Origin of the sequence: Phyllobacterium sp. TAF24, assembly GCF_052113785.1 — a bacterium.
Lineage (GTDB): Bacteria > Pseudomonadota > Alphaproteobacteria > Rhizobiales > Rhizobiaceae > Phyllobacterium.
In genome coordinates this window covers 115,343-156,883 of sequence record NZ_JBFRDN010000009.1, presented here as the reverse complement: position 1 = coordinate 156,883, position 41,541 = coordinate 115,343, and the positions used below count along the sequence as shown (strand labels likewise).

44 protein-coding genes, 1 tRNA gene and 1 riboswitch (1 of these 46 running past the window's edge) are annotated in these 41,541 nt (G+C 56.0%); of the genes, 12 read left to right on the top strand and 33 right to left on the bottom strand.

The window, feature by feature from the left end; all coding sequences use genetic code 11:
* Nucleotides 1-79: 79 nt before the first annotated feature.
* Entirely contained in the window at nt 80-796 is a 717-nt protein-coding gene (locus AB4Y96_RS10570) for a 2OG-Fe(II) oxygenase (RefSeq protein ID WP_441917206.1), read from the bottom strand.
* A 197-nt stretch (nt 797-993) separates the two neighbouring features.
* Between AB4Y96_RS10570 and AB4Y96_RS10565 the strand changes: the two genes are divergently transcribed.
* From AB4Y96_RS10565 to AB4Y96_RS10545, 5 genes are all read left to right on the top strand, one after another.
* Nucleotides 994-1,410, top strand: a complete 417-nt coding sequence (locus AB4Y96_RS10565; RefSeq protein WP_091877759.1) for a hypothetical protein — start codon at nt 994-996, stop codon at nt 1,408-1,410.
* Nucleotides 1,411-1,520: 110 nt separating this feature from the next.
* Complete coding sequence (secD, locus tag AB4Y96_RS10560) at nt 1,521-4,055, top strand: protein translocase subunit SecD (RefSeq protein WP_091877760.1); 2,535 nt, start codon at nt 1,521-1,523, stop codon at nt 4,053-4,055.
* A gap of 282 nt (nt 4,056-4,337) precedes the next feature.
* Nucleotides 4,338-6,092 carry a YbaL family putative K(+) efflux transporter gene (ybaL, locus tag AB4Y96_RS10555; RefSeq protein ID WP_091877761.1) on the top strand — a complete coding sequence of 585 codons (1,755 nt, stop codon included), beginning with the start codon at nt 4,338-4,340 and terminating at the stop codon, nt 6,090-6,092.
* A 96-nt stretch (nt 6,093-6,188) separates the two neighbouring features.
* The gene (locus tag AB4Y96_RS10550; RefSeq protein ID WP_091877762.1) at nt 6,189-7,139 is read left to right on the top strand and encodes a lysylphosphatidylglycerol synthase domain-containing protein; all 951 of its coding nucleotides are present in this window, start codon (nt 6,189-6,191) and stop codon (nt 7,137-7,139) included.
* Nucleotides 7,140-7,300: 161 nt separating this feature from the next.
* A complete protein-coding gene (locus AB4Y96_RS10545; RefSeq protein WP_091878466.1) occupies nt 7,301-7,864 on the top strand; it encodes an alpha/beta fold hydrolase in 564 nt (187 codons plus the stop codon).
* Here AB4Y96_RS10545 and cysW read toward each other — a convergent pair.
* The 4 genes from cysW to AB4Y96_RS10525 all read right to left on the bottom strand — a co-directional run bounded on the left by cysW (nt 7,861) and on the right by AB4Y96_RS10525 (nt 11,122).
* On the bottom strand, nt 7,861-8,724 hold the full coding sequence (gene cysW / locus AB4Y96_RS10540; protein WP_091877764.1) for a sulfate ABC transporter permease subunit CysW: 864 nt from the start codon (nt 8,722-8,724) through the stop codon (nt 7,861-7,863). The genes AB4Y96_RS10545 and cysW overlap by 4 nt on opposite strands.
* On the bottom strand, nt 8,708-9,550 hold the full coding sequence (gene cysT / locus AB4Y96_RS10535; RefSeq protein ID WP_441917189.1) for a sulfate ABC transporter permease subunit CysT: 843 nt from the start codon (nt 9,548-9,550) through the stop codon (nt 8,708-8,710). Before cysT ends, cysW begins: the two co-directional genes overlap by 17 nt.
* 100 nt (nt 9,551-9,650) lie before the next feature.
* A complete protein-coding gene (locus AB4Y96_RS10530) occupies nt 9,651-10,655 on the bottom strand; it encodes a sulfate ABC transporter substrate-binding protein (protein ID WP_091878468.1) in 1,005 nt (334 codons plus the stop codon).
* 275 nt (nt 10,656-10,930) lie between these two features.
* Nucleotides 10,931-11,122, bottom strand: a complete 192-nt coding sequence (locus tag AB4Y96_RS10525; protein WP_091877766.1) for a hypothetical protein — start codon at nt 11,120-11,122, stop codon at nt 10,931-10,933.
* 304 nt (nt 11,123-11,426) lie between these two features.
* Here AB4Y96_RS10525 and AB4Y96_RS10520 point away from each other — a divergent pair, with 304 nt between their 5' ends.
* Nucleotides 11,427-11,873, top strand: coding sequence for an RrF2 family transcriptional regulator (locus AB4Y96_RS10520; protein ID WP_441917186.1), 447 nt, complete (start codon nt 11,427-11,429; stop codon nt 11,871-11,873).
* A gap of 274 nt (nt 11,874-12,147) precedes the next feature.
* On the top strand, nt 12,148-12,747 hold the full coding sequence (locus tag AB4Y96_RS10515; RefSeq protein WP_441917185.1) for a class I SAM-dependent methyltransferase: 600 nt from the start codon (nt 12,148-12,150) through the stop codon (nt 12,745-12,747).
* Here the strand turns inward: AB4Y96_RS10515 and AB4Y96_RS10510 are convergent, their stop codons facing one another.
* From AB4Y96_RS10510 to AB4Y96_RS10455, 12 genes are all read right to left on the bottom strand, one after another.
* Nucleotides 12,748-13,521 carry a thiazole synthase gene (locus tag AB4Y96_RS10510; RefSeq protein WP_441917183.1) on the bottom strand — a complete coding sequence of 258 codons (774 nt, stop codon included), beginning with the start codon at nt 13,519-13,521 and terminating at the stop codon, nt 12,748-12,750.
* Nucleotides 13,522-13,524: 3 nt separating this feature from the next.
* Nucleotides 13,525-13,722 carry a sulfur carrier protein ThiS gene (gene thiS / locus AB4Y96_RS10505; RefSeq protein ID WP_441917182.1) on the bottom strand — a complete coding sequence of 66 codons (198 nt, stop codon included), beginning with the start codon at nt 13,720-13,722 and terminating at the stop codon, nt 13,525-13,527.
* A gap of 2 nt (nt 13,723-13,724) precedes the next feature.
* Complete coding sequence (thiO, locus tag AB4Y96_RS10500; protein WP_441917180.1) at nt 13,725-14,678, bottom strand: glycine oxidase ThiO; 954 nt, start codon at nt 14,676-14,678, stop codon at nt 13,725-13,727.
* Complete coding sequence (gene thiC / locus AB4Y96_RS10495; protein ID WP_441917178.1) at nt 14,678-16,510, bottom strand: phosphomethylpyrimidine synthase ThiC; 1,833 nt, start codon at nt 16,508-16,510, stop codon at nt 14,678-14,680. The genes thiO and thiC overlap by 1 nt, the downstream gene beginning before the upstream one ends.
* A gap of 100 nt (nt 16,511-16,610) precedes the next feature.
* Nucleotides 16,611-16,727: riboswitch (TPP riboswitch) on the bottom strand.
* A gap of 90 nt (nt 16,728-16,817) precedes the next feature.
* On the bottom strand, nt 16,818-17,387 hold the full coding sequence (locus tag AB4Y96_RS10490) for an NADPH-dependent FMN reductase (RefSeq protein WP_441917176.1): 570 nt from the start codon (nt 17,385-17,387) through the stop codon (nt 16,818-16,820).
* A gap of 227 nt (nt 17,388-17,614) precedes the next feature.
* Nucleotides 17,615-17,890 carry a 30S ribosomal protein S21 gene (gene rpsU, locus AB4Y96_RS10485; RefSeq protein ID WP_091877773.1) on the bottom strand — a complete coding sequence of 92 codons (276 nt, stop codon included), beginning with the start codon at nt 17,888-17,890 and terminating at the stop codon, nt 17,615-17,617.
* A gap of 250 nt (nt 17,891-18,140) precedes the next feature.
* Nucleotides 18,141-18,485 carry a RidA family protein gene (locus AB4Y96_RS10480; RefSeq protein ID WP_441917174.1) on the bottom strand — a complete coding sequence of 115 codons (345 nt, stop codon included), beginning with the start codon at nt 18,483-18,485 and terminating at the stop codon, nt 18,141-18,143.
* Between the two features lie 79 nt (nt 18,486-18,564).
* Nucleotides 18,565-18,640 (bottom strand) — tRNA-Lys (locus AB4Y96_RS10475).
* 103 nt (nt 18,641-18,743) lie between these two features.
* Nucleotides 18,744-19,661 (bottom strand): PhzF family phenazine biosynthesis protein, encoded by a 918-nt coding sequence (locus tag AB4Y96_RS10470; protein WP_441917172.1) that lies wholly within the window; start codon nt 19,659-19,661, stop codon nt 18,744-18,746.
* A gap of 268 nt (nt 19,662-19,929) precedes the next feature.
* Entirely contained in the window at nt 19,930-20,319 is a 390-nt protein-coding gene (locus AB4Y96_RS10465) for a hypothetical protein (protein ID WP_441917204.1), read from the bottom strand.
* A gap of 173 nt (nt 20,320-20,492) precedes the next feature.
* On the bottom strand, nt 20,493-21,203 hold the full coding sequence (locus AB4Y96_RS10460) for an NUDIX hydrolase (protein WP_091877777.1): 711 nt from the start codon (nt 21,201-21,203) through the stop codon (nt 20,493-20,495).
* Between the two features lie 3 nt (nt 21,204-21,206).
* Nucleotides 21,207-22,322 (bottom strand): endonuclease/exonuclease/phosphatase family protein, encoded by a 1,116-nt coding sequence (locus AB4Y96_RS10455; protein WP_441917170.1) that lies wholly within the window; start codon nt 22,320-22,322, stop codon nt 21,207-21,209.
* A gap of 175 nt (nt 22,323-22,497) precedes the next feature.
* Between AB4Y96_RS10455 and AB4Y96_RS10450 the strand changes: the two genes are divergently transcribed.
* Nucleotides 22,498-22,839, top strand: coding sequence for a BA14K family protein (locus AB4Y96_RS10450; RefSeq protein WP_244518134.1), 342 nt, complete (start codon nt 22,498-22,500; stop codon nt 22,837-22,839).
* 50 nt (nt 22,840-22,889) lie between these two features.
* On the opposite strand, the gene ilvC is transcribed toward AB4Y96_RS10450, so the two are convergent.
* The 5 genes from ilvC to AB4Y96_RS10425 all read right to left on the bottom strand — a co-directional run bounded on the left by ilvC (nt 22,890) and on the right by AB4Y96_RS10425 (nt 28,806).
* Entirely contained in the window at nt 22,890-23,909 is a 1,020-nt protein-coding gene (gene ilvC / locus AB4Y96_RS10445; RefSeq protein WP_113097408.1) for a ketol-acid reductoisomerase, read from the bottom strand.
* Between the two features lie 34 nt (nt 23,910-23,943).
* Nucleotides 23,944-24,588 (bottom strand): TetR/AcrR family transcriptional regulator, encoded by a 645-nt coding sequence (locus AB4Y96_RS10440; RefSeq protein ID WP_441917168.1) that lies wholly within the window; start codon nt 24,586-24,588, stop codon nt 23,944-23,946.
* 107 nt (nt 24,589-24,695) lie between these two features.
* Complete coding sequence (locus AB4Y96_RS10435) at nt 24,696-25,919, bottom strand: FAD-dependent oxidoreductase (protein WP_441917166.1); 1,224 nt, start codon at nt 25,917-25,919, stop codon at nt 24,696-24,698.
* A gap of 78 nt (nt 25,920-25,997) precedes the next feature.
* Nucleotides 25,998-27,923 carry a potassium transporter Kup gene (locus AB4Y96_RS10430; protein WP_091877781.1) on the bottom strand — a complete coding sequence of 642 codons (1,926 nt, stop codon included), beginning with the start codon at nt 27,921-27,923 and terminating at the stop codon, nt 25,998-26,000.
* A 142-nt stretch (nt 27,924-28,065) separates the two neighbouring features.
* Nucleotides 28,066-28,806 (bottom strand): pyridoxine 5'-phosphate synthase, encoded by a 741-nt coding sequence (locus tag AB4Y96_RS10425; RefSeq protein ID WP_091878472.1) that lies wholly within the window; start codon nt 28,804-28,806, stop codon nt 28,066-28,068.
* A 131-nt stretch (nt 28,807-28,937) separates the two neighbouring features.
* Here AB4Y96_RS10425 and tenA point away from each other — a divergent pair, with 131 nt between their 5' ends.
* On the top strand, nt 28,938-29,639 hold the full coding sequence (gene tenA, locus AB4Y96_RS10420; RefSeq protein ID WP_441917163.1) for a thiaminase II: 702 nt from the start codon (nt 28,938-28,940) through the stop codon (nt 29,637-29,639).
* Here tenA and AB4Y96_RS10415 read toward each other — a convergent pair.
* From AB4Y96_RS10415 to nthA, 7 genes are all read right to left on the bottom strand, one after another.
* On the bottom strand, nt 29,633-30,301 hold the full coding sequence (locus AB4Y96_RS10415) for a DUF930 domain-containing protein (protein ID WP_441917202.1): 669 nt from the start codon (nt 30,299-30,301) through the stop codon (nt 29,633-29,635). The two genes, tenA and AB4Y96_RS10415, sit on opposite strands and share 7 nt — an antisense overlap.
* A 79-nt stretch (nt 30,302-30,380) precedes the next feature.
* Nucleotides 30,381-30,776 carry a GNAT family N-acetyltransferase gene (locus AB4Y96_RS10410; RefSeq protein WP_441917161.1) on the bottom strand — a complete coding sequence of 132 codons (396 nt, stop codon included), beginning with the start codon at nt 30,774-30,776 and terminating at the stop codon, nt 30,381-30,383.
* 26 nt (nt 30,777-30,802) lie between these two features.
* Nucleotides 30,803-31,930 carry an ATP-dependent DNA helicase gene (locus AB4Y96_RS10405; protein WP_441917159.1) on the bottom strand — a complete coding sequence of 376 codons (1,128 nt, stop codon included), beginning with the start codon at nt 31,928-31,930 and terminating at the stop codon, nt 30,803-30,805.
* A gap of 61 nt (nt 31,931-31,991) precedes the next feature.
* A complete protein-coding gene (locus AB4Y96_RS10400; RefSeq protein WP_441917157.1) occupies nt 31,992-32,483 on the bottom strand; it encodes a hypothetical protein in 492 nt (163 codons plus the stop codon).
* A complete protein-coding gene (locus AB4Y96_RS10395) occupies nt 32,440-32,802 on the bottom strand; it encodes a nitrile hydratase accessory protein (protein ID WP_441917155.1) in 363 nt (120 codons plus the stop codon). The genes AB4Y96_RS10400 and AB4Y96_RS10395 overlap by 44 nt, the downstream gene beginning before the upstream one ends.
* Nucleotides 32,789-33,448 (bottom strand): nitrile hydratase subunit beta, encoded by a 660-nt coding sequence (gene nthB / locus AB4Y96_RS10390; protein WP_441917153.1) that lies wholly within the window; start codon nt 33,446-33,448, stop codon nt 32,789-32,791. The genes AB4Y96_RS10395 and nthB overlap by 14 nt, the downstream gene beginning before the upstream one ends.
* Nucleotides 33,445-34,065 (bottom strand): nitrile hydratase subunit alpha, encoded by a 621-nt coding sequence (gene nthA, locus AB4Y96_RS10385; protein WP_441917152.1) that lies wholly within the window; start codon nt 34,063-34,065, stop codon nt 33,445-33,447. The genes nthB and nthA overlap by 4 nt, the downstream gene beginning before the upstream one ends.
* A 79-nt stretch (nt 34,066-34,144) precedes the next feature.
* Between nthA and AB4Y96_RS10380 the strand changes: the two genes are divergently transcribed.
* Both AB4Y96_RS10380 and AB4Y96_RS10375 read left to right on the top strand, forming a co-directional pair.
* Nucleotides 34,145-35,443: an SDR family oxidoreductase gene (locus tag AB4Y96_RS10380; RefSeq protein WP_441917151.1), complete on the top strand. Its 1,299-nt coding sequence runs from the start codon at nt 34,145-34,147 to the stop codon at nt 35,441-35,443.
* A 3-nt stretch (nt 35,444-35,446) separates the two neighbouring features.
* Entirely contained in the window at nt 35,447-35,923 is a 477-nt protein-coding gene (locus AB4Y96_RS10375) for a DUF2269 family protein (protein WP_441917150.1), read from the top strand.
* A gap of 4 nt (nt 35,924-35,927) precedes the next feature.
* Here the strand turns inward: AB4Y96_RS10375 and AB4Y96_RS10370 are convergent, their stop codons facing one another.
* From AB4Y96_RS10370 to AB4Y96_RS10360, 3 genes are all read right to left on the bottom strand, one after another.
* Complete coding sequence (locus AB4Y96_RS10370) at nt 35,928-36,521, bottom strand: LysE family translocator (RefSeq protein ID WP_091877789.1); 594 nt, start codon at nt 36,519-36,521, stop codon at nt 35,928-35,930.
* A 109-nt stretch (nt 36,522-36,630) separates the two neighbouring features.
* Entirely contained in the window at nt 36,631-37,203 is a 573-nt protein-coding gene (ilvN, locus tag AB4Y96_RS10365; RefSeq protein WP_091877790.1) for an acetolactate synthase small subunit, read from the bottom strand.
* Nucleotides 37,204-37,224: 21 nt separating this feature from the next.
* Nucleotides 37,225-39,030 (bottom strand): acetolactate synthase 3 large subunit, encoded by a 1,806-nt coding sequence (locus AB4Y96_RS10360; RefSeq protein WP_441917148.1) that lies wholly within the window; start codon nt 39,028-39,030, stop codon nt 37,225-37,227.
* 403 nt (nt 39,031-39,433) lie between these two features.
* Between AB4Y96_RS10360 and AB4Y96_RS10355 the strand changes: the two genes are divergently transcribed.
* Nucleotides 39,434-41,281: an ATP-binding protein gene (locus AB4Y96_RS10355; RefSeq protein ID WP_441917146.1), complete on the top strand. Its 1,848-nt coding sequence runs from the start codon at nt 39,434-39,436 to the stop codon at nt 41,279-41,281.
* Here the strand turns inward: AB4Y96_RS10355 and miaA are convergent.
* Nucleotides 41,278-41,541, bottom strand: the 3' portion of a protein-coding gene (gene miaA, locus AB4Y96_RS10350; protein WP_441917200.1) for a tRNA (adenosine(37)-N6)-dimethylallyltransferase MiaA. It continues 633 nt past the right edge of the window; 264 of the gene's 897 nt are visible here — the last part of the coding sequence; the start codon falls outside the window, past its right edge — the gene reads right to left on this strand; it ends in the stop codon at nt 41,278-41,280. The genes AB4Y96_RS10355 and miaA overlap by 4 nt on opposite strands.

Below are 41,541 nucleotides of genomic sequence, written 5' to 3'. Positions count from 1 at the left end.
GGGTACGTGGACCTCTTCACATTATACCATCTCTAACAGACAAGCTTGTCGAACCACGAACCACGGACTACTCACCTACCTACTTGGAATCATGAAAAATAATCCCCAGCGTATTGCGTTTGCCGCTGCGGACCCGGCTGACCCCATGGCGCATGTTTACGCGGTAATAGCCGCGCGAGCCTTTGACCGGTCGCTGGCTGACGGGAAAGACCACACCATCGCCCTGTTTCAGCGGCACCACTTCCGCGCGCGATTGCATACGCGGTCGCTGCTCGGTCAGCACAAACTCGCCGCCGGTAAAATCCCTGCCGGGTTCTTTGAGCAAAAATGCCACCTGCAGGGGAAACACATGCACCCCGTAAATATCCTGATGCAGGCAATTGTAATCTCCCGCACCATATTCAAGCAGCAGAGGTGTTGGCCTGTCCTGCCCCGCCGCATGACAACGCTCGATGAATGCCTGATGCTCATCAGGATAGCGGATATCGATGCCCATATGCTCGTTCCAGCGATTGGCGATGCCAGCCAGCGGCGGATAGAGCGCTTCACGCAAGCCATGCACAATCTCAGGCAGCGGATAGGAGAAATACTTGTATTCGCCCTGCCCGAAACCATGCCGGGCCATAATGATGCGCTTGCGGAAAATCGTATCATCAGGATAGCTGTCTGCCAGCGTCTCGCATTCCTCCTGCGTCAACACACTCCGAAGGATCGTGCAGCCGGAGGCATCCATTTCCGCTTCTGCTGCATTCCAGTCGACATCGCGCAGTCCAGCCATCGCCGTTTCCTCGATCATTTTACGTTGCATCAACAGGAAAACCTGATCGAGCCAGAACAACCACCCGATTCCTGCGCCCAAACCATGAAAAGGCCGGGTTTTTCATCCAATTGGCCACACACACGACGATTTTAAGTGACTCAGCTTGCCGGACTTCATAAATAGAGTCGCAACGAGGCCGGTTCGGCCGCGACAATGAGCTATTGGAAACGCATATGGGCTTTAGCAGAAATGGCAAATCAGGAAGGCGTGGGTCCGCTCCGCTGCTGATTTCTATTTTCTGGCTGATTGCGACGCTTGGCGCGGTCTATATCGCTGCTCCCGAAACGGATTTGCGCAACAACCGTGCCAGTACGCCGGTTCGCGATGATGCACGTCTGGCCCATGAGAGTGATAACCGGTCAGGGCCCGTGCAAAATTCCATGCGCATTGCCGCACTGGAAGCTCTGCACCTGAAAATCAAAAGCGGTATGCGGGCAGGCACGGATTCCCACGATGGCCTATTGCCTGGCGGGAACGAACTCGTCCTGATCAGCAGACAGTCCGCTTCTCCATTGGAAACAGGTTCGGGCCTTGTGCTTGAACAAATAAGCGTTTTCAGCGCGCGGGCACCTCCTCTCGCCCTTGCTTGAGACCATTCGTTGCTCAGCAACGGTCCCAACACAACACCATCGGCAAGCCGCCCGGAACAGATGTGATCATCTCTCGGCAGCAGGGCCGCAATTCATAACGGAACACTGACATGCGCACTTCGAAATGGGTTCTGGGAACCTATATTTTCATCATTATTGCGGGCATCATCCTCGCGTTGCCCAATATTTTCACCAAGGCACAGCTTGATGTCCTGCCGAATTGGCTGCCCAAGAAGCAGATTTCGCTTGGTCTCGATCTTCGCGGCGGCTCCTACCTCGTTCTCGAAGTTGACGCCGCAGCGCTGAAAAAAGACCGCATCCGCGCCATGCTGGATGATGCGCGCAACAAGCTGCGCACGGAGCGCATTCAGGCACAGTCAATCCGTATTGCCGGTGATTCCGTCATCGTCACCATTGCTGATCAGGCACAGCGCGACCGCGCCGTGACTGTTCTGAAAGAACTGACCGCGCAGGTTACACAGATTGGCTTCGCCGCTCCGGTCAGCGACATCGACATTACAACTGCCGACAATACAATCCGCCTGACACTGACGGAAGCCGGCATGAAGGACAGGCTCGATAACGCCCTGACCCAGAGCCTTGAAATCGTTCGCCGCCGCGTCGATCAGGTCGGCGTTGCCGAACCATCCATCCAGCGCGTCGGTTCAGACCGTATTGTCGTCCAGCTTCCGGGCCTTCAGGACCCGTCACAGCTGCGCGCTCTGCTCGGCAGTACGGCCAAGATGACATTCCACATGGTTGCTAATGGCAATTACGGCGATACACCGCCCCCCGGCATTTCCATCCTGCCCGATGCAAAGAACCCGGGACAGACCTATCCTGTTGAAGATCGCGTTGCGCTGAGTGGTGAACGTCTGACCGACGCCCGCGCTGCCTTCGATACGCAGACCAACCAGCCGATCATTTCGTTCCGCTTTGACAATGTCGGCGCCCGTCAGTTTGCCGATATCACCAGCCAGAACGTCGGACGCCCCTTCGCCATCGTTCTCGACGGCAAGGTGCTGACCGCTCCGGTCATTCAGGTTCCAATCACCGGCGGCTCCGGTCAGATCACCGGTAACTTCACTGTTCAGGACACTGTTACCACTGCGGCCCTGTTGCGTGCCGGTGCCCTGCCCGCACCATTGACGGTGATCGAAGAGCGTACTGTTGGCCCTGATCTTGGCGGCGACGTCATCAAGATGGGTATTTTGACGGGTCTTATCGGTTTTGCCCTCGTCGTTGGCTTTATCTTCGTTCTTTACGGAACATGGGGCTTCATCGCCAATCTGGCTCTGGCGCTTAACGTCATCCTGACATTCGGTGTTCTTACCCTTATCGGCGCGACGCTCACCCTGCCCGGCATCGCCGCTATCATTCTCGGTATCGGTTTTGCCGTTGATGCGAACATTCTGATCAATGAGCGTATCCGGGAAGAAGCCCGCAAAGGCATCGGTGCCATGGCTGCCGTGGATCGTGGTTTCAAACACGCCTACGCAACCATCGTTGATGCGAACGTTACCCACATGATTTCCACCCTGCTGCTGTTCCTGTTCGGCTCAGGCCCGATCCGTGGTTTTGCCGTGACCATGCTTATCGGCACGCTCATTTCAATGTTCACTGCCGTTACGGTCGTGCGTATCGTCATGACGGCCATCGTCCGCCGCCGCAAGATGAAGACGATCAGCATCGAACATGTGATCAAGCTCGTTCCGGAGACCACGAATATCTCCTTCATGAATGCGCGTTTCTTTGGTATCGGCGTTTCGATCTTCCTGTCGATTGCCTCTATTATCCTGTTTATTCATCCGGGTCTCAATTACGGCATCGACTTCAAGGGCGGCATTCAGGTAGCGATCGCAACCTCGAAGCCAACAGATCTGGCTACCATGCGCAGTTCGCTTGAAGAGCTGGGCCTCGGTGAGGTCGTGCTTCAGCAGGCTGGCAGCGACAGTCAGGTGCTGATTCGCGTTCAGCGTCAGGATGGCGGCGAGGAAGCCCAGACAATTGCTGTGACCAAGGTCAAGGCAGCGGTCGAAAAGCTCGATCCGGGTGTGAAGATCGAAAGCTCGGAGGTCGTTGGACCAAAAGTCAGTCAGGAACTGGCACGGTCAGGCGTTCTGGCTGTTATTCTCGCCAGTATCGCCATGCTGCTCTACATCTGGTGGCGGTTTGAGTGGCACTTTGCCCTTGGTGCGATTGCCACGCTGATCCTCGATACGACGAAGACAGTAGGCTTCTTCGCGCTGATGGGACTGGACTTCAACCTCACCGCCATTGCCGCGCTTTTGACGATGATCGGTTACTCCGTGAACGATAAGGTCGTGGTTTATGACCGTATGCGTGAGAATTTGCGCATCCACAAGAAGATGCCACTGCGCCAGATCATCGACATGAGTATCAACCAGACGCTGGCGCGCTGTATCTACACCTCCGCCACCATCTTCCTTGCCATGCTCCCCATGGCAATCTGGGGTGGCAAGGCAGTGGAAAACTTCGCATTGCCGATGCTGTTCGGTGTGATCATTGCCACCAGTTCCTCGATCTTCATTGCAGCACCTATCCTGCTGCTGCTGGGAACCTGGTGGGAAAAGAACCACACACATCGCATTGGTTCCAGCGAAACACCTGCTGTTAAGAGCTGACCAGACATTCGTCTAAGCTCTCCAAGCTAAATATCTGCGGCGTATGGAAAAAATTGCATTTCCTGCGCCGCAGAATGACAAAAGTTGTTTGCAAGACATCATGTGTACGCAATAGTGAGGCAGTCATAGAGCAATTATTGTTTTTGCGTAGCCGTTCTGCCGAATCCGGGGGATTTGACCCGAATGTACAGGCGGAACGCCTGAGTAAAAATAAAACCTGCTCTGGCTGTTCACAGTTTGATTTGATTATTTTCAACATATCCAAGGGGGAGACACCGACATATGCCTCATGAAACGCCGCTGATTGCGACAATCGTAGTGGGCCTTGTTCTGGCCTTCATATTCGGTGCGATTGCCAACCGTCTGCGCGTTCCTCCCCTTGTCGGTTATCTGCTTGCCGGTGTGCTTGCCGGCGCTCACACGCCCGGTTTTGTTGCCGATCAGGAACTGGCCGCAGAACTTGCCGAAATCGGCGTCATTCTGCTGATGTTCGGTGTCGGGCTGCATTTCTCTCTGAAGGATTTGCTGTCCGTCCGCGCCATCGCCATTCCTGGCGCCATCGTCCAGATCATCGTCGCCACATTGCTGGGTGCAGGTCTCGCCTGGATACTTGGCTGGAGCATGCAGGCTGGTTTCGTCTTTGGCCTCGCCCTCTCCGTTGCCAGTACCGTTGTGCTGCTTCGCGCCATGCAGGAACGCCGCCTGATCGAGACGGAGCGCGGCCGCATCGCTGTTGGCTGGTTGATCGTTGAAGACCTTGCCATGGTTCTGGCACTGGTGTTGCTCCCGGCCATTGCCGGTGTCGTCAATGGCAAAAACCCTTCGGCTGAAATTGTCCACGCAGCCAGCGATCCGATCGCCAATTATTTCAACCTTGGCATTGGCGGCATCATTGCCCTGACCCTCGGCAAGGTCGCCGCCTTCGTGGCCCTCATGCTTATCGTTGGCCGCCGCGTCATTCCGTGGACGCTCCACGCCATTGCACACACCGGATCGCGCGAGTTGTTCAGGCTCGCGGTGCTGGCCATTGCGCTCGGCGTGGCCTTCGGTGCCTCAAAGCTCTTCGGCGTATCGCTGGCACTTGGCGCCTTCTTCGCCGGTATGATCATGAGTGAATCCGAGCTGAGCCACCGTGCAGCGGAAGAATCCCTGCCACTGCGTGACGCTTTCGCTGTTCTGTTCTTCGTTTCCGTCGGCATGCTGTTCGACCCGATGACGATCATCAACGATCCCCTGCCCCTTCTGGCCACGCTCGCGATCATCGTCGTCGGCAAATCATTGGCGGCGTTCTTCATTGTTCTGGCGTTTGGCTATCCAACCGGAACGGCCCTGATCATTTCAGCAAGCCTCGCGCAGATCGGCGAATTCTCGTTCATTCTGGCGGAGCTGGGGGTCGGCCTTGGCATGTTGCCCGAGGAAGGACGCGATCTCATTCTTGGCGGCGCAATCTTGTCGATCCTGCTCAATCCCCTCGTCTTTGCCGGGGTGGGTTATCTCAAACCATGGCTGGAAAAACGCTATGCACCGGCGCAGGAGGCCGATCCGGAAGTCACTGTGATCGAAGAGCCTGATGTCGAGGAACTGCACCAGACAACCCTGACAGACCACGCCGTTCTGATCGGTTATGGCCGTGTCGGCAGCCTCGTGGGCGATGCGCTCAAAGAAGCAGGCAAGTCGTTTCTCGTGATCGAAGACGCAGACAAGACGGTCGCGAAACTACGCGATGATGAGGTGGAAACCATCGTTGGCAATGCTGCCAATGGCGATGTTCTGGCCGCTGCCAATCTGGCACAGGCCCGGCAACTCATCATTGCCATTCCCAATGCGTTTGAAGCGGGACAGATCGTCGTCAAGGCGCGCGCTGCCAATCCATCAATCAGCATTCTGGCGCGGGCGCATTCCGATGCGGAGGTGCAACATTTGCAGGATCTCGGTGCTGATGCAGTGATCATGGGTGAACGCGAGATCGCCCGTGGTATAGTCGCGCATATTCTCGATCTGGACAAACCTGTGCCGGAGGAACCGTTACCGGCATAACGATAGGAAAATGGGGGTAGCGGCGTAAAGATATGCGCCAGTGGGTCAATAAGCTCGAAAAGAGCGCTCAGTGAGAATGGCAAGGCAGGAATAAGCATGAAGTTGAAGGATTATGTATGGCCGGTAATCGGACTGGCCGCAGTCGGTGTTTCCGCATGGCTCCTTTACCGGGAGTTGCGCAGCATATCGCTGGATGACGTAATCCACAGCCTCTATGCCATTCCAGCCCATCGCTGGATTCTGGCCGCGCTCAGTTCGCTCGTCGCCTATGCCGCACTCGCAGGTTATGATCGCATCGCCCTTCTGCATCTGCGCCGCAAGATTTCGTGGCTTTTCATCACGCTTTGCTCGTTTACCACCTACGCCCTCTCGCACAATATCGGCGCATCGATGATATCGGGCGCTGTGGTGCGCTATCGTGCCTATTCCTCGCAAGGCATGAGCACAGCGGAAATCGCGCTGCTCATCGCCTTCTGTTCGTTCACTTTCATGCTCGGCACAATAACGCTGAGTGCAGTCGTGCTTCTGATCGAGCCGGAGATTCTGCAACGTTTCAACGATGAAACGCCGCTTTACGTCAGTTACCTTCTGGGGTTTGGTGCCCTGGCGTTTGTGTTGCTTTATGTCTTCGGCAGCTGGTTGCAATTGCGCCCCTTGCGCATCCGCAAATTCACTCTGGAATATCCAAGGCTGACCGTCGTCGCCCAGCAGTTGATCGTCGGGCCGGTGGAACTGCTCGGTGCCGCCGCCATCATTTATTTCACCCTGCCGGAGGCAGGTAATCCCGGCTTCCTGATCATTCTGGGCATTTTCCTCATCTCATTCTCTGCGGCGCTGATTTCCCATGCACCGGGTGGACTTGGTGTGCTGGAACTTGTGTTTTTGACTGGTCTACCCGATATGAATCAGGCCGATGTACTGGCTGCACTCATCATCTTCCGCCTGTTCTATCTGCTTATTCCCTTTGCCCTGTCACTGCTTGTGGTCCTCTTCTTCGAACGTTCGCAATTGCTGTTGCGCTGGTACAAGAAAGACACCGAAAGCTGAAGCAAATATCCGGCGCGATTTCACGGTTTCGGATTTTTGCATTGGATTTATTTTCCATTCCTCGCACTCTTTAGTGCCCTATTCCTTCAATGAATGGGGTTCGGCACCTATTTTCAGGCGATGACTTCAACATTTCCTCCCGAAACTGGAAGGATGAGCGCCTGATGACAACATTGATCATTCCGGGATATCTCGGTTCCGAAAAAGGCCATTGGCAGCGCGAATGGCTGGCCGATGACGACACTGCCCGTCTTGTTGAGCAGGACGACTGGGAGAACCCGGTCCTGTCGCAATGGCTGCATGTGCTTGAAGCCCGAATTTCCGAAACGCCGGGCGCCATCCTCGTTGCGCATAGTCTTGGCTGCGTTCTTGTTGCGCATCTGGCCAGCCGTCCCTCCGCCGCCCATGTGGCTGGCGCCGTGCTGGTAGCGCCTGCGGATGCGGAGCGCATGGCCGTGCAGGACGAAAAATTCCGCAGCTTTGCGCCACTGCCGCGTCATGCTTTCAGTTTTCCATCGATTGTCGCCGCCAGCCGTGACGATCCCTATATGTCGTTCAACAAGGCACAGGCACTGGCGGAAATCTGGGGCTCCGGCTTTGTCGACATGCGCAATGCCGGGCATATCAATGTGGCCAGCGGTTTTGGTGCTTGGCCGGAAGGTTATATTCTGGCGGATTCCATGCGGCGGCAGAATGAAACTTTTCGCACCAAACGCGCCGCTTAACCCGCCTGTTTGCGTTCCAGAAAATATTTCAGGATCAGCGTGACCACAGCAATCAATGCCAGGGTCGATGCGGCAGCAAAGGCCCCGGTGACATTGTAATCATTGAACAGCAGTTCGATTTGCAATGGCAGCGTGTTGGTCTGGCCGCGAATGGCACCCGATACGACTGACACAGCGCCAAATTCGCCCATGACGCGCGCATTACACAAAACTGCGCCGTAAAGCAGCGCCCAGCGAATATTTGGCAGTGTCACGTAGAAGAAGGTCTGCAATCCGGTTGCGCCAAGGGTAATCGCCGCTTCCTCGTCTTCGCTGCCCTGCGCCTGCATCAACGGAATGAGTTCGCGCGCCACAAACGGGCTGGTGACGAACAGGCTGACAAGGAAGATCGCGGGGACCGTAAACATGATCTTGATGTCATAACTCTCAAGCAGTGGCCCAAGCAGGCCCTGACTGCCATAGAGAAAGAGATAGGTCACACCGGCAACAATCGGCGAGACCGAGAACGGTATCTCGATAAAGGTGATCAACAGCCCGCGACCCGGAAAGCGGAAGCGCGTGACGAGCCATGCCACGCAGATACCGAAAATCATGTTGATGGGCACAACCACAATGGCTGTCAGCACCGTAAGCCAGATGGCGTGCAGTGTGGCAGGCTGGGTAATCTGCGAGAAATATACCGCCACGCCTTCGCGGAACGCATAGGAGAAGATCACCGCAATCGGCACGCCAATGAACAGCGCCGACAGCGCCATGGCAGACAGGATCAGCACCCAATGCGATGCCCGCGCCGGGGGCTGGCCATGCCGCCGGGACGACTGCCGCTTCGCAGTGGTGGCGAGATCAGCTGCGGTCTGCATAGCGAAGCTGCCGGGCTTGAATGGAATTGGTGACAAAGAGCATAAGGAACGCCATGACAAGCATGACCGTGGCGATTGCCGCTGCCGCCGGATAGTCATATTCATCAAGCCGGATGAACACGAGCAAGGACATGACCTCGGTTTCAAAAGGCAGATTGCCTGAAATAAACACGATGGCGCCGAATTCGCCAAGGCTGCGGGCAAAGGACAGGCTGCATCCGGCGATAAAGGCCGGGAATATCGCAGGCCAGATAACCCGGCTGAATATCTGCCAGTTCGTCGCCCCCAGTGAGCGCGCCGCTTCCTCCACATCCACAGCCACATCTTCCAGCACCGGTTGTACCGTGCGGATGACAAAGGGAATGCTGGTAAACATCATCGCAATGGCGATGCCAAACGGCGCATAGGCAACCTTGATGCCCATAGGCTCCAGAAACCGGCCAAACCAGCCATTGGCAGAAAATACGGTGACAAGGGCGAGACCAGCAACAGCCGTCGGCAAGGCAAAGGGTAGATCAACCACCGCGTCGAGCAACCTGCGGCCGGGAAATTCGTAGCGCACCAGCACCCATGCGAGCAGCATGCCAAACAATGCGTTGAACAGCGTCGCAAGCGCCGCCGCTCCGACAGTGATCCGGTAAGTTGCCACCGCCCGTTCAGACGAAATGATTGTCCAGAAATCCGACCAGCCGAGATTGACCGATTTGTACAGCATCGCCAGCAAGGGCAAAGCCACAATGATGGTGAAATACAAAAGGGTGACGCCGAGGGTCAGGCTGAACCCCGGCAATATTCCGCGCTGACTGGATTTCGAAAACAACGACATAGCAGGGTTCTAGAGCCTGTTCCCGTGAAAGCAAGCAAGGGTTGAAAAGAATGCGGCGCAGCTTTGAAGCCACGCCGCCTACTGATCCATCAGTCGCGGATCAACGCTTGGTGAAAACCTTGTCCAGAATCCCGCCTTCGGCAAAATGCTCCTTGGACAGTTTGTCCCAACCGCCGAATACATCTTCCACTTTAAGCAACCGTGTTTCAGGGAACTGCGCGGCATATTTCGCTTTAACCGTTGCATCATTCACGCGGTTATAATTCTGGGCAAGAATGTCCTGCCCTTCAGGCGTGTACAGGAATTTCAGATAGCTTTCGGCAATCGCCCGCGATCCACGCTTGTCGACCACCTTGTCAACAACGGTAACGGGAAATTCGGCGAGAAGGCTGACCGGCGGTACAACCGCCTCATACTTGTCTTCGCCCAATTGCTTGCGTGTGCCCAGCACCTCAGCTTCAAAGGTGATCAGCACGTCGCCGATGCCACGCTCAGCAAAGGTGGTTGTCGCGGCACGCCCGCCCGTGTCAAACACCGGCACATTGGCGAAGAGCTTTTTGACAAACTCCTGCGCCTTGGCCTGATCCTTGTTGTTGACTTCAAGCGCATAGGCATAGGCGGCCAGATAGGTATAGCGCGCATTGCCTGACGTTTTCGGATTGGGGAAAATCACCTTCACATCGTCGCGAGTGAGATCGTCCCAGTTCTTGATGTGTTTTGGATTTCCGGCGCGCACCAGAAAAGCCGGCAGGGAATAATAAGGCGAGGAATTGTTGGGCAAACGTGACTGCCAGTCGGCGGGAATGAAATTGCCCTTGTCGTGCAGAACCTGAACGTCGGTGACCTGATTGAAGGTCACAACGTCGGCTTCCAGCCCTTCAAGAATGGACCGCGCCTGCTTTGACGAGCCTGCATGCGACTGGTTGACGGTGATGTCCTTGCCCGCCTCCTTCTTGTAGGCGGCGGTGAATGCCTTGTTGACCTGCTCGTAAAGCTCGCGCGAAATATCGTAGGAAACATTGAGAATTTCCGTTGGCTCCGCAGCTTTCACGGGCCCAAGACCCAGTGCCAAAGCAACTGTGGCATAGACGAACAGTCTTTTCATTGCATTCTCCCAAGCAAACGGCACGGAACGCGCCATCATTATTGACCCAGCCCAATCCGACCCGACGATTTCATAGGAGAACGGATATTTTTTCTTAGGATGCCGTCAAATTTCCGGGAGAGGAAGAATTGAAGTTCCAACAATGATGAGCTTGTTAAAATGTTATTCCAAGAAATACGTAAATTGAAATATTCACCCTGAGTATCAGGGCTGCTTGCGCAATTGATTTCTACCCCCGCTGCTGTGCGAGGGCGCGTCCCAGTGGAAAAAGCGGCTTACCAGAAGCCGCGATGCTGCCAGCACCAGAGGAAATCTTCTTCGGTCCAATTGCGATGACGCTTGGCCGAAGCCTCCTGGCTGTCCCGCTTCTTTGGATCACTTGCATCGGAATCGAGTGTTTCGGCGACAAATACCTCGCGCCATAGACGCTCGGCCCGATTAAAAATGCCGGATACTTCACTGTACATTGCGACCTCCTGAAACAATTTGGTTGCAGAGTGCAGCTGCCCTCAAGGGTCAACCGATACTCAATGATGACCGGTTGAAAAAATTTGTCAACAATCACTACCTGTTTAATCGTGTATTGATTTTAACGCTTTCGAAACTTCTTGAGCGCTGAATTCTTAATGAAGTATTATTTTTCAGAGCCTTACCGGCCACTTTTAAGACATTTGGCTGCCATGAAAAAACTCCAATTTTTAACATTTTTACACTAGAAAATGTCACGCGAGGGACTATGACTGCGTCTTATAAGATGATCAGGCAACAATAATGATTTCGCAGAAAGCCAAATATGCGCTCAGGGCGCTTGTCGTTCTCGCGAGAGCTGACGCCGAAAAGGCTCTGTTCATTTCCGATATTGCGGAAGAACAGAACATTCCGAAAAAATTCCTCGAACAAATCCTGCTCGACCTGAAGCATCAGGGCATTGTCATGAGCCGCCGCGGCAAGATGGGCGGCTATCTGCTGCTCAAGCAAGCGGAGGATATCACCTTTGGCGAAGTGCTGCGCCTGATCGATGGCCCGATTGCTCCCCTGCCGTGCCTCAGCAAGATTGCCTATCGCCGCTGTGAAGACTGCGAGAGCGAAGACAATTGCGAAATCCGCCATGTTTTCAGTGAAGTTGCCAATGTCACCCGCGGTGTGCTCGATAAAACAACCATTGCCGATTGCCTCGCCTATGGCGGTAATCGCGGTCTGGCAATGCTCGATAGCTAGGTTTCTCTTTGGTGAGCTATCGTTTGGTTTGTGGTTCGTGTCCCCATCCCCGTCATCCTCGGGCTTGACCCGAGGACCCAGGTTTGCTTGATCTTTTTAGCCATGGGTCCTCGGGTCGAGCCCGAGGATGACGGAGATGGGTGATGAAAGAGAGTTAAGTTCTGCAACCTTTGTGATCTGCAATCTTTGTGATTAGCGTTACATCACCCCTCTCCCTCATGGTGAGCTTGTCGAACCACGAACCACACACCAACCACCACATCAAAGGACAGCTATGACCGCCAATGATCCGGATACTCTGGCATTTTACGCTGATGAAGCGGTGCGTTATGCCAATCAGATACAGGCGCGGTCATTTGAACATCTGGATACATATCTTGCGCTGCTCTCGCCCGGCGCCACCATTCTGGAACTTGGCTGTGGCGGCGGCGATGATACCGCCCATATGCTGGAGCGCGGATTTAACGTTGCCCCAACAGACGGCTCACCTGAAATCGCTGCCGAAGCACAGAAGCGGCTGGGTATTCCGGTCAGCGTTTTGCAATTTCAGGATATCACTGCCGAAAATGCCTATGATGGCGTCTGGGCCAGCGCCTGCCTGCTCCATGTACCGCGCACGGCTTTGCCTGATATTATCAGCCATATTCACCGGGCGCTAAGACCCGATGGCCAGTTCTTTGCAAGCTTCAAGTCAGGCACAGCGGAAGGGCGCGACAGGTTCGGTCGCTATTTCAACTATCCCTCACCCGACTGGTTGCGAGATGCCTATCAGGCGGATCGCTGGCAGACCATCGACATTCAAACAGTGATGGGCAGCGGCTATGACAAGGAGCCGACCGAATGGCTTCACGTCAGCGCCACCAAGCGCGGCTGATCAAGTAAACACCGCCCTGCCGATCACAGGGGTTGACGGCACTGCCACATCGCGCGGCTCCAGCATGCCCGCATGAAATGCCATGTGGCCAGCGTCCACAGCCTTGGCAAAGGCGGCGGCCATCGCGACGGGGTCTCCAGCCTTCGCGACCGCCGTGTTGAGCAAAATCGCATCAAAGCCAAGCTCCATCACGGTTGCCGCATGGGAGGGCCTGCCGAGCCCCGCATCCACAATCATCGGAACCTCAGGAAAATGCCCGCGCAAGGCCCGCAAAGCGTGGAGATTGAGTGGTCCCAGCGCCGATCCAATAGGCGCGCACCACGGCATCAGCACTTCGCATCCGGCTTCGAGCAGACGCTCGGCCACAACGAGATCATCGGTTGTATAAGGAAAGACCTTGAAGCCGTCGGCGGTGAGGATGCGCGCTGCGTCCACCAGCGCGAATACATCAGGCTGCAGCGTATCGTGATTGCCGATCACCTCCAGCTTGATCCAGTTGGTGGCAAAAATATCCCGGGCCATCTGCGCCGTCAGCACAGCTTCCTTGACCGTGTGACACCCCGCCGTATTGGGCAGAACATGCACGCCGAGCGACTGGATCAGCGACCAGAACTTGTCCCCGGATTTGCCGCCTGCCATTTCGCGCCGCAGGGAAACCGTGACAATCGCGATTTCCGACGCTTTCACCGCATCCATCAATATGGCAGGCGAAGGGTACTGTGCAGTGCCGAGCAGCAGCCGGGAGGAAAGCTCGGTGCCATAAAGTGTCAGCATGCTTCAGCCTCCCTGCCGGGGCGTCAGGATTTCCACCTTGTCGCCTTCATTCAAGGTGAAGGTCGAACGCGCCGCCGCCCGCACCAACTCGCCATTGAGCGCGGTTGCCAGCCATTCGCCCTCATAGTCGAGTTCGCCCAGCAGATCGCCAAGCGTTCGGGAGGTAACCTCCAGCGGTTCTCCATTGATGATAAGTCTCATGATCAAGCTGCCTTCTCATACTTAAAAACCATCGCCGCCGCCTGTATTGCCATGGTAGGCGCGAGCAGAAATCCGTGCCGATAGAGCCCGTTAATGCTGATCACTTTGCCCTCACGCTGCACGCGCGGAAAATTATCCGCATAGGCGGGCCTGACCCCAACACCGGTCTCAAGGATTGCCGCCTCGCCAAACGCCGGGTGCAGGCTATAGGCGGCATTGAGCAGTTCCATCATCGAGCGGGCGGTGATGGGGCCTGTGGCGTCGCTTTCGATCATCGTCGCCCCGACCATGAAGATATGGTGCGCACGCGGCACGATATAAACGGGGAAACGCGGGTGGATTAGTCTCACAGGCCGAGCCAGCGAGACATCACGCGTTTGCAGCACAAGCATTTCACCGCGCACCCCGCGCAAATCGGGATTGGCTGCGCCATAACCGGTGCAATCAACGATGACATCAAAGGTGCCATCCCCTTCGCCGCTCACGAACCGGACGCCGGAGGCGGCCAGCTTTTCCGCCAGCATGGTCAAGGCACGGCGTGGATCAAGATGCGCCTCTTCCTTGAAAAACAACCCCCGGCGAAATCGCCCTTCAAGATCAGGCTCCAGATTGGCCAGTTCCTGCGCATCCACATGGGAAAACCCGGATGTGCGCGAACCGAACCGGTCGAGTTCCCGGATATCCCGTGCGGGTGCTAAAACCAATGTGCCGTTGCGCACAACACTTCCGGGCAAAGCTGCCTCCCACCAGCAAGCAGCCTTCAATCCAAGTTCAAGCACCTGTTCATCGGCACTTTCCCGCTCGCAATAGGGTGCAAGCATGCCGCCCGCATACCACGATGCGGTGGCGGATGTGTCGCTGCGCGGGTCGAGGACTGTTATGTCCCCGCCCCGCGCCAACAGTTCATGGGCAGCGGTGAGCCCGGCGACCCCCGCCCCTTTGATGAGAATACGCATCAGAACTCGTCACCTGACACCGGTAAAGGAACGGCCACGGATTTCAGCGGCATATAGAGATCGCCGCCCTGCTTGAATTTCTCGGCCATGGCAGACATGCCCTCCTTCTGCGCCTCGGCCCGGATATCATGGGAAATCCGCATCGAGCAGAATTTCGGCCCGCACATGGAACAGAAATGCGCGACCTTATGCGCCTCCTTCGGCAGGGTCTCATCGTGGAAGAGCCGCGCCGTTTCCGGGTCGAGCGACAGGTTGAACTGATCCTCCCAGCGGAATTCGAAGCGTGCGCGCGACAGTGCATCATCACGCACCTGCGCCGCCGGATGCCCCTTGGCGAGATCCGCCGCATGGGCCGCGATCTTGTAGGTGATCACTCCAATTTTTACATCATCGCGGTTCGGCAGGCCAAGATGCTCCTTCGGCGTCACATAGCAAAGCATGGCCGTGCCAAACCAGCCGATCATCGCCGCGCCTATGCCCGATGTGATGTGGTCATAGCCCGGCGCAATATCAGTGGTGAGCGGTCCGAGCGTATAGAACGGCGCTTCCCCGCAGACCGCCAACTGCTTGTCCATATTGGCCTTGATCTTGTGCATCGGCACATGGCCGGGGCCTTCAATCATCACCTGACAACCCTTGGCCCAGGCAATCTGCGTCAGTTCACCCAGCGTTTCCAGTTCGGCAAACTGTGCCGCATCATTGGCATCGGCAATCGAGCCCGGACGCAGGCCATCACCCAGCGAAAAGCTGACATCATAAGCGCGGCAGATATCGCAAATCTCGGCAAAATGCTCGTAGAGAAAACTCTCGCGATGATGGTGCAGACACCACTTAGCCATGATCGAACCACCACGCGAAACAATGCCGGTCACACGGTCGATAGTCAGCGGGATATAATGCAACCTAACACCCGCATGGATGGTAAAATAGTCGACACCCTGCTCTGCCTGCTCAATCAGAGTGTCACGATAGACTTCCCATGTCAGGTCTTCGGCAATGCCGCCGACCTTTTCCAGCGCCTGATAGAGCGGCACAGTGCCAATCGGCACCGGCGCGTTGCGGATGATCCATTCGCGAATATTGTGAATGTTGCGCCCCGTGGAGAGGTCCATCACCGTATCGGCGCCCCAGCGGATCGCCCACACCATCTTTTCCACCTCCTCCGCCATGGAGGATGTCACCGCCGAATTGCCGATATTGGCATTGATCTTGACCAGAAAATTACGGCCGATGATCATCGGTTCAAGCTCGGGATGATTGATATTGGCCGGGATGATCGCCCTGCCCCGGGCGATCTCCTCGCGGACAAATTCCGGCGTCACATGATCAGGCACCGAAGCCCCGAAGGAATTGCCATCCCGTTCCAGCTTGGCGCGCGCAGCATCGCGGCCGAGATTTTCGCGGATAGCCACATATTCCATCTCGGGTGTGATGATACCGGCGCGGGCATAGGCAAGCTGGGTAACGGCCTTATCGCCCTTCGCCCGTAACGGTTGGTTGCGAACCGGAAATTCCGGCGTCAGCCGTTCGCCAGTGACAAAACCATTGTCCTCAAGCTTGATGTGGCGGCCCTCATAGGCAAATAAGTCTTCATGCCCGGCAAGCCAGCGTTCACGAATGCGCGGCAGGCCCTTGGCAATATCGATGGTTGCATTGGCATCCGTATAGGGCCCGGATGAATCGTAAACCGTCACCGGCGGTTCGCCCGCCGTCGGGTGTACGGAAATCTGGCGCAAAGGAACGCGCAGATCGGGATAAGTCTGGCCCGGTTTGTATATTTTGATCGATGCCGGCAGCGGTCCTGCCGAAACGGTGGGGGTAATTGCGGTCATCATCAGGCTCCTAAGCGGTTAAGCGTAAAAACCCAGTTCTGTGCCGGAAGGATGAAAAGAGATTGCGAATCCGAATACGGATTATGTGCCGAGGCTGACTCGCATGACTTTCGCACCGTCCCTACGCCAGTATGAACTGGATCAGGTTCAACGGGTCACTGCGCTGCAAAAGCCAGCAGAATCTCAGCCCCTTGTCGGGACCCCCCTGGTGAATGTCTTGAATTGAAACCCCGATCCGCCATTTGTCAAGCGAATCAGGAAAACTTGAAGGTGTGGCGCCCTGGCAGAGCCAGGGCGCCAGAAGATATCAGGAAGCGCGCAGAGGCTTCAAAGCGTTGCTCCACTTGAGCAATTCGCCGATCATCGTATTGGCGCTTGTGACAACCAGTTCGTTGGCCTGAAATTCGCCTTCGTCGTTGATGAACTGCTGAAATGCGGGAATGGCAACACCCTCTGGGATCGGAACCGTGCGCAAACCGGCAAGCAGCCCCTTGACCGATTCGACCGAGCGCAACCCGCCCGACATGCCGCCATAGCTGACGAAACCAACCGGCTTGTAGTTCCACTCCTGCCAGAGATAGATGATTGCATTGGTCAGGGATGGCGGGGCAAAAAAGTCATATTCAGGCGTGACGAACACAACCGCTTCACCCGCGTCGATCAGCGTGCTCCACTTTTTCGTGTGGGCGTGTTCGTATTTTTTGGCGCGCGGATGGTTCGGTTCATCGAAGATTGGCAGGTTCAGATCAGCCAGATCAATCAGCACTGGCTCAAACTGACCATCCTGCTTGACGAAATCATGGAACCATTTTGCAACCGGTGAACCGGCGCGGCCCGGACGGGTACTGACTTGGACGATATTGAGCTTGGGTGCCATTGAGACGTCTCCATAGGGCTTGAACGATAGGCCCCATGAATAGGCGCGCCATGCGGGAGCGCACAAGAAGGCACTTTTTCGAAACCGGGTCATATCGCTGTGAACGAACGACTTGGAGCGTCGTGCCGCAAAGTGGGCAGAACGCACACAAAACGAAACCCGCTACGGCGTGACCGTGCGGGTTCTGTCGCGTTTTACAAGGACCGAAAAGCTCCGGTCATTGATGATTATCGGTTATTGCTGAAATCGTTTGAAGCGGCGCCGGGACGGGCAACCCGTTCCTTCTTCTTCGGACCAGGAAGCAGACCTTCACGCTGTGCCTGCTTGCGCGCTGCCTTACGGGCGCGGCTGACGGCTTCAGCTTTTTCACGGACACGGCGCTCGGACGGCTTTTCAAAAGCCTGGCGCGCCTTCATTTCGCGAAAGAGACCTTCGCGCTGCATCTTCTTCTTCAGAACCCGAAGGGCCTGTTCAACATTGTTATCACGGACGAGAACTTGCAATCGTTTTCCTTACCCATGCTTGTCTCGTCTTGCGAACCTATAAGCCACAATCAGACAAGCGTTTGATGAATTACCACAGTGGCAATCACGAGAAGCGCGGACTTTATTCATTCCCGCGCCAAAAATCCAGTGCATCGGAGCAGATTTACTGGCGTGCACTTCATTTCATCCCAGCAAAATACAATATTTCCGCCGGGATGAACTTATTATTCTGCGTCACCCACCCTATCGGGCAGATTTCTGTAAAGAATCAGATCGCAGCAGTGATGATGATTTCGACCTTGTAGTCGGGTGTCGCCAGCTTGGCTTCGCCGGTGGCGCGTGCAGGTGTGTTGGCCGGATCGACCCATGCATCCCAAACCGCATTCATCTCGGCAAAGTCCTTCATGTCAGCCATCCAGATGATAGCCTGCAGGAGCTTGGACTTGTCGGAACCGGCTTCCTTCAGCAAACGGTCAACCGAAGCCAGAACATCCTTGGTCTGCTCGGTGACGCTCTTGCCGGGTGTGCCTACCTGACCTGCGAGATAAACCGTGTTGCCATGGATAACGGCCTGGCTCATGCGTGGACCGGCTTCAATACGACGAATGCTCATGGAGAGTCTCCTCTAGCAGTTTGGGGATAGACGGACGTGTATAAGAAAAAAGGGCCATACGGCCCTTTTTTCAAAGAATTGGTGGGCACAGTAGGGATCGAACCTACGACCCGCTGATTAAGAGTCAGCTGCTCTACCAACTGAGCTATGTGCCCGTCAGCCGTTGTGACGACCGAAGGTGGGGGCTCTATAACGGGCCAAAACCGGACTGTCCAGCCCTTCATGAAAACTTTATGTCAGCTTTGAACAATAAGTCGCTTAAACGAAAAGCTGCCCTTCTGCTGTCTTGACCGCAGAACCGCCGATACGCCCGCCAACAAGCCTCTGGTCGGCAATATCCAGTTCCAGACGCAACCGCGACGGACGGCCCATTTCCTGCCCCTGTTCCAGCCACAGACGCAGTAAACCATCAAGCGGTTCGTCAAAGTAATGGATGGCACCGGCGAAAGCAGCAGTAGCAGACCCGGTCGCCGGGTCCTCATAGGTACCATCGCCGCTCACGAACATCCGCGCGTGAAAATGACTGTCATGCAGCGTGGTCTCGCGGCAATAGACATAGGCTGGAAGCTGGCGCTGGCCGATTGTGGGAGCCGCCTTCGTCATGGCTGCCTGATCGATTCGAATGCGGCCCGCCGCGGCCAGCCCATGCACCGGCACGAGAAGATAGGGCACGCCCGCATCCCAGATGGTTGGAACGTGATTCTCGAAACCGATTTCCTTTGGTTCGAGGCCCAAGGCCCTCGCAAGGGCTATCTTGTCATACTCATAGGGCAGCGGTTCCGGCAATTTGGGAAGATCAAATTCAGCAAAGGCACCATGGCTGGTCAGTTTGACACCGCAGCGAACCGGACCCACCTGCTCTTCCAGAATGATCAGCGCTTCCTGATCATCCGAGACATCGGGGAAACGAACCTGTGCCAGGGCAATGGCGGAGCCCACAGTCGGATGACCGGCAAAAGGCATTTCATATTCAGGCGTGAAAATCCGGATTCGTGCCGTATGGGCAGGGTTCTGGGCGGGCAGAACAAAAACCGTCTCGGAGAAATTGAACTCCTGGGCAATCTTCTGCATGGCCACATCATCAAGGCCAGCGGAATCGTGGACGACAGCCAGCGGATTACCCGTCAGAACCTTGTCGGTGAAAACATCATAAACCTGATAACGCCTGCCGCTCATTTGGTGCTCCTCGTCGAACCTCTGGCAAAAGTAGAGACTGGAGGGAGCGGATCAAGTTAAACCTTGTGACGGTGACATTCCAGTGAGGCCAGAGCATATACTCATAAGCGCGTGGCCAAATCGGAATAGCTGAGAGGTCGAGCGATGCCACTGCCCCCCAAAGCGCGCATGTCCGTCGTCCTAAGCTGACGGGGCGCGCTACGCTGAGTTTTAAAGACGCCGGTGCAGAACAGTCTCGGCAGCGGCGACTACCACATAGCCTGACGGACTATGCCGAGGGCAAATCGAAGCCGCTTGGTAGTGATATCCAGATAACAGTTTGCGCCTCTGGGGAATGACGAGAAAGATGGCCCTTGCCATGCGTGTCCTCTACTAACACGAAGCTACCCGCCTGAACGTGGCGCACCTCTCCGTCGCTCGTCTCGTATTCAACCGAACCATCCAGCCTGACCGTAAGCACCGGTTCTGGGACGCTATGCCAAGCAACCTCGCGCATGCCTGCCGGAATGTGCGTGAGGCGGACGCGGGACGCCTGATAACTGGCAGTAACATCGAACGGCACGGCATCGGGGTGCACCGACCTCTTGGTCGTTGGCAACTCGACTTCGTCGAAATGCGACTCGCCATCCGGGGTGGCATAGATGCGCAGACACTTCATCACAGCTGACTCCTTGTAATTCCCAATGCTCAAACGAAGCACGCGTGCCAAGACGGAAGCGGATGACGCGACGGTCTGGGCGAATGCACGGCATATTTAGCAACTTTTCAACGATATTGGCACCATCCGAACTTGGCGATGTCCGGTTGGAGTCTGCAATTCACCGGATAGCCCTAATCCCCAAAGTGCCAATCGGCAAAAGTGCTGAACGTGCGCGGCGTTGCCTCGCCCATCTCTCCCGCTGCGGAGATGGCACAGATATCATCAAGCTCAGGCTCGGCCTGCGAGGCGATGGTTTTGCGGATGGAGGCAAGCAGTTCATCCGCCGTTTGGGTAAAATAATAGCGCCGGAACACTGCGATACTGCGATCAACCCTTACCAGATAGGCCATATCATCACGCCGCGCCGCTTCGGCAAGATTGAGCCCGGTTTCCTCGGCGACTTCACGCTGGGCATTGCCATCGAAATCCACCCGGTCATCAACCAGATCATCGGCATCAAACGACCCGGCAGGAAAGTACACCCGGCCCGCAACCGATGTTGTCGGCGCCATCCGTCCGGCGATCAGCCTGTTGTCGCTCGATACGATCACGCCGACGCCAAAAATGTGCCAGGGTTTTTCACCCGTCACATTGCGCTTCCAGTGCATCATCGTGGCGAATGTCGTGCGTTTGTAGAGGGCGTGGAAAACACTGCCCTCGATTTCGGCATGTTCTCCCATGAAGAATGACCCGTCGAACAGCGTCGGCTTGCCAGCGATTTCTTGAGCCCAGTTTGCCGTTATCGCATCGCGATGCTGCACGGCATAGGCGAGAGGCCCTTCCTCCACACGCACAATAGCTTGGCTGATCGGGATGACGGTTTCTTCTGGTATATTGAGCATCAGTCAGACAACATTAAACGTTACGGCAACAGGGCAATGGTCACTCGCCTTGGGGCGATCCCAGCCAATACGCGGGAACATCTCGACCTTCTGGTCGGGCGGGAAAATCGTGCGGTACGGCTGGCCGCGCCTGATTATATCGGGAACCGCATCGCTGTTGGTTCGCGCGAGCGCCGGAGAGGCCAGTATGTAATCCAATTGGCACAGATGACGCTCCTCTGGCCCGCGCGTGTGGTACAGCGTCCAGCGGTCCATGACCGGACGGCGCTCCACCAGATTTTCGCAGAATCCGCCTTCCAGCAACACGTCAACACTGCTTACCGCCTCGCGCACCGGATCGAATGTATATCCGGCCATGGAATCGCCGCCGATAATCACCCGCTCGTGGTAGTCATTGAAATCACCGCAGATGACCCAATGCTTGTCCGCCGAGCCGCCGCTATCCGCAAACCGGTCCTCGATGATGCGCCGCACCGCCTTTGCCTCAGCCATTCGCACGGGCATGGAGGCTGTACGTCCGTCAAGCCCATTGCGCGGCGGTCCCATGGATTTGAAATGGCTGACGAATAGTGTTAGCGGCCGCCCGCCAATGCGCACATCGATCTCCAGACAGTCCCGCTTGAAAATACGGTCATGCGGCTCAAGCCCAAGCGCCGCGATCTCCGCGTTGTAGAGACCAAAATCATTATAGGTCATATGGGCGTGGCTGGTCATTTCGATGAATTCGATAGGCTCGCCATGCCGGGTCTGGTCGCGCATGAGTACCGCAACATCGATGCCGCGACTGTCATTGCCTTCAAGCATATATTTGTGCCGGTAGCCCTCGCCCACCATCTTGAACAGATAACCGAACTCAAAAGCGTTCAGTGCGCCGATATTGTCGACTTCCTGCAGGCACAGAATATCCGCATGGGTTTCGGCGATGGCCAGTGCCGTCAGCTGCCGCGTATCATCCGCATGGGCAATGGCCCGCCCCTGCTCCAGTTGCCGGTATTGTTCCTCATTATTGATCTGGAAGAGCTGAAGCGTCCGGTCCTTGTTCAGATTGTTCTTGAAGCCTGAGAAATCGAACCTGTTCATCAGATTTTCGACATTGAACGTGGCGATGCGTACAGACATTCAAATACCCTGAATTATGAAACCAATGGGAGAAGCAGGACGTTACGCCAAGCCTAGCCTGATTGGTGCATCACAACCAGTGCCGAAACCGTTACCTGAACGTTTTCCGCTTGGGCAGGTAGCGATGAGCCGCATGAAGGCCTATATAAAAAGGCGAAACAATACGGATATGATAATGATGAAAAGCCTGCTCTCCGCCCTCGCTGCCCTTGGTCTTGTCCTGACGGTTGGTATCGGTGTTGCGTCGGCACAGGTGCAGCCATATCGCCCGGCGCCGCGCGGCAATGATGTCGTTCCAAGAACGCCGCTGGTGCTTGGCAATGACAACTCGGCCCTTGCCAGTCCCGGTTGCACAGGAACGGCACGCTGCAATGATTTCCGCAGGAGCCGGCCGATTATCTCGCCGCCCACGCGCACACAGGCCCAGAATTGTCAGGACCGCTATCAATCCTACCGCGCCTTTGACAATACCTATCAGCCGCGCAGCGGCCCACGCCGCACCTGTACGCTGCAATGAAAAAGGCCGGTAGATCGCTCTACCGGCCATTTTATGCAGCTTCGAAAAGCTTAGTTCTTGGCTTTATCAACCAGCTTGTTGCTGCCGATCCAAGGCATCATGCCACGCAGCTTTTCACCGACTTCTTCAATCTGGTGCTTGTCATTGTTGCGGCGGATAGCCTTGAAGCGCGATGCGCCAGCCTTGTATTCCTGCATCCAGTCGGATGTGAACTTACCGGTCTGGATGTCGGTCAATACGCGCTTCATCTCTGCCTTTGTCTCGGCAGTGATGATGCGTGGACCGGAAACGTATTCGCCCCATTCGGCAGTATTGGAGATCGAGTAGTTCATGTTGGCGATGCCGCCTTCATAGATCAGGTCGACGATGAGCTTTACTTCGTGCAGGCACTCGAAATAGGCCATTTCAGGCGCATAGCCGCCTTCAACCAGCGTTTCGAAACCGGCGCGGATCAGTTCAACCAGACCGCCGCACAGAACAACCTGCTCGCCGAACAGATCGGTTTCGCACTCTTCACGGAAATTGGTTTCGATAACACCCGAACGGCCGCCGCCAACGCCGCAAGCGTAGGAGAGAGCGAGATCATGGGCATTGCCCGATGCATCCTGATGGATGGCGATGAGGCAGGGAACGCCGCCGCCCTTCTGGTATTCGCCGCGAACCGTATGGCCGGGGCCCTTTGGCGCGATCATGACAACGTCAACGGTCTTCTTTGGCTCGATCAGGCCGAAATGCACATTAAGGCCATGGGCGAAAGCAATCGCAGCGCCGTCGCGGATATTGTCGGCAATGTGATCCTTGTAGATGTCGGCCTGCAATTCGTCAGGGGTCGCCATCATCATCAGGTCGGCCCATTTTGCAGCCTCAGCAACACTGACGACCTGGAAGCCATCGGCTTCGGCCTTCTTGGCGGTTGCTGAACCTGGACGCAGGGCAATGCGCACGTCCTTGGCACCGGAGTCCTTCAGGTTCAGCGCATGGGCGCGGCCCTGCGAACCGTATCCGATAATGGCAACCTTCTTTGATTTGATCAGGTTGATGTCTGCATCGCGGTCATAATATACGCGCATTGATTTCTTCCCTTCAGCGTTGCGTACAGCGGCCTTAACCGGCCCCGTTGGTATGAGCTCCATAAAGAGCAAAAAACTGCTGTGTCGCGCGCCGGGCCTCGCCGTCGATTGCCACATCAGTCAACTCGAACCGGTCACCAAGCAGCAACCGGATTTGCACATCCCGGACAACCAGTCCGAAAAAAGTGCGAAATGCTTCTTCCGTATCCTCGAAGGCCAGCAGGCCAGCCTCACGCCCGACTTCGAGCAGTGGCATCAGACGACGCGCCATGGCAAACGGACCATTTTCCAGAACGATCGCGCCAAGATCGCGCTTGTCGCTGCCCGCATGGCTGACGGCTATGCGGTTGAGCGCCACGGAAATCTTGCCCGAAAGCACCCGCAACCAGTCCGAAGCAAAGCGTTCAAGCCCACTCGTCAGCGATATCAGATCAAGCCCGTCGCGTTTGGCGGGAATACCACGCACCTTCGACGCCTGCCACTGGACAGTCGCCGTCAAGAGCCCGTCCCTGTCGCCAAACCATTTGTAGAGCGTTTCCTTGGAACAACTGGCACGGCGCGCCACGCTCGTCATCGTCAGCGTGTCACCCGCTTCCACCAGCAAGCCAAGCGCCGCATCAAGAACGTCGCGCTGACGTTCTGTCAAAGGGCTGTCACTGGCTTCTGTTACGGATTGCACGAGGCGTCTTTCCAATCAATTTTCACGGCTTCTTTTGCCGTACCGTACGTTACGGTTCGGTTCTAGTTCGATGAAAATCATTTGGCAAGTGGTGATGAAAAAGAATTCTAGTTCCAGATCTTTTCGCGCAAGCCGATTGGCCTGAAGGGGTCGATAAGAGTACCCGATACCATCGATGCCAGAAGTTGTGGCGCTGGCGGAATACGCGCCACGGTTGGCACAACCCAATCGCGCGCGAAAGGCAGCGCGGTTGAATCCGATTGGTAAAACGGCGTGAAAGCCCGCGACAAAGCTTGAAAACCACGCACATGCATCCGGCGGGACGCCGCATAGGCAGACAGAGCCGCATCAAGCTCGGTGGACGTCATCAGGGCATGGGCGAGCGCCCGTGCATCCAATAGCGCCATATTGGCACCCTGCCCCAACTGCGGGCTGGTGGAATGGGCGGCATCGCCGATAACAGCCAGATGACGGCCAACCGGCATAGACAATGTATGGTGGCCATAGCGCGCCAGCGTCATATCGTCGAAACCATTGATCTGATCGAGATAGACAGAACATTCGGGCCAGAGTGACAGAACCCGGTCTTTCCAGCTTTCAATTCCGGCAGCACGCAGACTGTCCGCTTCATCGGGTTTTGTACTCCAGAAGAAGGCGGCCATATCGTCACCAGCCGCATCTGTCCTGCCGATTGGCAGAATGCCGATCATGACACCTGCCTTCCGGTAACGCTGCAACAGCGAGCGCGCATCAAAGCCTTCGCCGTGCCATTTGAGCGATACCCAATAGGCGCCATAGGTCAGAGGTTTTGGCTCCGACGGATTGAAGGCATATTGCTTGAGTTTCGAGCGCGACCCGCTGGCATCAACAACAAGATCGAACGTGCCAATACTGCGGCCGGTATTGGTCATCAGCCACGCACGGCCATGGCCGGTGTGCATCGTTAGCGCATCCACATTGGTCTGGATATCAATCCCTTCCCGCAAGACGGCCTGATAGAGCACATCGAACAGCGCAGCGCGGTGTACGGCAATGCCGTAGCGCCCGCCTTTCAGGGCGGAGTAGCGGACGTCAAGCACCGGACGTCCCGACAGGGCATCAGCGCCATAGAGCCGGTCAATCCGGTTGCCCAGCAATGAAATACGGTCAAAAAGCCCAAGATCATCCAGCACGGTCAGGCCGGTCGGCTGCAGAATGAGACCAGACCCCAAGGGCGACGGTGTCGAAAAGCGTTCGAGAAGTTTTACATCATGCCCGGCACGATGAAGATAAAGCGCTGCGGCAAGTCCTGCGGGGCCTGCACCGACAATGGCAATCTGCTGCTTTTTCAATCTGACCCGCCCCTTTGCTGGTACGGGCATACAGACGCGATGCGGGTCTTTCAACCCGGCATCGCGTCTCACATCGTTCTAAATATTGACCTGCGTTCCGATTTCGACAACGCGGCCGGTCGGGATCTGGAAATACTCGGTGGCGTCGCTGGCGGTACGCGCCAGCGCAATGAACAGCCGATCCTGCCAATGCGGCATTTCCGAGCGCGCCGATGCCTTGAGCGAGCGGCGTGACAGGAAGAACGACGTTGTCATGATATCGAACTTCCAGCCCTGCTTGCGGCAGATCGCCAGTGTACGAGGGATATTCGGGCGCTCCATGTAGCCGAAGGTCAGCGTGACGCGCATGAAAAGATCGTTGATGGGTTCGATCTTGACCCGCTCGCTCTTCTTCACCAGCGGCGATGGCGCGGTGATGACGGTCAGGATCACATTGTTCTGGTGCAGCACCTTATAGTGTTTCAGGCTGTGCATCAGGGCAGTCGGCGTGCTCTTCGGATCGCCGGTCAGGAAAACAGCGGTTCCCGGCACCAGCGGCGGCGGGTTTTGCGCCATTTTCTTCGAGATGAGATCAAGCGGCACTTCGCCCTTGCGTGTTTTCTCAAACAGCTGACGGCTGCCGCGCACCCATGTGAACATCACCAGAATGATCAGGAATGCCACGACGAGAGATGCCCAGCCGCCATCGACAACCTTGATCAGGTTGGCGCTGACAAATGTCAGGTCAATAATCATGAAGCAGACAGTCAGGCTGACCGCCACCCAAAGGCGCCACTTCCAGATGCGCGTCATGACGATGAAAAGCAGGATGGTGGTGACCAGCATATTGCCCGTCACAGCAATGCCGTATGCGGAAGCAAGATTGGTTGAACGCTCAAAGCCGAGAACAAGCAGGATAACCACAAGGCCAAGCAGCATGTTGACGCGTGGCAGATAGACCTGACCCGATTGCTTCTCCGACGTGTGCTCAATATTCAGACGTGGCAGAAGATTAAGCTGCACGGCCTGACGCGACAGGGAATAAGCGCCCGAGATAACCGCCTGACTGGCGATAACGGTCGCTGCGGTGGCCAGAAGCACCATTGGCAGCAGTGCCCAATGGGGGAACATTTCAAAGAACGGGTTCTTGGCAGAATCAGCATGAGCCAGAATGAAGGCGCCCTGCCCGAAATAGTTCAGGAGAAGACAGGGAAACACGATCCAAACCCATGCGGTCGCGATTGGCTTGCGGCCAAAATGGCCGAGATCCGCGTAGAGGGCTTCTGCACCCGTCACCGCCAAAAACACTGTACCGATAGTCGGAAATGCCGTTCCCGGATTATCGATAATATACTCGACCGCATAATAGGGATTTACAGCAGCAAATACGCTCAGATCATCGGTCAGATGCCAGAGGCCAAAAAAACCGATGGCAAGGAACCAAAGAAGGGTGATCGGCCCGAAGATGGTGGCAACGCGCGCAGTGCCGAATCGCTGGACGGAAAACAGCGTGAGCAGAATCACAATGGTAATCGGGACGATGAACGGCGTCAGCGCAGGCGTAACGATCTCAAGACCTTCGACCGCCGAGAGCACCGAAATGGCCGGCGTAATCACGGCGTCACCATAAAACAGCGATGCACCGACGATGCCGAGACCCAAAATAAGCTGTGGCCGGGATTTGAAACTGGACCGCGCCAGCGCCATCAAAGAAAGAATACCGCCCTCGCCGTCATTGTCGGCGCGTAGCACGAAAAAAACATATTTGATGGTGACGATCAGGGTCAGCGCCCAGAAGATCATGGAGACAACACCGAGAATATCGGTCCTGCTCAGAAATCCATCCATTGACGCTGCGTGCAAAGCTTCGCGAAAGGCATAGATCGGGCTCGTCCCGATGTCGCCATAGACAACGCCGAGGGCACCAAGCACAAGGACCGGAAATGCTTCTTTGTGATGCGGTTCCGGTTCATAGGCGACGGTGCCGTTCGAATCGTTCTCGTCGCCAATTTGCTGGTCACTCATACAGGTTTTCCCTCGCTCTGACAGCGTGGGCGGACGAGTTAGTCGTGTTGCACCGCAATATCAATCGCCATTTTAACATAGCTGTCATCCCACGTTATGCAAAAACGCATGGCAACGCAAATCTCGCACGCGAATCAAGGCTCTACGCCTGAAGCGCATTCATGAATCTTTCCACGGCACGCGACATGCCGTGCGTCAAAGCCTCGGCTGTCAGGCCATGACCGATCGAAACTTCCACCAGATTCGGCACTTTTTTAACAAGCGCAGGCAAATTGGCGACCGTCAGATCATGCCCGGCATTAACAGCAATGCCCACCTTGCCAGCCGCTTCTGCAACTCTTGCAAGCCTGTCCAGTTCCAATGCTTCGCGGCGCGGATCGTCATGCGCACCGCCATAGGGGCCCGTATAGAGTTCAACACGATCCGCACCGAGAGCCTTGGCCAGCGCTGGCGCTTCCACATCAGGATCAATGAACAGCGATACGCGGCTCGACTGGTGCTTTAGTTTCTGAATGATGGGGCGCAGGAAGTCGCCGTGTTTCTTCAGGTCCCAGCCATGATCAGAGGTCGACTGATCAGGATCATCAGGAACCAGCGTGACCTGTTCAGGCTCGTTCCTGGCAATGAGATCAAGGAATTCCGCCGTCGGATAGCCCTCGATGTTGAATTCGGCTTGCGGGAACTCGTCATCGATAAGCGCCCGAATCTCCGGCAGGTCAGAGAAGCGGATATGCCGTTCATCCGGACGCGGATGCACGGTCAGCCCGCCCGCTCCACCCGCCAGCGCCACACGTCCAAGCCCGATAACACTGGGCCAAGGCAGGTCGCGCCGATTGCGCAACATGGCAATTGCATTGAGGTTCACGGAAAGGGAAGCTGTCATGCCGGATTCCATTGCAGAAGGTGTTGCCTTGATCTTTAGCGCAGAAAGAGAACATAAAACATTGGAATCTGAACCATAGCCCAAGATGGTCGTCGCCCCGCAATTTCTTGCCCGTAAAGAGTATCAGTTTTATGAGCCCATCTGACTTTTCTTCGCCGATTTTTGCGCGGTGGCGCGAAAACGCAGCCACTGACTGGTCCGCCTATGTCGACCACGCTTTCGTACGCGGCCTTGGCGATGGTTCGCTGCCTGAGCAGGCATTTCTGCATTATCTGGTTCAGGATTACATTTTCCTGTTCCACTTCTCGCGGGCTTGGGGAATGGCGGTGCTGAAGGCGGAAAGCCATGAGGAGCTGGAACTGGCATCGGCAACCGTCAATGCATTGGTCAATCATGAAATGCCTGTGCATATCGAGATATGCGCAAAGGCGGGAATTTCCCGCGCGGCCCTGCTTGAGACCGAAGAAGAGGCCGAAAATCTCTCTTATACCCGCTATGTTATCGATGCCGGGCTATCCGGTGATTTCCTTGATCTGATAGCGGCTCTCGCGCCTTGTGTGATGGGTTATGGCGAAATCGGTACACGCCTCGCCGCCACCTCACCGAAAGGCAACCCCTACCAGCAATGGATAGATACCTATGCGGGCAAGGACTATCAGGATGTCTGCCATGCGGTCGGGCAACTGATCGAAAGCAGCGTTCGCACCCGGCTTGGCCTGTCGCCTGATAATTCAGGGCGATGGAAGTCACTCAACCAGCGTTTCCGCACGGCAACCCGGCTGGAAGCAGGGTTCTGGTCCATGGGAATGCGCGGTAGATTGATCGCTCAATGAACCGGTGAAAGACCATGTTCGGCCCATTCCTCACGCGGGATTGGCTTTCCCAGAGCAAATTCAAAAGATTGGACTTGCTGCGTTTCCGGCGAAATCCCGCAATTGAATGTGAGATTGTACCAATTTCCTTCGCTGCGCAGGGCTGCACCTGTCGCAGTGATGACGCCTGATTTCATCTTCGTATTGGCAAGGGCATATGCGACAACCCGGTCCGGTCGATAAGTCTTGTCCCACTTTGCCACCTGCGCCATGGCTTCAAGGTTACAAATCTGTTCAAGCCGCGTGCCAAGTTCCAGTGTAGGAAGCGCCTCACGTGTCTGCCTGCTGCGTGGATCGGCCAAAACGCCCGCTGACAACATCGTCGTGGCCTTCTGCATGACGGGCTGCAGTGCCGCTGCAGGGGCGGGAGCGGTTTCCTGCCGGGGCTCACTCCGTGGTGCTGATGGCTGGAGCGGCGTTTCAGCAATGGCGGGTTTTGGTTCAGCAGGCGGAGCCGGTACGAGCTGAAGATCAACAACCTCTTCCACCGGCGCATCGAAACGGAACGGTCTGGCCAGAGCAATCAGCGCGAGCACCAGCAGAAGATGCAACAACACGGAGACAATGACGCCGCCGGTGCTTGCCTCCCGCAAAGGCGCATGTGCAAAATTCTCTCCCGCCACAAAGCTCAATGACGTCTGTCTCCCGGCCATTCACCCGGAAACAAAGACACGCTCTTTCGGCGAACGCAACTCCGGCCAGCTATGGCTGATGGCGCAACAGAGAGGACGTACCTGTTGCAAAACCCATTTTCTCATAAAACGGGATAAGGCGATCCGGGCAATAAAGCTCAAAGCTTGCCATGGATTTCAGTTTTTCATGGCCTTTGATGCGATCCATGATCGTTTGGCCCAACCCCGTCCCACGGAATTTTTCATCAACAATCACGTCGAAGATCATCGCCTTGTAAACATAATCAGTCAGAACACGGGCAAAGCCGATCAGCTTGCCCTCGACACAGCAGCCAATGATGATGTCGCAATGCTCAAGCATCCGCACGACGTCATCATATTGCCTGTTCTTGGTCCACCACTCATTCTGGTAAAGGGCAAAAAGCTCCTGCCGGTGGCTGCCTTCGATCCGATCGATCCACTGCATATACTTTTCGCCTCCGGACAAACTCTCTATCTCACTATGGTCAGCCGTTCCGCCGCGCGGGTAATAGCCGTGTAAAGCCAGCGATCACGCGTATCCCGGAAGGCAAAACTTTCATCGAACAGAACCACGTCGTTCCATTGCGAGCCCTGCGCCTTGTGGGTCGTCAGCGCGTAGCCATAGTCGAAATCGTCATAGCGCTTCTTGGTTTGCCACGGAATATCGCTGTCAGGGTCTTCAAACTGTGCTTTCAACAGTTTGATCTTGGCAACGCCCCGGCCCGGCTCTTCATCCTCAGGCGCAACCAGCAGATTGATGCCGGGCTTCACCGTTTCGCGTGATGAGGTCATCACCTTCCACAATGAACCGTTGAGCAGACCCTTGGCCGGATCGTTGCGCAGGCACACCAGCTTGTCACCCGCCTGCGGGAACGATGCGGAAAAGCCTTTGAGTTCGCGCAAACGCTGATTATAGCGGCGACGCGTGCGGTTCGTGCCCACCAGAACCTGATCGGCGCCGAGTACCAGATCCTGCGTCACATCATTCTTGGAAATGACCTTGGCCGCACCGAAATCCCCATAGCCGAATTCGCGCCCCTCGCGCACATCAAGCGCAAGGCGCAGGATCGGGTTGTCGCGCGCCTGCCGATGAATTTGGCTGAGCAGAAAATCCGGCTCATGTTCGGTAAAGAAACCGCCACCTGATATTGGCGGCAACTGGCCGGGATCACCCAGCACCAGTATCGGCGTGCCGAAACTCATCAGGTCACGGCCAAGCTGTTCATCGACCATGGAGCATTCGTCGACAACAATAAGCTTTGCCTTGGAGACAGGACTTTGCCGGTTGAGCGAGAAGGTTGGCGCAATGCTGGTCTTACCCGTCGTTTCATCCTCAACTGCCTCTTCGCCGCGCGGGCGATAGATCAGCGAATGCAGCGTCCGTGCATTGGATGCGCCTTTCGAACGCAGAACCTGCGCCGCCTTGCCCGTGAAGGCAGCAAACTGGACGTCGCCATCAATGTGCTCGGCGAAATAGCGGGCAAGCGTCGTCTTGCCGGTACCGGCATAGCCGAAAAGCCGGAAAATCGGGCTGCGCCCGTCTTTCAGCCATTTGGAAACAGCGCCAAGCGCCTCATCCTGTTGTGGTGATAATTGCATCGCCCTGACTGACAGGATTCGCCCTCAAAGGGCAAGGAAAATGGGACAAACGCGTCTTATACTATAGATTATCCGGGTTTCCGGCCCGGATTTTTCCCTCACCGGAAGCTCCCGTTTTCGTGTCCCGCATACGGAACTCTTTGCCCTTCACTTGCAGGTACCAGCAAACTTTCTGCTCCTCGCCTTCATAAAGCAGGCAGAGCGTGTCTTTCTCCAGCGTCCATTCACCGGCATAGGACATGCCATTGGTCAAAACCTTGTCCGGCTTGCAGCATTCGATCAACTTGCCGCGCGATTTGCCGTCTGGTCCCAGAAACTCGGTAAAATTGAACGGCGGCTGCGCTTTGACTTCACCAGTAATGGTTGCTCCTGTGATGACCTTGCGCAGGTCCTCTTCCGAGGCAACCGGCCAGGAAGCATCCTGCGCACGCACCGGCGCGGCATAACTGCCAACCGCAAATAGCATCAACACAATCGCTGCACGGCGAACTGTCGAAGTTCCATGCATCTCAAGACCTTTCCGGATCGTTTTCCAGCCGGATCGGCTGGCCATGCGGGGTAGCATGAGCAGCACGCTGCCATGCAGCAGCCAAATGATCAATATCAGTGGAATTTGTCACGTTTTTTGCAGCGATCAGCGATTCCAGCGCAGCAACCCAGCATTGATAATAATCACTGCCATCATCGAGCGCCCCCGGACGCTTCAATTCTGCCGATAGCGCCTGCGCCCATTCATCCCAGCCGAACAAGCCTTGTTTATGCAATGCAAGCACCATGGCAAAGGCTTCTGCCTGCCACGGTTCGGCAAAAACAGGCGCATCGATCCCGTCGCCCAACCCTTGCGAATACGCAATCAGATCACGCAAGCTCAAGATAGCTCTCCCAGGCGTCAATGCTGACAGTCAACGTCGGATCGGCACCCTCACCCCAGATCTCGTCCGCCTTGAACACGACCGTATAGACATATTGCGGGTTCTCGCCCTCGCCATGGGCATTGCTGTCAGGCAAAACAAAACCACCCCGCATTGCCTCCACAATGCCCATTTTCCCGCGGGCATAGCGCGGCAGCCGGGTATGTGTTTCTGGATTGAAATTGCGCGTCTTCACATGGTCCCCCACCTGAAAGCGGGGTGCCACCTCAACCGGTCGGTCACACGGACCACCTTTTGCCAGAACAGACGCTACATTTTCAGCTTTCAGCGTGCGCTTGGGCTCAGTGCCCTTGCCGAGCGAATGCCCGTCCTTCAATTCAGCATCGCTCACAAATCCGTGGCGCTTGAGCAATATTTCCAGCGCTTTTGTCCAGATTTCATAATAGCTGGATGAGTAGTAATCAGCCGGATGCAGGCTTTCCCGCGCGTGACGGCTTTCATCGATATTCCAATGGCCCATCGCTCCGGCGGCCAGTGTCAGACCAAGAGCCCGCTTTTCCCATGCGGCATGAAAATACGGCTCATCCTTTTCCGGATTGACCGGACCAAAGCCCATCTGCCCGCCAAGATCCTGCGGTCCGTTCATGCGACCTCCGGAACGCGCGCCAAACCGGTGCCAATCATCGAATCGCGCGTCACCAGTTCGGCCAGTTGTTCTTCGTTCCAGCCATCCGTGCCTTCGGGGCGGCGGGGTATCACCAGATAACGCAGTTCGGCAGTCGAATCCCACACACGGATATTCGTCGTTGCGGGCAGAACCAGATCAAACTCCGCCAGCACACCGCGCGGATCGATAACCGCGCGTGACCGGTAAGGCGGCGATTTATACCAGACAGGCGGCAGGCCCAGCAACGACCACGGATAGCAGGAGCAAAGAGTACACACGACGAGGTTGTGCGTTTCGTCGGTGTTGAACACTGCCTGCATGTGCTCGCCCTGACGCCCCGTATAACTAAGCGACCCAATAGCTGCAGTTGCATCGCGCTTCAACCAGGCATTGAACTCAGGATCAACCCACGCCTTGGCCACGACTTTCGCACCATTACGCGGCCCGACCTTGGTCTCGTAGGTCTCGACAATGGCATCGATAGCTTTGGGATCAACGAGCCCTTTTTCGGTGAGGATCGTCTCCAATGCCCGCACCCGCGCGGCCATAGGATCAAGTTCATTATCGTGGTGGTGATCATCGTGATGGTGTGGCATGAGTTAACTCTAATGCCGCCACGCTCACTCATCAAGCAGATCGGCAGGCTTAATTTGCGCCGGTATCCGGGATAGCTTCATGAAAATACTTGTACTTGGCGGCAATGGTTTCATCGGACAGGCTGTGTGCCACAAACTGGCAATGAACGGCCATTCTGTTACCGGCATCGGGCGAAGCATCGAGGAGGCGCGCCAACGCCTGCCGGAAATCGAATGGCAATCTGTCGATATCGGAAAACTGCTGCAATTGGATGCTTGGCTTGCCCTGATCAGCGGGATGGATGTTATCGTCAATTGTGCGGGCGCCCTGCAAGACGGTGCCCGGGACGATGTGACAGCCGTCCAGCAAAGTGCCATGCTCGCGCTCTATCAGGCGGCTCAGCGGGTTTCCATCAAACTCATCGTGCAGATTTCCGCAGAAACCGAAAAAAGTGGCGCAGACCTGCCATTCATTGCCACCAAGCGTTTTGCCGACACCGCTCTCAAACAATCAACTCTGCCATATGTGATCCTGCGGCCTGCTCTCGTCATTGGCCGTAATGCAAATGGCGGTTCAGCCCTTATCCGGGCTTTGGCATCGTTTCCCTTCCTCACACCACTGATATTTCATAACCACCCGGTGGAATTTGTTGCTTTGGATGATGTAACCGAAACCGTCCTCGCCTGTATCGAGGGAAAGATCACGCCGGGTTCAGATTTCGCACTCGTTGCTCCCAAGACCCATAGCTTGGCTGAGGTGGTGGCCGCACATCGGGCATGGCTGGGGCTCAAGCCCGCTTCTGTTCTGCGCCTGCCAAAAATAGCGGCAAATCTGATGGCTCGTGCCGCTGACCTCACTGGCCACCTCGGCTGGCGCTCTCCCCTGCGCTCGACTGCTATGGCGATCATGATGGACGGCATTGTCTCGGGCGACATCGAAAAAGCTGGCGCTTCGGCTACACGACCAGAACTCCTCACGTTGACGGAAACATTGTCCAGACATACCGCCGGTGTGCAGGATCTCTGGTTTGCGCGGCTATACCTGCTGAAACCATTGATGATTCTCACCCTCTCCCTCTTCTGGATAGCGTCCGGTGCACTGAGCTTATTGAGTTTTGATATGGCGGCTGGCAATCTTGTGCCCGGTTTCGGTCCTTTGGGTGCCGAATTGCTCACGGCAATCACCAGTCTTGCCGACATCCTTCTCGGCTTATTCGTCCTGTTCAGGCGGCATGCTATGAAGGCCATGCTTGGAATGTTGCTTCTCAGTGCTGCCTACATTCTGGCAGGAACACTTCTCGCCCCTATTCTCTGGCTTGATCCTCTCGGACCTTATGTAAAAGTGATCCCTTCAATGGTTCTCACTCTGGCCTGCCTTGCCATATTCAACGAGCGCTAGAAAATGCTGTATCAGGATATTCTCCGCCTCATCCATGTCATCGGCGCAACCGTTCTATTCGGCACCGGCTCAGGCATCGCATTCTTCATGGTCATGGCGCACAAGACGCGCAATCCGGCAATTATCAGCCATGTTGCGAGCATCGTCGTTCTTGCCGATACGGTTTTCACGGCCTCGGCAGTCATTCTGCAACCGATCAGCGGTTATCTCCTGGCAAAATCCATCGGATGGACGTTGGACACACCGTGGATTGCCCTGTCACTGGGCCTCTATGTCCTTATCGGTCTTTTCTGGCTGCCGGTCGTCTGGATACAGATTCAGTTGCGCAACATCGCCACACAAGCAGCGGCAAGCGGGGCTGAACTACCCGCCCACTACTTCAGGCTTTATAACATCTGGTTTATTTGCGGGTTTCCCGCATTTGCCGCAGTCATTGCCATTTTCTGGCTGATGCTAACCAAACCCGATCTCAGCTGGTAAAACGCTATTTCAGCATCGGCCAGAGACTGGCAACCAGCAAGGCGGCCATTGAAATATTGAACCATTTCAGTCGCGCGGGATCGGACAACCAGCCGCGCATGAACTGGCCAAATATGGCCCAGCTTGATACCGACGGGATGTTCACCACAGCGAAGGCGATGCCGACAATCAGAACCGTGAGGTAGTAGGATTGTGGCGCGGTATAGGTGGCCATGGCAGTCACCGCCATCACCCACGCCTTGGGATTGATCCACTGGAACGCCGCTGCCTCCATAAATGTCATGGGCCGCGTATTGCCATCCACAGCGCCCAGCGAGCGTGATGTGGCGATCTTGTAAGCAAGATAGACGAGATAAGCGCCACCGGCGAATTTCAGGATCGTGTAGACAAGCGGAATAGTCTGGATCAGCGCGCCAAGGCCAAGCCCGACGCCGATCAGCAGCGTGAAAAAGCCGCTGCCAATGCCAAACATGTGCGGAATGGTGCGCTTGAAGCCGAAATTCACACCCGAGGCGAGCAACATCAGATTGTTCGGTCCCGGTGTGATCGACGTAACAAAGGCAAAGACCAGCAATGTGAAAAAGATTTCGAGCGACATGACAAACCAGATCTGATGCGTTGGGGAGATGTAAGCGTCAGGCAGGTATGGCTCAATCGCAATCTTGTCAGGGATACAATTGCGTATCCCTGAGTTTGATCGTTGAAGCTTACATGCCCTGCGGGCCGCGATTCATGGCGGCGACACCTGTCCGGCAAATCTCCACGAGGCCGAGCGGCTTCATGATGGCGATGAACTGGTCGAGCTTCGAACCCTTGCCTGTTATTTCGAAGATGAAATGTTCCGTGGTGGCATCGGCCACCTTGGCATGGAATGCATCAGCAAGGCGCAGTGCCTCGTTGCGGTTCTCGCCAAGACCGGCCACCTTGACCAGCGCCAGTTCGCGCTGGATCGGCTTGTCATTGCCAAGCTCATCCGCACGCACGGAAAGATCAACCACCCGGTGCACCGGAACGATACGTTCCAGCTGGTGGCGGATCTGGTCGAGCACATGCGGTGTGCCGCGTGTCACGATGGTGATGCGGGACAGATGCTGTTCATGCTCGGTTTCAGAGACGGTGAGGCTTTCAATGTTGTAGCCACGCCCGGAGAACAGGCCGATGACACGGGCAAGGACGCCGGGTTCATTGTCAACGAGAACCGATAGCACTGTGGTGATCGGTAGTTCTGTCTCCTTGGCAATGAAATATGCCGAGCCGGAGGCTAGATTTTGAGCGTTCATTTGGTTCTTCTCTCCGGTTTCTTAAACGAGCTGCCGACCTTTGGCATCAATAGCATTGGCAACGGCTTCATCGGTAGCTTCGTCTGGCAGCAGCATCTCATTATGCGCCTTGCCGGATGGAATCATCGGGAAACAGTTTGCCAGATTGGCCACGCGGCAATCGAACAGGACAGGCTTTTTGACATCAATCATTTCCTGAATGGCATCATCCAGCTGATCCGGTTTTTCGCAGCGAATGCCATGGCCGCCATAGGCTTCCGCCAGTTTAACGAAATCCGGCAGGGCTTCCGTATAGGAATGCGACAGGCGGTTGCCATGCAGCAACTGCTGCCACTGGCGGACCATGCCCATATACTGGTTGTTCAGGATGAAAATCTTGATCGGCGCGTCATACTGCACCGCCGCGCTCATCTCCTGCATGGTCATCTGCACCGAAGCATCGCCGGCAATATCGATAACCAGCGAATTCGGATGGGCAATCTGCACACCCAAAGCTGCCGGCAGACCGTAACCCATGGTGCCGAGACCACCCGACGTCATCCAGCGGTTCGGCTTTTCAAAGCCATAAAACTGCGCCGCCCACATCTGGTGTTGGCCAACTTCCGTGGTGATGAAGGTGTCGCGATCCTTGGTCAGTTCATAGAGCCGCTCCAACGCATATTGCGGCATGATCACGTCTTTGTTGCGGGTATAGGACAGTGATTTGCGCCCGCGCCATTTATCAATCTGCGACCACCATTCACCCATCGCCTTCTTGTCAGGACGCTCGGATGTGGCACGCCACAGGCGGATCATATCTTCAAGAACCCGGCCAACATCGCCGATCACAGGGATATCAACGCGAACCGCTTTGTTGATCGAGGACGGATCGATATCGATGTGAATTTTCTTGGAATTGGGCGAGAAGGCATTGAGACGACCGGTGATGCGGTCATCAAAACGCGCACCGATGCAGACCATGACATCACAATCATGCATCGTCATGTTGGCTTCATAGGTGCCGTGCATGCCGAGCATTCCCAGCCAGTTCTTGCCGGATGCAGGGTAGGCGCCGAGGCCCATCAGGGTCGAGGTAATCGGGAAATTGGTCAGTTCAACCAGTTCGCGCAGCAACTGGCTGGCCTGTGGGCCGGAATTGATAACACCACCACCGGAATAGATGACCGGACGTTTGGCTGTCGACATCAAGGCAACAGCCTGCTTGATCGCCTCGATGTCGCCCTCGACTTTCGGACGATAGCTGGTGCGCGGCGATGTTTCCGGCGGGGTATAGAAGCCAGTGGCAAACTGAACGTCCTTGGGAACATCAACGAGAACCGGACCCGGACGGCCGGTGCGGGCAACGTGGAACGCTTCGTGCAGCACACGCGCCAGATCATTGACGTCCTTCACCAGCCAGTTGTGCTTGGTGCAGGGACGCGTGATGCCAATCGTGTCGCATTCCTGAAACGCATCCGAACCGATGAGCGTTGTCGGAACCTGACCGCTGATGCAAACCAGCGGGATCGAGTCCATCAGCGCATCCTGCAATGGCGTCACCGCATTGGTGGCACCGGGACCTGAAGTCACCAGCATAACGCCGACCTTGCCGGTCGAACGGGCATAGCCTTCAGCCGCATGCCCCGCGCCCTGCTCGTGGCGAACCAGAACGTGGTTGATTTTATCCTGCTGATGCAGCTCATCATAAATGGGAAGGACCGCACCACCCGGATAACCGAAAATATCCGTCACGCCCTGATCGATGAGTGCCTGGATGACCATTTCGGCCCCGGTCATCTCCCGTCGTTGCGATGCGTGGTTGTCACTATCCTGCTTGTCTGCGGTCATCGGTCTCTTCCCGTATACTCTGCGGCTTAAAGCCTTCCAGAAGGTGTTTTCGTTTGCGTAATGTTTGGAAATAAAAAAAGCCCCCGAAGGAGCCTGTGTTTCGCGCATGGGAGCTTCCGCCGGGTGCTTACAACACCCTGCCCATGCGCGGTCCCACGACGATAAGAACTGTTTTCATGGTCGCGGACGATAATTAAGCAAATTCTATCCGTCAACGGCAAAATTGAGGAATTTGAAATGTTTGCAAACAAAGGGCTGCTTTGGCGCAACATCCTTCAAATACGAAATTCATCGCTAAGATATTCTCAATGCCTTACGACTAAAGTTTAATCTCGCTGCCAAGTTCCGGGATTGATCACCACCAATGAGCGCCGAAGCCCTGCCCTCCGCACAGGAAAGACCAATGGTTCGCAACCGGACCGATGGTCATGTCATCGAGTGCAATGGCGATAAGGCCACCATCCACGCGATGACCGGACCATCCATCACTGCATCGGAGGATTACTGGTCCGTCGGCCAGCTTATTTCCATTCAGGTTGCGGGCAGCCGCGTGGTCGGTCTTGTTTACAAGGTTGATCTGCCCAATGCCGAATGGCAACAGGATGTCGATCAGAGCATTCACATCCATGTGGAGCTTGTCGGTCAGGTCGATACGCATGACGACGGCAAGCTGCGCTTTTCCAGCGGCATCAGGACCTATCCGCATATGGGTGCCATAGCGCATCGTATCCGCGCGGCTGATCTCGCCACGATCTACACGACATCCCTGAAAAACACCGTATCCATCGGCCACCTCTCGCAAAATGCCGAGATCCCTGCGCTGATCTCAATCGACAGCCTGATTTCGCGGCATTTCGCCGTGCTTGGCAGTACCGGCGTCGGCAAATCCAGCGCCGTGACGCTGCTCCTGCGGAAAATCATCTCACAGCGCCCGGATTTGCGCGTGCTTATTCTTGATCCGCACAATGAGTTTGCCAGCGCTTTTCCTGATCTTGCCATTTCCATTGATTACAGCACCTTTGACCTGCCCTACTGGATGTTCCGGCTTGAAGAATTCGGTGAAGCGGTTTTTCGCGGACGCCCGTCGATCACGGCTGAAATCGACATTCTGCGCGACCTGATCCCGCTTGCCAAAGAGCGCTTTGCCAATGCTGAATCCACCTCGGCGTCTTCCCTGTTGAAGAGGGAGCGCGATTCCGCCTCGATGACTGCCGATACGCCTGTGCCCTACCGCATGGCCGATCTGATGAAGCTGCTGGATGAGCGTATTGGCCAGCTGGATGGCAAGACTGATCGCCCGACCCTGAAAGCGCTGCGTTATCGGTTGCAGGCATTGATCGCCGATCCACGCTATCGTTTCATGTTTTCAGCGCCCACCACGCTTGATACGATGCGCCAGACACTCGGCCATATTTTTCGCGTACCCAAGAATGACCGGCCAATCTGTGTTTTCCAGCTCGCGGGGTTGCCAGCGGAAGTGGTGAATTCCGTCGCTTCGGTTCTTTGCCGCATGGCGTTTGACCTTGCCGTCTCCAGCGATGGCAATGTGCAAACACTCGTGGTCTGCGAGGAGGCACACCGCTATATCCCCGCCGATACCTCCGCCGGTTTCTGGCCGACACGCCAAGCCATCGCCCGCATCGCCAAGGAAGGCCGCAAATACGGTGTTTACCTCGCTGTTATCACCCAGCGTCCCGGCGAGCTTGACTCGACAATCCTTTCCCAGTGCAGCACTGTTTTCGCCATGCGGCTCGGCAATGAGCGCGATCAGGAAATCATTCGCGGCGCGATCAGCGGCGCATCGCAGAGCACCGTGGGTTTCCTGTCATCTATCGCCAATCGCGAGGCAATTGCCTTCGGTGAAGCCGTGCCAACGCCGATGCGCATGATGTTTGAAACCATTGCACCTGAACATCTGCCAGCCGCCCATATGACACAGCAGCAAGAGGCCGTACGCTCCGGTGACAGCCACGTCTCGCTGGATATGATCCTCAATCGCATGCGCCAGTTGAACGCAGCCGACAGCGCCACTGGTGATGACACATCAGGCAATTTTAGCGCCTTCGAAAAACCTGCCATGGTGCAGCGGCCCACAGCGCCGATTCAGCGCGAACCGATCAGAACCCAATGGCGGGCAGCCGAGGCCGTGAGCGTTCCGATTATCGAGGAACCACGGAAGCCAGCGCGATCAGAGACGGAGGGTTTGCGCGCCAGCGACCTCATCCGCAGTTTCCGCAGCGATAAAACTTAAGTCTGAGGATAGGCGATCCGCTCCCAGTCATCGCCCAACTGATTGCGGAACCATGTCATTTGCCGTTTCGCATATTGCCGAGTCGCAATGGTCGACAATTCGGCGGCTCGCGCGGGGCTGATGGTACCATCCAGCATTTGCGCAATCTCACTCACCCCGATGGCACGCATGGCGGGAAGATCAGTTGAAAGATCAAGCGCCAGCAAGGCTTTGACCTCTTCAACCGCACCCTTTTCTACCATCGCCTGAAAGCGCATCGC

Coding starts and splice junctions, on each gene's coding strand:
- AB4Y96_RS10430 (WP_091877781.1), bottom strand. CDS start 27,923: ATGAGTGACCAGCAAATTGGCGACGAGAACGATTCGAACGGCACCGTC.
- nthA (WP_441917152.1), bottom strand. CDS start 34,065: ATGCCACACCATCACGATGATCACCACCACGATAATGAACTTGATCCT.
- AB4Y96_RS10375 (WP_441917150.1), top strand. CDS start 35,447: ATGCTGTATCAGGATATTCTCCGCCTCATCCATGTCATCGGCGCAACC.
- AB4Y96_RS10405 (WP_441917159.1), bottom strand. CDS start 31,930: ATGCAATTATCACCACAACAGGATGAGGCGCTTGGCGCTGTTTCCAAA.
- AB4Y96_RS10400 (WP_441917157.1), bottom strand. CDS start 32,483: ATGGCCAGCCGATCCGGCTGGAAAACGATCCGGAAAGGTCTTGAGATG.
- AB4Y96_RS10515 (WP_441917185.1), top strand. CDS start 12,148: ATGACCGCCAATGATCCGGATACTCTGGCATTTTACGCTGATGAAGCG.
- nthB (WP_441917153.1), bottom strand. CDS start 33,448: ATGAACGGACCGCAGGATCTTGGCGGGCAGATGGGCTTTGGTCCGGTC.
- AB4Y96_RS10480 (WP_441917174.1), bottom strand. CDS start 18,485: ATGAGCATTCGTCGTATTGAAGCCGGTCCACGCATGAGCCAGGCCGTT.
- AB4Y96_RS10510 (WP_441917183.1), bottom strand. CDS start 13,521: ATGCTGACACTTTATGGCACCGAGCTTTCCTCCCGGCTGCTGCTCGGC.
- AB4Y96_RS10455 (WP_441917170.1), bottom strand. CDS start 22,322: ATGTCTGTACGCATCGCCACGTTCAATGTCGAAAATCTGATGAACAGG.
- AB4Y96_RS10410 (WP_441917161.1), bottom strand. CDS start 30,776: ATGCAGTGGATCGATCGGATCGAAGGCAGCCACCGGCAGGAGCTTTTT.
- AB4Y96_RS10355 (WP_441917146.1), top strand. CDS start 39,434: ATGGTTCGCAACCGGACCGATGGTCATGTCATCGAGTGCAATGGCGAT.
- cysW (WP_091877764.1), bottom strand. CDS start 8,724: ATGCAGACCGCAGCTGATCTCGCCACCACTGCGAAGCGGCAGTCGTCC.
- AB4Y96_RS10530 (WP_091878468.1), bottom strand. CDS start 10,655: ATGAAAAGACTGTTCGTCTATGCCACAGTTGCTTTGGCACTGGGTCTT.
- AB4Y96_RS10525 (WP_091877766.1), bottom strand. CDS start 11,122: ATGTACAGTGAAGTATCCGGCATTTTTAATCGGGCCGAGCGTCTATGG.
- ybaL (WP_091877761.1), top strand. CDS start 4,338: ATGCCTCATGAAACGCCGCTGATTGCGACAATCGTAGTGGGCCTTGTT.
- AB4Y96_RS10370 (WP_091877789.1), bottom strand. CDS start 36,521: ATGTCGCTCGAAATCTTTTTCACATTGCTGGTCTTTGCCTTTGTTACG.
- thiC (WP_441917178.1), bottom strand. CDS start 16,510: ATGACCGCAATTACCCCCACCGTTTCGGCAGGACCGCTGCCGGCATCG.
- tenA (WP_441917163.1), top strand. CDS start 28,938: ATGAGCCCATCTGACTTTTCTTCGCCGATTTTTGCGCGGTGGCGCGAA.
- AB4Y96_RS10550 (WP_091877762.1), top strand. CDS start 6,189: ATGAAGTTGAAGGATTATGTATGGCCGGTAATCGGACTGGCCGCAGTC.
- AB4Y96_RS10360 (WP_441917148.1), bottom strand. CDS start 39,030: ATGACCGCAGACAAGCAGGATAGTGACAACCACGCATCGCAACGACGG.
- AB4Y96_RS10460 (WP_091877777.1), bottom strand. CDS start 21,203: ATGCTCAATATACCAGAAGAAACCGTCATCCCGATCAGCCAAGCTATT.
- cysT (WP_441917189.1), bottom strand. CDS start 9,550: ATGTCGTTGTTTTCGAAATCCAGTCAGCGCGGAATATTGCCGGGGTTC.
- AB4Y96_RS10490 (WP_441917176.1), bottom strand. CDS start 17,387: ATGGCACCCAAGCTCAATATCGTCCAAGTCAGTACCCGTCCGGGCCGC.
- AB4Y96_RS10425 (WP_091878472.1), bottom strand. CDS start 28,806: ATGACAGCTTCCCTTTCCGTGAACCTCAATGCAATTGCCATGTTGCGC.
- AB4Y96_RS10520 (WP_441917186.1), top strand. CDS start 11,427: ATGATTTCGCAGAAAGCCAAATATGCGCTCAGGGCGCTTGTCGTTCTC.
- ilvC (WP_113097408.1), bottom strand. CDS start 23,909: ATGCGCGTATATTATGACCGCGATGCAGACATCAACCTGATCAAATCA.
- secD (WP_091877760.1), top strand. CDS start 1,521: ATGCGCACTTCGAAATGGGTTCTGGGAACCTATATTTTCATCATTATT.
- AB4Y96_RS10470 (WP_441917172.1), bottom strand. CDS start 19,661: ATGAGCGGCAGGCGTTATCAGGTTTATGATGTTTTCACCGACAAGGTT.
- thiS (WP_441917182.1), bottom strand. CDS start 13,722: ATGAGACTTATCATCAATGGAGAACCGCTGGAGGTTACCTCCCGAACG.
- AB4Y96_RS10450 (WP_244518134.1), top strand. CDS start 22,498: ATGATGAAAAGCCTGCTCTCCGCCCTCGCTGCCCTTGGTCTTGTCCTG.
- ilvN (WP_091877790.1), bottom strand. CDS start 37,203: ATGAACGCTCAAAATCTAGCCTCCGGCTCGGCATATTTCATTGCCAAG.
- AB4Y96_RS10570 (WP_441917206.1), bottom strand. CDS start 796: ATGATCGAGGAAACGGCGATGGCTGGACTGCGCGATGTCGACTGGAAT.
- AB4Y96_RS10380 (WP_441917151.1), top strand. CDS start 34,145: ATGAAAATACTTGTACTTGGCGGCAATGGTTTCATCGGACAGGCTGTG.
- AB4Y96_RS10465 (WP_441917204.1), bottom strand. CDS start 20,319: ATGAAGTGTCTGCGCATCTATGCCACCCCGGATGGCGAGTCGCATTTC.
- AB4Y96_RS10565 (WP_091877759.1), top strand. CDS start 994: ATGGGCTTTAGCAGAAATGGCAAATCAGGAAGGCGTGGGTCCGCTCCG.
- thiO (WP_441917180.1), bottom strand. CDS start 14,678: ATGCGTATTCTCATCAAAGGGGCGGGGGTCGCCGGGCTCACCGCTGCC.